The 53,141-nt window shown below is 70.6% G+C and carries 46 protein-coding genes (1 of these 46 only partly in view); 17 read left to right on the top strand and 29 right to left on the bottom strand.

What is annotated here, in order from left to right:
• The first annotated feature begins 177 nt into the window (after positions 1-177).
• Genes ACTOQ3_RS18655 through ACTOQ3_RS18640 form a run of 4 tightly spaced genes read left to right on the top strand, consistent with a single transcriptional unit; the run spans position 178 to position 7,875 of the window.
• Positions 178-1,665, top strand: coding sequence for a hypothetical protein (locus ACTOQ3_RS18655; protein ID WP_440084639.1), 1,488 nt, complete (start codon positions 178-180; stop codon positions 1,663-1,665).
• Positions 1,662-2,393, top strand: coding sequence for a hypothetical protein (locus ACTOQ3_RS18650; RefSeq protein ID WP_440084638.1), 732 nt, complete (start codon positions 1,662-1,664; stop codon positions 2,391-2,393). Before ACTOQ3_RS18655 ends, ACTOQ3_RS18650 begins: the two co-directional genes overlap by 4 nt.
• Positions 2,390-6,793 carry a hypothetical protein gene (locus ACTOQ3_RS18645; protein WP_440084637.1) on the top strand — a complete coding sequence of 1,468 codons (4,404 nt, stop codon included), beginning with the start codon at positions 2,390-2,392 and terminating at the stop codon, positions 6,791-6,793. Before ACTOQ3_RS18650 ends, ACTOQ3_RS18645 begins: the two co-directional genes overlap by 4 nt.
• Positions 6,790-7,875, top strand: coding sequence for a hypothetical protein (locus ACTOQ3_RS18640; RefSeq protein WP_440084636.1), 1,086 nt, complete (start codon positions 6,790-6,792; stop codon positions 7,873-7,875). The genes ACTOQ3_RS18645 and ACTOQ3_RS18640 overlap by 4 nt, the downstream gene beginning before the upstream one ends.
• 4 nt (positions 7,876-7,879) lie before the next feature.
• Here the strand turns inward: ACTOQ3_RS18640 and ACTOQ3_RS18635 are convergent, their stop codons facing one another.
• Complete coding sequence (locus tag ACTOQ3_RS18635; protein WP_440084635.1) at positions 7,880-8,749, bottom strand: coiled-coil domain-containing protein; 870 nt, start codon at positions 8,747-8,749, stop codon at positions 7,880-7,882.
• A gap of 523 nt (positions 8,750-9,272) precedes the next feature.
• On the opposite strand from ACTOQ3_RS18635, the gene ACTOQ3_RS18630 reads away from it, so the two are divergent.
• A complete protein-coding gene (locus ACTOQ3_RS18630) occupies positions 9,273-10,706 on the top strand; it encodes an aldehyde dehydrogenase (RefSeq protein ID WP_440084634.1) in 1,434 nt (477 codons plus the stop codon).
• 217 nt (positions 10,707-10,923) lie between these two features.
• Here ACTOQ3_RS18630 and ACTOQ3_RS18625 read toward each other — a convergent pair whose 3' ends face one another.
• The 3 genes from ACTOQ3_RS18625 to ACTOQ3_RS18615 all read right to left on the bottom strand — a co-directional run bounded on the left by ACTOQ3_RS18625 (position 10,924) and on the right by ACTOQ3_RS18615 (position 15,116).
• Complete coding sequence (locus tag ACTOQ3_RS18625; RefSeq protein ID WP_440084633.1) at positions 10,924-12,243, bottom strand: acetate/propionate family kinase; 1,320 nt, start codon at positions 12,241-12,243, stop codon at positions 10,924-10,926.
• A complete protein-coding gene (gene pta, locus ACTOQ3_RS18620) occupies positions 12,240-14,282 on the bottom strand; it encodes a phosphate acetyltransferase (RefSeq protein WP_440084632.1) in 2,043 nt (680 codons plus the stop codon). The genes ACTOQ3_RS18625 and pta overlap by 4 nt, the downstream gene beginning before the upstream one ends.
• Before the next feature lie 75 nt (positions 14,283-14,357).
• On the bottom strand, positions 14,358-15,116 hold the full coding sequence (locus ACTOQ3_RS18615; protein WP_440084631.1) for an alpha/beta hydrolase: 759 nt from the start codon (positions 15,114-15,116) through the stop codon (positions 14,358-14,360).
• Positions 15,117-15,376: 260 nt separating this feature from the next.
• On the opposite strand from ACTOQ3_RS18615, the gene typA reads away from it, so the two are divergent.
• Positions 15,377-17,230 (top strand): translational GTPase TypA, encoded by a 1,854-nt coding sequence (gene typA / locus ACTOQ3_RS18610; RefSeq protein WP_362693557.1) that lies wholly within the window; start codon positions 15,377-15,379, stop codon positions 17,228-17,230.
• Between the two features lie 387 nt (positions 17,231-17,617).
• Complete coding sequence (locus ACTOQ3_RS18605) at positions 17,618-18,247, top strand: superoxide dismutase family protein (RefSeq protein ID WP_440084630.1); 630 nt, start codon at positions 17,618-17,620, stop codon at positions 18,245-18,247.
• A 100-nt stretch (positions 18,248-18,347) separates the two neighbouring features.
• Here ACTOQ3_RS18605 and ACTOQ3_RS18600 read toward each other — a convergent pair whose 3' ends face one another.
• From ACTOQ3_RS18600 to ACTOQ3_RS18585, 4 genes are all read right to left on the bottom strand, one after another.
• A complete protein-coding gene (locus tag ACTOQ3_RS18600; RefSeq protein ID WP_440084629.1) occupies positions 18,348-18,800 on the bottom strand; it encodes a hypothetical protein in 453 nt (150 codons plus the stop codon).
• Complete coding sequence (locus ACTOQ3_RS18595; protein ID WP_440084628.1) at positions 18,797-19,318, bottom strand: RNA polymerase sigma factor; 522 nt, start codon at positions 19,316-19,318, stop codon at positions 18,797-18,799. The genes ACTOQ3_RS18600 and ACTOQ3_RS18595 overlap by 4 nt, the downstream gene beginning before the upstream one ends.
• 162 nt (positions 19,319-19,480) lie before the next feature.
• The gene (locus ACTOQ3_RS18590) at positions 19,481-20,380 is read right to left on the bottom strand and encodes a polysaccharide deacetylase family protein (RefSeq protein ID WP_440084627.1); all 900 of its coding nucleotides are present in this window, start codon (positions 20,378-20,380) and stop codon (positions 19,481-19,483) included.
• 238 nt (positions 20,381-20,618) lie between these two features.
• The gene (locus ACTOQ3_RS18585; RefSeq protein WP_440084626.1) at positions 20,619-21,197 is read right to left on the bottom strand and encodes a helix-turn-helix domain-containing protein; all 579 of its coding nucleotides are present in this window, start codon (positions 21,195-21,197) and stop codon (positions 20,619-20,621) included.
• Positions 21,198-21,282: 85 nt separating this feature from the next.
• On the opposite strand from ACTOQ3_RS18585, the gene ACTOQ3_RS18580 reads away from it, so the two are divergent.
• Complete coding sequence (locus ACTOQ3_RS18580; protein ID WP_440084625.1) at positions 21,283-22,119, top strand: EamA family transporter; 837 nt, start codon at positions 21,283-21,285, stop codon at positions 22,117-22,119.
• Between the two features lie 59 nt (positions 22,120-22,178).
• A complete protein-coding gene (locus ACTOQ3_RS18575) occupies positions 22,179-23,117 on the top strand; it encodes an anti-sigma factor RsbA family regulatory protein (RefSeq protein WP_440084624.1) in 939 nt (312 codons plus the stop codon).
• 173 nt (positions 23,118-23,290) lie between these two features.
• Here the strand turns inward: ACTOQ3_RS18575 and ACTOQ3_RS18570 are convergent, their stop codons facing one another.
• Together ACTOQ3_RS18570 and ACTOQ3_RS18565 are read right to left on the bottom strand one after the other, a co-directional pair.
• Positions 23,291-23,887, bottom strand: a complete 597-nt coding sequence (locus ACTOQ3_RS18570) for a sigma-70 family RNA polymerase sigma factor (protein WP_362693591.1) — start codon at positions 23,885-23,887, stop codon at positions 23,291-23,293.
• 684 nt (positions 23,888-24,571) lie between these two features.
• Complete coding sequence (locus ACTOQ3_RS18565) at positions 24,572-25,591, bottom strand: ABC transporter substrate-binding protein (RefSeq protein WP_440084623.1); 1,020 nt, start codon at positions 25,589-25,591, stop codon at positions 24,572-24,574.
• 101 nt (positions 25,592-25,692) lie between these two features.
• Between ACTOQ3_RS18565 and ACTOQ3_RS18560 the strand changes: the two genes are divergently transcribed.
• The 3 genes from ACTOQ3_RS18560 to ACTOQ3_RS18550 are packed head-to-tail and all read left to right on the top strand — an operon-like array spanning position 25,693 to position 28,624.
• The gene (locus tag ACTOQ3_RS18560; RefSeq protein WP_440084622.1) at positions 25,693-26,745 is read left to right on the top strand and encodes a FecCD family ABC transporter permease; all 1,053 of its coding nucleotides are present in this window, start codon (positions 25,693-25,695) and stop codon (positions 26,743-26,745) included.
• Entirely contained in the window at positions 26,742-27,830 is a 1,089-nt protein-coding gene (locus tag ACTOQ3_RS18555; RefSeq protein WP_440084621.1) for a FecCD family ABC transporter permease, read from the top strand. Before ACTOQ3_RS18560 ends, ACTOQ3_RS18555 begins: the two co-directional genes overlap by 4 nt.
• On the top strand, positions 27,827-28,624 hold the full coding sequence (locus ACTOQ3_RS18550) for an ABC transporter ATP-binding protein (protein ID WP_440084620.1): 798 nt from the start codon (positions 27,827-27,829) through the stop codon (positions 28,622-28,624). The genes ACTOQ3_RS18555 and ACTOQ3_RS18550 overlap by 4 nt, the downstream gene beginning before the upstream one ends.
• 129 nt (positions 28,625-28,753) lie before the next feature.
• Here the strand turns inward: ACTOQ3_RS18550 and ftsY are convergent, their stop codons facing one another.
• Both ftsY and smc read right to left on the bottom strand, forming a co-directional pair.
• Positions 28,754-29,941 (bottom strand): signal recognition particle-docking protein FtsY, encoded by a 1,188-nt coding sequence (gene ftsY / locus ACTOQ3_RS18545; RefSeq protein ID WP_440084619.1) that lies wholly within the window; start codon positions 29,939-29,941, stop codon positions 28,754-28,756.
• Between the two features lie 298 nt (positions 29,942-30,239).
• Positions 30,240-33,926: a chromosome segregation protein SMC gene (gene smc / locus ACTOQ3_RS18540; protein WP_440084618.1), complete on the bottom strand. Its 3,687-nt coding sequence runs from the start codon at positions 33,924-33,926 to the stop codon at positions 30,240-30,242.
• Positions 33,927-34,100: 174 nt separating this feature from the next.
• Here smc and ACTOQ3_RS18535 point away from each other — a divergent pair, with 174 nt between their 5' ends.
• Positions 34,101-34,904, top strand: coding sequence for an alpha/beta hydrolase-fold protein (locus tag ACTOQ3_RS18535; protein ID WP_440084617.1), 804 nt, complete (start codon positions 34,101-34,103; stop codon positions 34,902-34,904).
• Positions 34,905-34,983: 79 nt separating this feature from the next.
• Here the strand turns inward: ACTOQ3_RS18535 and ACTOQ3_RS18530 are convergent, their stop codons facing one another.
• The 10 genes from ACTOQ3_RS18530 to ACTOQ3_RS18485 all read right to left on the bottom strand — a co-directional run bounded on the left by ACTOQ3_RS18530 (position 34,984) and on the right by ACTOQ3_RS18485 (position 43,655).
• Entirely contained in the window at positions 34,984-35,178 is a 195-nt protein-coding gene (locus ACTOQ3_RS18530) for a hypothetical protein (protein ID WP_344748163.1), read from the bottom strand.
• A 191-nt stretch (positions 35,179-35,369) separates the two neighbouring features.
• Entirely contained in the window at positions 35,370-35,645 is a 276-nt protein-coding gene (locus ACTOQ3_RS18525; RefSeq protein ID WP_440084616.1) for an acylphosphatase, read from the bottom strand.
• Positions 35,642-36,508, bottom strand: coding sequence for a bifunctional DNA-formamidopyrimidine glycosylase/DNA-(apurinic or apyrimidinic site) lyase (gene mutM, locus ACTOQ3_RS18520; RefSeq protein ID WP_440084615.1), 867 nt, complete (start codon positions 36,506-36,508; stop codon positions 35,642-35,644). Before mutM ends, ACTOQ3_RS18525 begins: the two co-directional genes overlap by 4 nt.
• A 31-nt stretch (positions 36,509-36,539) precedes the next feature.
• Entirely contained in the window at positions 36,540-37,223 is a 684-nt protein-coding gene (gene rnc / locus ACTOQ3_RS18515) for a ribonuclease III (protein WP_329094214.1), read from the bottom strand.
• A gap of 264 nt (positions 37,224-37,487) precedes the next feature.
• Positions 37,488-37,667, bottom strand: coding sequence for a 50S ribosomal protein L32 (gene rpmF / locus ACTOQ3_RS18510; RefSeq protein ID WP_012894381.1), 180 nt, complete (start codon positions 37,665-37,667; stop codon positions 37,488-37,490).
• A gap of 1 nt (position 37,668) precedes the next feature.
• Positions 37,669-38,220 carry a YceD family protein gene (locus tag ACTOQ3_RS18505; RefSeq protein WP_440084614.1) on the bottom strand — a complete coding sequence of 184 codons (552 nt, stop codon included), beginning with the start codon at positions 38,218-38,220 and terminating at the stop codon, positions 37,669-37,671.
• A gap of 66 nt (positions 38,221-38,286) precedes the next feature.
• Positions 38,287-38,763, bottom strand: coding sequence for a pantetheine-phosphate adenylyltransferase (gene coaD / locus ACTOQ3_RS18500; RefSeq protein WP_329085210.1), 477 nt, complete (start codon positions 38,761-38,763; stop codon positions 38,287-38,289).
• 15 nt (positions 38,764-38,778) lie between these two features.
• Positions 38,779-39,402: a 16S rRNA (guanine(966)-N(2))-methyltransferase RsmD gene (gene rsmD, locus ACTOQ3_RS18495; protein WP_440084613.1), complete on the bottom strand. Its 624-nt coding sequence runs from the start codon at positions 39,400-39,402 to the stop codon at positions 38,779-38,781.
• Positions 39,403-39,827: 425 nt separating this feature from the next.
• Positions 39,828-41,999 carry an ATP-dependent DNA helicase RecG gene (gene recG, locus ACTOQ3_RS18490; RefSeq protein ID WP_440084612.1) on the bottom strand — a complete coding sequence of 724 codons (2,172 nt, stop codon included), beginning with the start codon at positions 41,997-41,999 and terminating at the stop codon, positions 39,828-39,830.
• Positions 42,000-42,068: 69 nt separating this feature from the next.
• Positions 42,069-43,655, bottom strand: a complete 1,587-nt coding sequence (locus ACTOQ3_RS18485) for a DAK2 domain-containing protein (protein ID WP_440084611.1) — start codon at positions 43,653-43,655, stop codon at positions 42,069-42,071.
• Positions 43,656-43,965: 310 nt separating this feature from the next.
• On the opposite strand from ACTOQ3_RS18485, the gene rpmB reads away from it, so the two are divergent.
• Positions 43,966-44,151: a 50S ribosomal protein L28 gene (rpmB, locus tag ACTOQ3_RS18480; protein WP_012894387.1), complete on the top strand. Its 186-nt coding sequence runs from the start codon at positions 43,966-43,968 to the stop codon at positions 44,149-44,151.
• 131 nt (positions 44,152-44,282) lie between these two features.
• On the opposite strand, the gene thiD is transcribed toward rpmB, so the two are convergent.
• The 3 genes from thiD to ACTOQ3_RS18465 all read right to left on the bottom strand — a co-directional run bounded on the left by thiD (position 44,283) and on the right by ACTOQ3_RS18465 (position 47,298).
• The gene (gene thiD, locus ACTOQ3_RS18475; protein ID WP_440084610.1) at positions 44,283-45,092 is read right to left on the bottom strand and encodes a bifunctional hydroxymethylpyrimidine kinase/phosphomethylpyrimidine kinase; all 810 of its coding nucleotides are present in this window, start codon (positions 45,090-45,092) and stop codon (positions 44,283-44,285) included.
• Between the two features lie 52 nt (positions 45,093-45,144).
• On the bottom strand, positions 45,145-46,116 hold the full coding sequence (locus tag ACTOQ3_RS18470) for a hypothetical protein (protein ID WP_440084609.1): 972 nt from the start codon (positions 46,114-46,116) through the stop codon (positions 45,145-45,147).
• A gap of 225 nt (positions 46,117-46,341) precedes the next feature.
• The gene (locus tag ACTOQ3_RS18465) at positions 46,342-47,298 is read right to left on the bottom strand and encodes a thiamine-phosphate kinase (RefSeq protein ID WP_440084608.1); all 957 of its coding nucleotides are present in this window, start codon (positions 47,296-47,298) and stop codon (positions 46,342-46,344) included.
• 51 nt (positions 47,299-47,349) lie between these two features.
• Between ACTOQ3_RS18465 and ACTOQ3_RS18460 the strand changes: the two genes are divergently transcribed.
• Positions 47,350-47,583, top strand: a complete 234-nt coding sequence (locus ACTOQ3_RS18460) for an Lrp/AsnC family transcriptional regulator (protein WP_344749082.1) — start codon at positions 47,350-47,352, stop codon at positions 47,581-47,583.
• Positions 47,584-47,679: 96 nt separating this feature from the next.
• Complete coding sequence (locus ACTOQ3_RS18455; protein WP_440084607.1) at positions 47,680-48,126, top strand: DUF3515 family protein; 447 nt, start codon at positions 47,680-47,682, stop codon at positions 48,124-48,126.
• On the opposite strand, the gene ACTOQ3_RS18450 is transcribed toward ACTOQ3_RS18455, so the two are convergent.
• The 4 genes from ACTOQ3_RS18450 to ACTOQ3_RS18435 all read right to left on the bottom strand — a co-directional run bounded on the left by ACTOQ3_RS18450 (position 48,109) and on the right by ACTOQ3_RS18435 (position 52,521).
• Entirely contained in the window at positions 48,109-49,218 is a 1,110-nt protein-coding gene (locus ACTOQ3_RS18450) for a D-alanine--D-alanine ligase family protein (protein WP_440084606.1), read from the bottom strand. The two genes, ACTOQ3_RS18455 and ACTOQ3_RS18450, sit on opposite strands and share 18 nt — an antisense overlap.
• A gap of 50 nt (positions 49,219-49,268) precedes the next feature.
• Positions 49,269-50,483 (bottom strand): trans-sulfuration enzyme family protein, encoded by a 1,215-nt coding sequence (locus tag ACTOQ3_RS18445; protein WP_440084605.1) that lies wholly within the window; start codon positions 50,481-50,483, stop codon positions 49,269-49,271.
• Between the two features lie 28 nt (positions 50,484-50,511).
• Positions 50,512-51,522 (bottom strand): NAD(P)H-dependent glycerol-3-phosphate dehydrogenase, encoded by a 1,011-nt coding sequence (locus tag ACTOQ3_RS18440; RefSeq protein ID WP_440084604.1) that lies wholly within the window; start codon positions 51,520-51,522, stop codon positions 50,512-50,514.
• Between the two features lie 276 nt (positions 51,523-51,798).
• Entirely contained in the window at positions 51,799-52,521 is a 723-nt protein-coding gene (locus ACTOQ3_RS18435) for a lysophospholipid acyltransferase family protein (RefSeq protein ID WP_440084603.1), read from the bottom strand.
• A 79-nt stretch (positions 52,522-52,600) separates the two neighbouring features.
• Here ACTOQ3_RS18435 and cofC point away from each other — a divergent pair, with 79 nt between their 5' ends.
• Positions 52,601-53,141, top strand: partial view of a 2-phospho-L-lactate guanylyltransferase gene (cofC, locus tag ACTOQ3_RS18430; RefSeq protein WP_440084602.1) — the 5' portion only. 164 nt of this gene lie beyond the right edge of the window; 541 of the gene's 705 nt are visible here — the first part of the coding sequence; it begins with the start codon at positions 52,601-52,603; its stop codon lies beyond the right edge, outside the window.

Genomic DNA, 53,141 nt, shown 5'->3' with positions numbered 1-53,141 from the left:
GAAGCGGCTCGATGAGCGCCCACTGGGCATCGGTCAGATCCGACGGGTAACCACGACGAGCAGACGACATCCAGCCCCTCTGCCCGCGCCAGTCATCGATGTCACACCTCTGCGACCCCTATCTCACACCCTCTCAAACACGCTCTCAGTGTGCACGAGTCCTCTTTTCCCGCACGCGTGGCGGCGTTCCTGAGGTTCAGCCCGGTGATCGAAGCCGTGCAAGCGGCTTACCGCCGGGACTGGCCGGAGGGAATCTACGACATCGTTACTCTGGCCTTGACCGCCATCGATCTGGTTGTTGCCCGACAAGGATTCGAGTTCGAAGCCACCCGGCAGGACGTAGTGGACGCACTATCGGTGCTGTCCGGGGTGGCTGCTCCGGAACGCCCGGTCGGCGAGCACACGGATGTCGCGATGTTCGTGGTGGACGCCTTGCTGAACCGGTCGAGCGGCCAGGCCCCTTTCCGATACATCACCAGCGATTACTCCGATCATGAAGCTGGTCACCGGCAGCGCGAGGTCCCCTTCTCCCTCCTAGTTGAGCACGATCATGCGTCGCGTGACGAGAATGTGCTCCGCGCCACGAAAGACGCCATCAACGCCTTGATCGGCGGCCTCGACTTCGATGTCGAAGACGAACAGGTCGCCACGGAGCTGGTGCTGGAACGGCAGCTGGCGCGCAACGCGTTCGACGCGGCGTTGAAGTCCGCAGAACGAGCCCGGCTGCTGTCGGTCAGCCTCGCGGAAGGGCTGGACCGGCTGCTGAAGCAAACGCGCCGTGATCTGCGGATCGTGGAGAAGGAATGGGCCGCGACAGTACCGGACAGCCTGGAGGCTGCTCGCAAGCACATCAGGGAGCGGCTGAATACCGAACGGCACTTGCTGGGGAAGGTCCGGGAGGCGTTGATGAACGGCGAGGCGAAGCTTCTTACGTCCGGGGTGCGGATCGCCCAGCTGCTGGAGGAATGCCAGCGCCGCCACGAGTCATTGCATCATCGAGTCATCGCGGCCCGAGGGATATTCTTGGAGGAGCAGGAACGCCAAGCCTTCCGTCCGCCCGCGTTGGTCAACTTGCCGGATCCGCAGCAGGAGATCCTTTTGCCGGTCCTGGAACTGGGCTGCGCCGAGGCCGGCACTCTGACCGAGCGGTTCCTAATCGACATGGCGGGCCCCCGTACCCCGCGACTGCCCCGCCTCTATCGGCTGATCAACGACCTGTGGACGCGCACCGGCAGCATCACCGCAGGCGAACGAGGTGATGATGAGACCGAACTCGCCGACCTGCCGAAACCACTCATCCGGACGGAGGTCGTCGATGTGGCGATCCGCGCCGTGCGGGGTGTCGGCCTGCCCGCCCGGCTATCCCGGCTGCTGCACGCCTGCCTGAACGATGCCCAAGCCCCATCCCCGCGTGTCCGCCAGCAGGGTGCCGAGGTCCTAAACCTGGCCGTGTTGTGGGCTTTCTCCCCCGAGGACGCCGACGATGAAGGCGGCCGGATGGCCGATGACCTGATGGCCCGCATCCTGGGAACGCGCACCGCCGTCGACACTGACGGCACACCGTTGCAACTGCCCGGGTGGGATGGCGACGACGTCATCGTCGCCCCCGACGCCGATGCCCTCGCCGATGCGAATCCGGTCCCGATCAGCAGGAAGTCAGCATGAGTCTCATCGCCACCGACCACACCGATATAGGCCTCCTGGTGTCGTTCGCAATCCGGCCGACTCAGCGGCCTGGTCGCAACCCCGATTACCAGCGGGTTCTCAGTCGCTACCGGACCGAGCTGGAGTTCAAGACCGCTGCGAACGCGATTTTGCACGGCTTAGGGGCGCGGGTTCTGTCTGAGGGCGACTTCGGGCTCATCCTGGGTATCGAGCCCGAGTCTCCGCTGGCCTTCCGCATCTCCGACCTGCCCTACACGGGAAAACCGGAGAACAAGTTGCTGGCTGGTCTGGTTCTTACTGGCCTGGTCGCGTTCGCCTACCCCAGTACGCAGGAGCTCGACGACGACCGCGTCCGGCGTATCTCAGCCAGGGACCTCGATGCATGGTTGCGGGAGCTGTGCGAGCGGTTGTGCTCTCACGACGCCGCCGGCGATGTTATTCCCAAGGAAGGTCTAGACGAGGCCTGGCGGACCTATCTGGCCTTGCCGTCGGTGCATTACGGGGAGGCTGGCCGCAGCTCCGGCAAGTTGACCAGCCGCTGCACCCGCTATTGGGTGCAGACGGTCCTGACCTGGCTGACAGGACAGGGTATGGCCCGCGTCGACAGTTCAGCCGAGGACACCTGGACACTGACCGAACGGTTTCGGGTGCACGCTAAGGAGGTCGCCCTCGAGCGTGCCTACGGTTTCATCGCCGAGCTACGCCGCAGAGAGGAATCCCGCGGATGACCCATCAGCTCGCCGCGTTGCGGTTTCGGACCGTGGGCGAACGTTCTGCCCGATTTACCGATCTTCCGCTTGATTTCACCGCGCCGGTCGACGGCGCCGCCGTACCTCAGGACTCGGTCGTCTGGCTGCGCAACGGCGGAGGCAAGTCGAGCATCCTGTCGCTGACGTACGCGCTCCTGTTGCCGCACGCTAACGACTTCATGGGCAGGACCGTGCAGCGCAGTCTTACCGACTACGTCGATACGGGCGACACCTCACACGTGATCGCGACATGGCAGCCTCATGACACCAGTCGGACCCTGCTGGGCGACCCGGAAGAGATCCTCGTCACCGGTGTGGTCCATGAATGGTCGGACTTGCGTAAACCTGTAAAGGCCGCCGACTCAAAGGACAAGCTGAGCAGTTACTTCTACGCTTTCCACGCCGTCTCCGGCGTTTTAGAGCCGGACACGTTGCCGTTCTGCGACGATTCCGGACGCCCCAGGCGGCTGACCGGCTTCCTGGAGGAGCTGCGCGAGCTGGCCAAACCACATGCCCGGCACGCGAACCTGGTGGTGACCGACAAGCAGCACGTCTGGACGAAAGCGCTTCTAGATCGGCACTTGGATCCGGAGATCTTCCGTACGCAGAAGCAGATGAACCACGTCGAGGGCGGCGTGGAAGACCTGTTCAAGTTCCCCTCTGCCAAGGACTTCATCAACTTCCTGCTGGATCTGGCCACCCAGCCGGCCGCCGCCATCAGCGTCGCGACCCGGCTCGCGAGCGTCACGGCCCTGCTGGCGGCCAAGCCACAGAAGATCGAAGAGCGCGACTTCTGCAGCGCCACTGCCGAAGATCTGAGCGACGTCGCCGCCAGCTATGAGCATGTGCAAGCCGCTGCCGGTGAATTGGCCGCTGTTACCACCGCCGCGGAGGTCCTGGCCGCCTCCTTCACCGCCGCAGTCACCGCCGCAGAGGAGCTCCAGGAGAGCCTGAAAACACGATTGACCGTGTTCGCAGAAGCCCGCACGGCGGCCAACAACGATCGGTCCACGGCCACTGACCTGGCCTACCTGTACCGGAAGGAAGGCGCCAGGCTGCGTCTGGCCGAGGCCGAAATCCAAGAGCAGGAAGCGGGCCAGAACGTCGACAAAGCGCGAGCTCTGGTGCAGGCCTGGGAGACCACCGTCCAACTTGCCGCGTTCGCCGAATTGGAGTCACGTCTGACCCAGGCCGAGCTGCTGGCCTCAGCCGAAGAAGCCGAGATCGCCCCACTCCGCGAAGAACACGCCCGACATGCAGCCCTGCTGCGACACCGTTTGAACGCGCTCGCCGAAGAAGCCGATTTCGCGGCCGACCTGGCTGACGAGCAGAAGGAGACCGCGGGGGAGGCCCTCACGAAACATGGAGAGCTGGAGGAGCGAGCGCGAACCGACAAGACACAGGCGACTACCGACGAATCCCAGGCCCAGACCCAGCTCGACATTCTTGATCAACGCCGCAGGGACGGCGTTGCCCGCGGTCACCTGCCCAGCCACACCATCCCACTCCAAAGCCACCTCGACATAGTGATCACCGATCGCGCCGAAGTCGATCGGCAGCTCAAGGAGCTGGCAGCACGGTGCGAGGGCCGCCGTGCCCGCCGTACCGAGATCACCAACCGGGACGCCGCCCTGGCGGGCGAGCACAGCACCGCCGACGCGACGCGCACCAAGACAGTCGAGCGGCACACCGATTTGGATGCCGAACGGGCCGAGCTGACTAGTTCTGAACGGCTGCGCGGGCTGGCTGAGACCGCCGGTGATGAGACCGTCGACCTGTGGGTCGAGGGTCCGATCTTGTTGCGCCGGTTGAGCGACGCGGTCATCGCGGCGGATGACGAGCGCATCCTGCGCAGAGCCGAACAACACGCCGACAGGAGGAGTATCGAGGCGCAGGAACGCAGCCAGGTCCTGCCGTCCAGCCTGGACGCCGAACGCATAGAACGCGAGCTCCTCGACGCCGGCGTACCCGCCCAGACCGGCTGGGCCCATCTGCGCTCGGTCATGCCCGCTTACCACCTGATGACTTCACTGAACCTGCCCGAGATCGCCCAGCTCGGTTGTGGAGTGGTGGTCCCGACCAGTCGGGTCGCCGATGCGACCCGGGTCTTGGACTCCCGTGCGGCTGTCACGACCTCGCTCATCGGGGTCTACTCCGCCGAAGCCGCGGACGTCCTGGTCCGAGGCGGGGTGGTGTCGGCGAACTCCCTAGTTGCCGCGGCTTGGACCCGGCTGCAACCGGGCTTGGTCGATCAGGCCGAGGCAGAGGCAGCGGTTCGGTTGCTCAAGGAACGCGCCCACGCCCACACTCTCAAAGATCAGGATCTGGCCCGGCAACGCGCGGCCGATGACGAACTACGCCGCCAGATCACCCAGTTCCTCGACGATTGTCCCGCCGGACACCTGGCCATCCTGAGCGACGAAATCGATCGGCTCGACCGCAAGCTGCAGGCCATCGACAACGAGCAGGAGGACAACAGAACAGAGCTTCAGGGCCTCGATGACGGCGACCGGCTGGACGATGCTCTTCGTGACATGCTCAACACTGATCTTCGCAAAGCCGATGCCACCATCAACTGGCTTGAGGAATTCGCCCTCCTCTTGGCCGATGCAGACGACTGGCGCGGGCAGCTGACAGCCGCGCAAGAGCGCGGCGCCGACGCGGACCGTCGCGCCCGCCAGCACAACACCGACGCCCAGCAAGCCCTCCTTGAGACCAAGCAGTGGGAGGTCACCGCTGAAACCGAGCGCCGCAGAGCGGCTGATTACCGGTCAGAATGCGATGGCCTCCCCGACACCGCGACCGATCCACTGGACGTGCATGGGGATCCGACCACACCTTTGGATGTTCTGCGCCGCTGTCAGCAAGACGCACTCAAGGCTTTGGAAATCCGTGCCGCCCAATCGGTGCTGGCCGACCGGGTGCAGGGCCTCGCCCGGCAAGTCGCCGACGCCAAGCGCGAAGTCATGCAACGGCCTGCCGCCGATCGCGCCACCGCCGGGCGATTGCTTGCCTCCCCCGAAGGCCAAGAGCCGCACCTTCGATCCGCCGCCCTCGCCCGCGCCCGGCAGGATTCGGAAGCGGCGACCGACGACCGCGGCGCGGCCAGGAATCAGGTGAAACAACGTGGTTCCGAATTGGAGGCGATCGAACGGGTCTATCGGCAGCCACCACGCCGCACCCTGCCCGTCGTCCCGACCAGTTCCCAGGAAGCCGATGGCCTCGCCTCCGAGCAGGAGCTCCGCAACCAGGGGGCTCAGGAACGGCTCACCCAGGCCGAAGGTCTCATCAATGACGTCGAGCAGCAGACTTCGCAAGCCGAGCACCGCAAGACGCTCCTCGGCACACTCTTGGAATCACTCCCGGATCCGGGCGAGCAGCTCGCGGAGCCGTTCACCGAAGACGAGGATACGGCGCGCACCCGATCCCGGCAGGCTAGGGATGCGGTGAGCGCCGCGGTCAAGACTTTCACTGGCACCGAGATCAGCCTCAACACGTCCGTGGACCGGCTCCGGCGCACGGCCGCTCGCTTCACGGGGATCTCCGGGCCGATGAAAGACCGGGTGGCGAACGATCCGCCCGCGATTCTCGGCCCGCACGCCGACGAGCTGAGCGGCAAACTGCGGCTGCGGGCGCAGACCCTGGTCGGCGAACTCAGTGCCATCGCCCAGGACCAGGCCATCCTCAGCGAGGCGCTCGCACACCTGGTGAAGGACAGCCTTGACATGCTTGGCAAAGCAGAACGCGCCTCCCATATGAAGACCGGCTCGGGGTCGTGGGCCGACAAGAAGGTCCTGCGGATCAGTTTTGACCGGCCCGGTGACGCCGACCTAGTCGTCTACGCCGAGAGAGTCATCGACAGGCTCGTGGAGAAGGGACTCAAGCCCGAAGGTATGCCGCTGCTGAAGGCCGCCGTTCACGAAGCCGCAGGACCTCGAGGTTTCACCGTCAAGGTCCTTAAACCCACCGACGACACCGCCGGGACCACCGAGGACATCAGCCGCCTCGCCAAGTGGAGCGGCGGCGAGAAGCTAACCGTATGCATCGCGCTTTATTGCACGCTCGCTGCGCTACGCGCCGCGCACACCGGCCGTAAGGGACGTTCCGGAGGGGTCTTGCTGCTCGACAATCCCATCGGCCGGGCTTCATCCGCCTCCTTGATACGGCTGCAGCGCAATGTCGCCGCTTCACACGGCGTCCAGCTCATCTACACCACCGGAGTGAAGGACCCGGCTGCCGTGATCCAGTTTCCCAACGTCATCCGGCTCGATAACCGGGAAGGACGCACCCACAACCGCCGCTACATCGTCCCCGAAGCCAGTTACGTCACCGGCATCCGCGTCGCGCACACCGACCACCCGTGGGACGGCGCCGAATGAACCAGCCGATGTCACCGCTCGCCACCGAGCTCGCCCGGCTTGTCATCCGGTTCCGCGGCAAACGGATCCCCGTGACCGATCTATTCGGTGAGGCCAGCAGGTTCGATCCTGGGTTGGTCGGCGATGCTGAAGGGCTGGCCAAATTCCGTAGCGCCCTCGGCGAACTCGAGAATGCTGAGAGGATCACGCTGCCGGCGCCGAGATCGGCTACCGGCTGGGATCGTCGAACTGTTCCCGCCATCCCGTTCTGGGTCATGCGCGTCGAACCGCTGACCGTCATGCGCCCGTCTCATTCTCCGCGTGTGTGGCCTCATCTGCTCGAAGCCGCCGGGGCCATCGCCACCAGAGCTGACGAACGGAAGATCCTCGATCGGGTCGCCACCTGGATCCGCGACGACCCATCCCCTGAGTTCGTCCCCGTCCAGGAACGCTCCCTGGAACTCTTCGACGACGAGAAGGCCATCGACGGCTACCTGAACAACCGACTCTTCACATCCGGCGCTCTCACCCTGGAGCTGCTGGCCTGCTTCCCGCCCGCCTTGCCGTTCGTATCCCAGCACGTACCGGGCGCCGGACCTACCGGACTGCTCGTCCTGGAGAACCGTGCTACCTACACGTCTTTTCTCACCGCCCTGCGCGACCTCGATCCAGCGGCGAGACCTGACCTGCACCTCGGCTGGGGTCATGGCAACGGCTTCGCACAAAGCGTCCTGAGCATCCCCTTGCTCGAACCGGCTCCCGACGTCGTGCATTACTTTGGAGATCTCGACCTCGCCGGGCTTCTCACCGCAGCCAACGCCGCCGCGCAAGCTGCCGCCGCAGGACTTCCGACGTTGCGTCCGGTTTCTTCCTGTTACCGGTTTCTCCTAGATGGGCCGTCACACTGGCGGAGCAACGATGCCAGCAACCAACGCACCAGCACTGACTACCGCGCGGTCTGCTCCTGGCTGCCTTCTGCGTTACGTCTGCGGGCGGTCGAGCTGCTCTCCACCCGCCTGCGTGTGCCGCAGGAACGGCTCGGCCTAAAAACGCTGCGTCGCCATCCACATTTCTGGAATGGCTTCGCTGTGGGCGAGCGGTGATAACTCAGAACATCGAGATGTGGACGTGGTCGATGTGGTTGGCGGTGTTGCCGCCTCGGTTGGACATCATCTTCCATCCGGCGCCGGTGCGGACGTCGTAGTACTTCTGCTGCCAGATGATGTACATGACCCCGAGGCGGTTGCCGTTGTCGATGGCCCACTGGGCGAGGCGGTTGCCGCGGTCCATGGCGTCCTCCGCGGGGACGCTGCCGCCGGAGCTCATCATGAAGTCGCAGGCCCGGCCGCTGCCGTGGTCGCCGGGGTCGCCGGGGCGCAGGCAGCCGTAGCCGTACGGCATGGGAAAGGTCTGCAGCACGAGGTTGCGCATGGTGATCGTGCGGGGGGTCAGGCCGCCGCTGCCCGAGGGGGTCTGGAAGCCGTACTTGGCCAGGAGCTTCTCGATCCTGACCCGCTGCCGCTTGAGGTCGGCGATGTCCTTCTTGAGTTTGACGATCTTCGTGTCGGCGGACTTCTCCGCGGCCTTGGCCCTCTTGATGAGGTCCTTGACCCGGTTGAGCTGGGTGGCGCGGCGGCTGGCCAGGTAGGACATGGTCGCGGCCTGGCCGAGGGCCAGGTTGGCGTCGCCCTGGAAGCTCAGCAGGTTGCCGTCGTCGAGGGCGCCGCCCATGTAGGCGGTCTGGGCGAAGCGCACGACGTCGGTCTCGGCGTTGGCCAGGGCGCGCCTGAGGCTCTTGGCGTTGGAGGTGGCCTTGCTGGCCTGGACCCGGGTCTCCTCCAGGCTCTGCACCTGGCCGCGGTAACTCTTGTTGATCGCGGCGGCCTCTTGGGTCAGCTTCTTGAGCTCGGCCTCGGGGCTGGGTTTGACGGCCCGCAGGGGAGCGGCTCCGGCGACGGCGGGCGACAGGAGTAGCACGGTGAGTACGGCAGCCAATGCGGCTGCGCGAGTCGGCCTCACGCTTCGCTCACCTCCGGAGCCCCCTCATGGACGGAGCGAAACTATAGAAGACGATCTTGAAGCTCGCCACCGGAACGAAGGAACTCGCGCACCATTGGTGAACTATCAACCTCTTTAGGGTGATTTAACCAACTACTGCGGAACATGTCACTCCTGTCACTCCGGAGAATCCTCGCACAGAACGCACCACTCCACTCGCGGGCCGAAGACGTCTCGGGCTCACGGCACGAGGGCGTCCCACCTCAACGCGTGAAGACATCTCAGCCCAAGGCGTGAAGACGTCTCAACCCGCGACACGGGGGTATCTCCGTCAAGGCGCGAAGACGTCTCGGATCGAGACACGAAGACGCCGGCCACCCTTGTCATCAGCGACAGAACATGATTCGGTCTCAAACAGCGGTGGGGCGCGTGGCGCCCTTCCCAGCGGATGAAACCGTCCGAGAATCGCGACTCTGGCCCGCCCACCAGGAGGCAACACATCATGCGCCAGCACGACACGCTCTTCATCGGAGGCGACTGGGTGGCCCCCGCCGGGACCGGCATCATCGACGTCGTCTCCCCCCATACCGAGGAGGTCGTCGGCCGGGTTCCCGACGGCACCCCCGCCGACATGGACCGGGCGGTGGCAGCCGCCCGCCAGGCGTTCGACCACGGCCCGTGGCCCCGGATGACGATGGCCGAGCGCGCGGCCGTCGTCGGCAGGCTCGCCGAGATCTACGCGGCCCGCCAGGGCGAGATGGCCGAGCTCATCACCCTGGAGATGGGCTCTCCGATCACCTTCTCCCAGCTGGCGCAGGCCCCGCAGCCGCTCGGCATGCTCCAGTACTACGCCGAGCTGGGCAAGACCTTCCCCGTCGAGGAGGAGCGCCCCGGCACCTTCGGCACCGTGACCGTCCGCCGCGAGCCGGTGGGCGTGGTCGCCGCCGTGGTCCCGTGGAACGTCCCGCAGTTCGTCATCATGATCAAGCTGGCCCCGGCCCTCGTCGCGGGGTGCACGATCGTGGTCAAGCCCGCGCCCGAGACCCCGCTCGACTCCTACCTGCTGGCCGAGATGGTCAAGGAGGCGGGCATCCCCGACGGCGTCGTCAACATCGTCGCCGCCGGGCGCGAGACGAGCGAGCACCTGATCTCCCACCCGGACGTGGACAAAGTCGCCTTCACCGGTTCCACCGCCGCCGGGCGGCGCATCGCGGCGATCTGCGGCGAGCAGCTCAAGCGGTGCACCCTGGAGCTGGGCGGCAAGTCCGCGGCGATCATCCTGGACGACTGCGACCTGCCCTCCGCGATGGGCTTCCTGTCGATCGCCTCGCTGATGAACAACGGCCAGGCCTGCGTCGCCCAGACCCGCATCCTGGCCTCGCGCAACCGCTACGACGAGGTCGTGGACGCGGTCTCGGCGATGGTGCGGAGCATGCAGGTCGGCGACCCGTCCGACCCGGCGACCGGCATCGGCCCGATGGTCGCCAAGCGGCAGCAGGAGCGGGTCGAGGGCTACATCAGGATCGGCATCGACGAGGGCGCCAAGCCGGTCGTCGGCGGCCTGGAGCGCCCCTACGACCGCGGCTGGTACGTGGCCCCGACCGTCTTCGCGGGAGCCACCAACGAGATGCGCATCGCCCGCGAGGAGATCTTCGGACCGGTCCTGGCGGTGATCCCGTACGAGGACGAGAAGGACGCGATCCGGATCGCCAACGACAGCGACTACGGCCTGGCCGGGACGGTGTGGACCGCCGACACCGAGCACGGCATGGACGTCGCCCGCCAGGTACGCGCCGGCACCTACGGCGTCAACCTCTTCATGATCGAGAACAGCTCGCCCTTCGGCGGTTTCAAGGGCAGCGGCCTCGGCCGCGAGCTGGGCCCGGAGGGACTGTCGTCCTACCTGGAGTACAAGTCGATCGCCCGCCTGGGCTGAGGCGCTCCGCGAGCGAGTCACGCTTCAGGTGTGCCCGTACGGCTCGTCACGAGCCGTACGGGCACATCGCCGGACGGACCGCCCAGCGCACCCCCGCGACGCTGGGCGACCATCCGACCACAAGAAGTATCTCCCACGACGGTCGCCGAGTGATGATTCGGGTCCGGTGGACTTCTCCCGGCGGATCTCATTCATCCGCTGTCGTGGTAGACGTCTTTTATCCGCGATTGGTTCGGGAAACGACGGAAAGAGTTTGCCGGGCGATCTCGAACTCCTCGTCCGTGGGGATCACCGCGACCCTCACGGCCCCGCCGTCGGCGGAGACGAGCGTGTCGCCCCGCGCGTTGCGTACCGGGTCCACGGCGATGCCGAGCGCCCCGAGACCGGCCAGCGTCCTCTCCCTGACCAGGGCGGAGTTCTCCCCGACGCCGCCGGTGAAGGCGATGACGTCGACCGTGCCGAGGACGGCGTAGTAGGCGCCGACGTACTTGCGGAGCCGGTGGCAGTAGACCGACATGGCCAGTTCGGCGTCCGGGTCGCCCTCGGCCAGCCGCCGCGTCACCGCGCGCATGTCGTTGTCGCCGCAGAGGCCGAGCATGCCGCTGCGGCGGTTGAGCAGCGCGTCGATCTCGTCGAGGGACATGCCTCCCGTACGCGCCAGGTAGAGGACCGCCGCCGGGTCCAGGTCGCCGCTGCGGGTCCCCATGACGAGGCCCTCCAGCGGGGTCATGCCCATGGACGTGTCCACGCACCGCCCGGCGGACACCGCCGAGGCGCTGGCCCCGTTGCCGAGGTGCAGGACGATCACGTTGGCCTCGGGCCCGCCCGCGAGGAGGGCGGCCTCGCGGGAGACGTACGCGTGTGAGGTGCCGTGGAAGCCGTAGCGCCGCACCCCCAGCCGCGCGGCCACCTCGCGGTCGATCGCGTACGTCGAGGCGGCCGGGGGGATCGTGGCGTGGAAGGCGGTGTCGAAGACGGCGACCTGCGGCAGGTCGGGGCGGAGCCTCCGGGCGACCTCGATGCCCGCCAGGTTGGCGGGGTTGTGCAGGGGCGCGAGCGGGACGAGCTCCTCGATCCCCCCGACCACCTCGTCGGTGATCAGCGTGGGCCGGGTGAAGGCCGTGCCCCCGTGCACCACCCGGTGCCCGATCGCGGTGAGCTCGGGAGAGTCGAGTCCCAGGCCGCCGGCGGCCAGCCGGGCCGCGACGGTCTCCAGTGCCGCCCGGTGGTCGGGTACCGGGGAGCCCGGCTCGCCGATGCGCTCCACCGTTCCCGAGGCCAGCCGCTCGGCGCCGGACAGGAGCCGGTACTTCAGCGAGGAGGACCCGGAGTTGAGGACCAGCACCCGTCCGGGAAGGCCCTCCCTGCCCGGCTCCCCGTCCCGGTTCGGGCCGCTCGAGCCGTTCGGATCGTCCGGGCCGTTCGAATCCTCCCGGCCCGAACCGGGACGGTGCCCCGGGGCGCCGCTCACGCTCTCGTCATCGCTCCGCCCGGAGGCCCCGGCCGTCCCGGCCGCCCGTGCGCCTCGCTCGCTCAAGGGGTGACCTCCTGCGCCTGTACGGCGGTGATGGCGACGGTGCTCACGATGTCGGTGACCAGGGCTCCGCGCGACAGGTCGTTGACCGGCCTGCGCAGCCCCTGCAGGACCGGCCCGACCGCGACGGCACCGGCCGAGCGCTGCACGGCCTTGTAGGTGTTGTTGCCGGTGTTCAGGTCGGGGAAGATCAGCACGGTCGCCCGGCCGGCGACCTGTGACCCGGGCAGCTTGGCGGCCGCGACCCTGGCGTCCACCGCCGCGTCGTACTGGATGGGTCCCTCGACCAGCAGGTCGGGCGCCCGCTCGGCGACCAGGGCGGTGGCGGCGCGGACCTTGTCGACGTCGGCGCCGGTGCCCGACTCGCCGGTGGAGTAGGACAGCATCGCGATCCTCGGTTCGACGCCGAACCGCTTCGCCGTGCGGGCCGAGGAGATCGCGATGTCGGCGAGCATCTCGGCGTCGGGGTCGGGGTTGATCGCGCAGTCGCCGTAGACGAGGACCCGGTCGGCCAGGCACATGAAGAACACCGAGGAGACGATCGAGGTGTCGGGAACCGTCTTGATGATCTGGAAGGCGGGCAGGATCGTGGCGGCCGTGGTGTGCGCGGCCCCGGAGACCATGCCGTGCACCAGACCCCGGTGCAGCATCATCGTGCCGAAGAAGTTGACGTCGGAGACCACGTCCAGGGCCGACTCGAAGGTCATGCCCTTGTGCGCCCTCAGCTTGGCGTACTCCTCGGCGAACGACTCCCGCAGCGGTGAGGTGAGCGGGTCGGCGACGGTCACGCCCGACAGGTCGAGGCCGAGGTCGCCGATCCGCCGCCGAACCACGTCCTCCCTGCCGAGGAGGGTGATGTCGACGATGCCGCGCCGCAGGAGGATGTCGGCCGCCCGCAGGATGCGGTCCTCCTCGCCCTCCGGCAGCACGATGTGCCGCCGGTCGGCCCGCGCCCGCTCCAGCAGGGTGTGCTCGAACATCATCGGTGTGACCCGCCCGGAGCGGGTCAGCTCGATCCTGTCGGCCAGACCGGCCGCGTCCACGTGCGCCTGGAAGTGGCCGAGAGCCGTCTCGATCTTGCGCGGGTTGTCGACGGTGAGCCTTCCCTCCAGCCCGGCCAGGGTGGTCGCCACGGTGAAGCTGTCCGCCTCGGCCGCGAGCACCGGCACGCCGGGCGCCAGACGGGCTGTGAGCTCCCGTACGGCCTCGCTGGGCCTCTCCCCCACCGTGAGGACGACCCCGGCCGGTCTCGCCGTACCGGCCGCCTCGACGGCCAGCGAGACCAGCAGCAGGTCCGCGCGGTCACCCGGTGTGATCACGAGCGCGCCGTCGACGAGGTGCTCCAGGAACACCGGGAGCGTGGCGCCGCCGAACACGAACCCGAGCACGTCGCGCAGCAGGCCGTCCTCGCCCTGGATCAGCTCGGCGTCCACCGCCCGCATGACCTGCCCGACGGTCGGCGCCGACAGCGACGGGTGCTCGGGCACGGCGTAACAGGGCACCGGCAGGTCGCACTCGATGACCGTGCCCTCGGGCACCCGGTTGGCGATCACCGCGAGCACCGTGCAGCCCAGGTCGGAGAAGACCTGGTGGCCGGTGCGCATCTCCGTCGCGATCTCCTCGGCGTCGTCGCCGTGCGCGCCCACCACCACGATCACCGGGGCGCCGAACTCGGCGGCCAGGCGGGCGTTGAAGGCCAGCTCGCGCGGCAGGTCGTCGGTGTCGAAGGAGCTGCCGAGCACCAGCAGGGCGTCGCACTCGCGCTCCAGCGTGTGGAAGCGGGCGACAAGGCGGCCGATGAGCTCCTCGGCGCCCCGCTCGGCGTAGATCTCCGCGGCGTCCTCGGCGGTCACCCCGGTCGCCGCGGCCGCGGGGCGGTATCTGGCCTTGATCAGCTCCAGGACCCGGTCCTCGCCGCCGCCGGTGATCGGCCGGAAGACCCCCGTACGATCGGCCCGCCCGGTCAGCAGCTCCATCAGGCCGAGTTCGACGATCTGCCTGCCGTCTCCCCGGCCAAGACCCGCAACGTAGATGCTCCGCATGTGTCCCTTTCCTCGCCGCTGCCCGTCGCCGTCACATCGGCATCGCCATCAGGTCAATCTTCACGAGGCATACGGTCAATCTTCCCGAGGATAGACACCCTCCGGGGGACCGGAACGGGCCGCGGCCCATCTCCCGATGCGACGGACCAGATCCGGGGTGGCCGCCGACTCCGCGTGGCCGAAGCCGGACTCGATCCACAGCTCCTTCGGCTCGTTCGCGGCCTCGTAGATCTGGTACGCGTGCTCGAGGGGGAAGAACCGGTCGGCGTCGCCGTGCACGACCAGGAGCGGCACCGGCGAGATCTTCGCGGCCGCCTCGTACGGCGCCAGCGGCAGCGGGTCCCACACGCCCTTCATGATCCGGGTGCGCTTGCCCAGCCGCGCGGCCAGCCGCCCCATCGGCCTCTCGATCGCCCAGTGCACCTGACGCATCGGCCTGGTCCCCCGGTAGTACCAGCGCGCGGGGGCGCTCACCGACACCACCGCGTCCGGGCCGCCCAGCACCCCCGCGTGCCGCACGGCCACCGCCCCGCCCATGGAGAACCCGACGGTCACGACCCTCCGGTAGCCGATGGTCCGCGCGTGCCGTACCGCCGCGTCCACGTCGAGGATCTCCAGGTCTCCCACGGTCGACCGGCCTCCCGAGCGGCCGTGTCCCCTGAAGTCGAACGCCACCACCCCGCCGAACCCGCTGAGCGCGTGGGCGATGCGGCGCGTGGCGCGTTCCCTGAGCGATCCGGTGAAACCGTGGGCCAGGACGATCCCGAGGTCGTCCGCGCCGCGCGAGGGGGTGTGGGCGGCGTCTATCCGCAGGTTGTCCCGAGTTTTCAGCATTACGGGAAACGACGGTGCGAGAGGCATGGATCCGAGCTTAGGGAGTGCCGGGGACCCGGCCGCACCCCGCCCGCCGCCCCTGCGCGGCCCGGTCCGCCGTACACGCCACGGGCCCCCGCAGGGGGGTCGCGAAGGTGTCCGGAGGGTGAATTGGCGCACTTCATCTGCCGGAGGCGTGAGAGCGATTGTCCGGATCAACTAAAATGGGAAGGCCGCACAGTCCGCGGCCAGCCTCCACGATCACAGAGTGAGACTCCATCATGCCTTTGAACAGCCGCGACGACCTGCGGAACATCGCGATCATCGCGCACGTCGACCACGGCAAGACCACTCTCGTGGATGCCATGCTCTGGCAGTCGGGCGCCTTCCGCGTCAACCAGGACGTGGACGACCGTGTCATGGACTCCAACGACCTCGAACGCGAGAAGGGGATCACCATTCTCGCGAAGAACACCGCCGTCAAGCACGGCGGCATGACGCTCAACATCATCGACACCCCCGGCCACGCCGACTTCGGCGGTGAGGTCGAGCGGGGCCTGTCCATGGTCGACGGTGTCGTGCTGCTGGTCGACGCCTCCGAGGGGCCGCTGCCGCAGACCCGGTTCGTGCTGCGCAAGGCGTTCGCCGCGAAGATGCCGGTCATCCTGTGCATCAACAAGGTCGACCGCCCCGACGCCCGGATCAAGGAGGTCGTGGACGAGGTCTACGAGCTCTTCATCGACCTGGACGCCACCGAGGAGCAGATCGACTTCCCGATCGTCTACGCCTCGGCCAAGGCCGGACGCGCCTCGCTCAACCGTCCCGAGGACGCCGGGATGCCGGACTCCGAGGACCTGGAGCCGCTGTTCGAGGTCATCAAGAACACGATCCCGGCCCCGGTGTACGACCCGACAGCCCCGCTGCAGGCGCACGTCACCAACCTGGACGCCTCGTCCTACCTGGGCCGGATCGCGCTCTGCCGCGTCCACCAGGGCACCATCAAGAAGGGCCAGCAGGTCGCCTGGTGCCGCACCGACGGCAGCATCCAGCGGGTGAAGATCACCGAGCTGCTGATGACCGACGCGCTGGAGCGCAAGCCCGCCGAGGAGGCGGGGCCCGGTGACATCATCGCGATCGCCGGCATCCCGGACATCATGATCGGTGAGACCCTCGCCGACCCCGAGGACCCGCGCCCGCTGCCCCTCATCACGGTCGACGAGCCCGCGATCTCCATGACCGTCGGCACCAACACCTCGCCGCTGGTCGGCAGGGTCAAGGGCTCCAAGGTCACCGCCCGCATGGTCAAGGACCGGCTCGACAAGGAGCTCGTCGGCAACGTGTCGCTGCGCGTCCTGCCGACCGACCGTCCCGACGCGTGGGAGGTGCAGGGCCGTGGCGAGCTGGCGCTGGCCATCCTGGTCGAGCAGATGCGCCGCGAGGGCTACGAGCTGACCGTCGGCAAGCCGCAGGTCGTCACCAAGGTCATCGACGGCAAGGTCCACGAGCCGGTCGAGCGGGTGACCATCGACTGCCCCGAGGAATACCTGGGGGCGATCACCCAGCTGCTCGCCGTCCGCAAGGGCCGCATGGAGCACATGACCAACCACGGCACCGGCTGGATCCGCATGGAGTTCGTGGTCCCGGCCCGCGGCCTGATCGGCTTCCGGACCGAGTTCCTGACCGAGACCCGCGGCACCGGCATCGTGAACCACGTGTTCGAGGACTACGAGCCGTGGTTCGGCGAGCTGCGCACCCGCAACAACGGCTCGCTGGTCGCCGACCGGCCGGGCCCGGTGACCCCGTTCGCCATGCTGAACCTGCAGGAGCGCGGCGTCCTGTTCGTCCAGCCGACCACCGAGGTCTACGAGGGCATGATCGTTGGTGAGAACTCGCGTTCCGACGACATGGACGTGAACATCACCAAGGAGAAGAAGCTCACCAACATGCGCTCCTCGACGAGCGACACGACGGAGACGCTGATCCCGCCGCGCCAGCTCTCGCTGGAGCAGGCGCTGGAGTTCATCCGCGAGGACGAGTGCGTGGAGATCACGCCGGAGAACGTGCGCATCCGCAAGGTCGTCCTCGACGCCTCGACCCGCGCCCGGACCACCGCCCGCGCCAAGCGGACCAACTGACACCCGCGGCACCGCTCCACCCCGTCCCGCCGGGCACACCCGACGGGACGGTCTCGTTCCGTACGCCTTTTCGTCTGTCTCGTTCCGTACGACCTCCGCATCCGTCTGGTTCCGTACGGCCTCCGCGTCCGGCTCGTCCGGTCCGGCCTCGCGCGAGACGGCTTCTTCCGGCACGCCTTCGTACGGCGCGGTTTCGTCCGGTCCGGTTTCGTCCGGCCCGGTCTCTTCGCCCGGTCCGGCCTCGCGCCGGGCGGCCCCGCACGGCACGGTTTTGCCCGGTGAGGCGGCGTGGTGCCCCCGGTACCCGCCCCCACCTGGGGTAGGAACCCTGTACTGGCCGCTTCCCGTCACCGCGGGGAGCCCAGGACTCGTACGGGGGGATCTCTCATGCTTCACAGAACCTGCCTCGCCCTGGCCGTCTCGCTCGGGACGGTGACGGCCGGAGCCGGCACCGTCCCGGCCGCCCAGGCGATATCGCAGATGTCGCATATCTCGGGGATGTCGTCGCCGGCGCCCCAGGCGTCGGCCGAGGCCGTCATCAAGGACACGGCCGGAAGGAACATCGGCTCCCTGCGCATCGACCGGCAGCCGGACGACAAGTCCAGGCTCGCGGTCGCCGTCCGCGGCCTGCGCCCCGGCTACCACGGCTTCCACGTCCACATGAAGGGCGTCTGCGACCCCAGGGCGATCGACCCGGTCACCCGCAGCCCCTTCGCCAGCGCGGGCGCGCACTTCACCATCCCGCCGGTCAAGCACAGCGGGCACTCCGGCGACCTGCCCAACCTCCTCGTCGCCGCCGACGGCACCGGCGAGACGACCGTCGTGACCGATCGCTTCCAGGTGGGGCAGCTCTTCGACGCCGACGGCAGTTCCATCGTCGTCCACGCCCTGCCGGACAACCACTCCAACATCCCCGACCGCTACCGCCACCCCGGCGGCACCGGCCCGGACGCGGAGACCCTCAAGGCCGGAGACTCCGGCGGGCGCGTCGCCTGTGGTGTGATCACCAGGAAGTAGGGGCTTCGACCCCTCGGGGAGCGGCAGGGAGGCGGGACCCCCTCGTCCCGCCTCCGCCGCCCTCAGCCGCCTTGGCCCCCTCAGCCCCCCTCAACCTCCCTCAGCCGCCGAGTTCGCGCTTGCGCCGCAGCAGGGCGGCGCGGTCGGCACGTGCCCTGAGCAGGACGGCCACCGCGAGCACGGCCAGCGTCACGGCGACGACCACCCCCGCCGCACCCGCCCAGGTGCCCCTCGCGGCCGCGACCACGGCCGTCCCCGCCGTCAGCAGGCCCGTCGCCGCCACCGCCAGCCAGGCGGCGATCACCCGGTCCAGGGCGAACAGCGGCGTCCTTCGGGTCAGCGCCCAGACCCCGTAACCGGCCCAGGTCAGGCCGAGCGCGACCAGCGCGCCGAAGGCCAGGTGCGTACGGCCCGGCAGTACGGGCTCGGTGGCCCACAGCAGGCCGATGAACAGCGCCCCGCCCAGGCCGCCGAGCAGTGCCACGACGTTGCCGATCCGGCGGCGCAGCGACAGCGGGCCCGACAGCCTGTCGATCATGTCATCGGGGTTCATGCCTGGTATCCCCTCTCCGTGAGCTGGTCGCGCAGCATGCGCCGCGCGCGGGACAGGCGCGACTTGACCGTGCCGGCGGGGACGGCGCAGATCTGCGCGCAGTCCTCCAGGGAGAGGTCCTGCAGGTAGAACAGCACGAGGACCTCCCGCTCCCTGACCGGTAGCGCCGACAGGCCCGCGAGCAGGCCGGCGCGGTCCACGAGGGTGTCGGCGGGATCGGCGGACACCCGCTCCTCCTCGGCCGGGACCTCGGGCCTGGCGTACTCCTCGCGGAGCCGGTCGGCCACCGCGCGCCTGGCGATCGTGAACAGCCAGGGCGCGAACCTGCCCGGCTCCTTCAGGCGCGGCAGCCCGCGCACCACGGCCACCCAGACCTCCTGGGCCACGTCGTCGGCCCGTGAGGGCCCCAGCATGCGCCGTACGTAGTTCCACACCGGATCGTGCCAGGTCCTCACCAGTTCGGCGAACGCCTCGCGCTCACCGAGCCGGCACCGGACCACCAGCAGTTCGTCAGTCACCCTGACCTCCTCGCCCAGGACAGTCGGGAAACCGGCACGGCAGGTTCACGCCTCTTCCGCCGTTCCTCCCGCCCGTCCTCCGAGCGGGCCCTTCACCGGTCCTCCGGCCGGGCTTTCCGCCAGGTTCTCCGGCCAGGCGCGGGAGCGGGCCCGGCGCGTCCGTCAAGGGCTGCCGTAGTACTTCCTCCCCGGCGCGGGACGCCCACCGTACAGCTCGGAAAGCGTCACGAACCGGTAGCCCCTGGCGGCGAACTCGTCCAGCAGCAGGGGAACGGCCTGGACCGTGGAACGGTGAGTGTCGTGCATCAGCACGATGGAACCCGGCCCGGCCTCGGTCGCGCGCCGGGCGACGACCGAGGGGTCCTGGTCACGCCAGTCGAGCGTGTCGACGTCCCACAGGATCTGGGCGAGCCCCAGCTGGCGGCTCTCGGCGGCGACCCTGGAGTCGGTCAGCCCGTACGGCGGGCGCATGAGGATCATCGTGACCCCGGTCGCCCGCTTGACGAGCCACTGGGTACGGCCCAGTTCCTCCCTGATCGCGGCCTGTGACAGCAGGGGCAGCTGCGGGTGGTCCCAGGTGTGGTTGCCCAGCTCGTGCCCCTCGGCCACCATCCTGCGGAGGGTGCTCTCGCCGTCCCCGAACGCCATGCGCCCGACGACGAAGAAGGTCGCCCTGGCCCGGTACCCGGCGAGGATGTCGAGCAACGGCTCGGTGTAGGCCCCCGGCCCGTCGTCGAAGGTCAGCGCCACGCACCTGATCCGCTCGCAGTCGATCCGGCGCGCCCGGGGGGAGACGGGAAGGTCGTCCCGCGCCCAGTGCGACCGTATCGCGCCGGGTCCGAGCCCGGGGGCGGCGGCAGGGGCGGGGGCGGGCCCCGCGAGGACGGCGGGCGTCACGGTCGCCGGTTCCACCGATCCCACCAGGGCGATCGGGGAGGTGCAGCCCCAGATCGCGAACAGCGACGCCACCGGCACGGCCCACACCCGCCACACCCGCATGCTTCCCCCCGAAAGCGCCGCGGGGACGGCGAGCGGCCCGGCCGGGTCCCCCCGCAAGATCATGACCAGGTATTCCACCAGGATGGGACATCACCGGCCGATTGCCCGTACCGACGCGCCACTTCACGCCACATCCGGCGAGATGCGCGCCCTGGTGGCCATGTCTCATCCGATGCGGCCAGTTAAAGCCTTAAAGCTCCCAAGTCAGGCGGGCGATCAGTGGCGTCTCTCGGGAGCAGGGGGCCGGTGACGTCTCTCGAAGACAGGGGGACGGTCGCGGGTCACACGCCCACCCGGAGCGTCAGGAGCGGTCGGGCGTCTCCCGGGGTTCGGTCACGACCATCATGAACCGCAGCGGCGTGTCCCCCTCGTTGGCGTACCTGTGCGGCCGGTCGGCGCTGAACACGACCGCGTCGCCCGCCTCCGCGATGTGGCTCTTGCCGTACACCGAGAGGGTGAGACACCCCTCGAGGACGGTCAGCATCTCGCGCGTGCCCGGGGGGTGGGCGTCGCCGTCGTGGTGGTCGCCGGGGGCCAGCCGCCAGTCCCACAGCTCCAGGATGGCGGGCGCGTCGGTGCCGACCAGCAGCCGCGCGGTGCTGGACTTCCCGTGCGGGAAGGTGACGACGTCGGCACCGCTGACCACCCGCACCACGGGCGTGTCGGAGACCTCCACCATCCGCGCGACGGTCACCCCGAGCGCGTCGGCGATGCGGGTGAGCGTGCTGATGCTCGGGTTCGTCCTGCCCTGCTCGACCTGGACGAGCATGCCCCGGCTCACTCCCGAGCGCGCGGCGAGCTCGTCGAGGGTCATCTGCCGGTGCGCCCGCTGCGCCCGCACGTTGTTGGCGACCGCGGCGGTGATCGTCTCTGGATCCATGAGTTCAGTCTAGTGAACTTGTTTTGCACTCCATTGCACTTCATATATTGTCCTACCAGTGCAGTCTATTGAACCGAGGTGGAACGTGACGGCTGTGGTGCTGGCGACCGCCTGCGCGCTGGTGTACGGCACCGCGGACTTCCTCGGCGGTCTGGCCACCCGCCGGTCGCGGGTGCTCGCGGTGGTGGTCCTCTCCCAGGGCGCCGGGCTGGCCGTGATCGTCGCGCTGCTGCCGTTCCTGCCGGAGAGACCCACGCCCGCGGCCCTCGCCTGGGGCGCGGTCTCCGGGCTCTGCGGCACGGCGGGGATCGTGCTGTTCTACCGGGCGCTGGCCACCGGCGTGATGTCGGTGGTCGCGCCGATCACCGCGACCGTCTCGGCGGCACTGCCCGTGCTGTTCGGGCTGGCCGTCGGGGAGCGCCCCGAGCCGGTCGCGCTGGGCGGGGTCGTCCTCGCACTGCTGGCGGTCCTGCTGGTGAGCCGCGGTTCCTCGGACAGGAAGGCCAGCCGGGGGTACGGCCCGATCCTGACCTCGCTCGCCGCCGGCGCGGGTTTCGGCGGCTTCTTCGTCATCATCGCCCAGGCTCCGGTGGACGGCGGCATGTGGCCGCTGCTCGGAGCGCGCCTGACCTCGGTCGCCCTCATCGCCCTGCTGGCCCTGGCCACCGGCCGGGCCCTGCGCCCCGGGCCCGGCACGCTGCGCGTCATCTTCGCGGCCGGGGCGCTCGACATGGCCGCCAACGTGCTCTTCGTGCTCGCCCAGCAGCGCGGCATGCTCAGCCTCGTCGCCGTCCTGGTCTCGCTCTATCCGGCGAGCACCCTGCTGCTCGCCCGTCACTTCCTGGGAGAACGGCTCAACACGGTGCAGGTGGTGGGAATCGGCTTCACTCTCGCCGCGGTCGCGCTGATCGCGTCCGGTTGACACGATGTCGCGAACTGACTCTGTTGTGTTGGGGGCGGACGCTTGTTACGGTCATCCCCGTGCAGCCCGATCGGGCGTTCCTCGACTCCGGCGGGCCGTTCGCGCACACGGCTGTCGCGTACGGTTCCGATTCCGGCTTCCTGCGACTCGTCCAGCCCCTGATCGCCGGTGCCCTCCGCGAGGGCCGGCGGATCCTGGTCGTCGCGGGCGAGCGCGGGCTCGACCTGATCGGTGACGCCTTCGGCGCGGACGCCCGCCTCATCGACCGCCGCCTCGCCGGGACGTGGTACGCCCACCCGACGCGGACCCTCGCCGCCTTCCACGACTACATCCGGCAGCGGGAACGGCCGCTGGTCCTCGGGGAGCCGGTGTGGTCGGGCTGGACCGAGCGGCAGGCCCGCGAGTGGATCCGCTACGAGTCGGTGCTCAACGCCGCCTTCGCCGGGATCCCGGTCAGCCTGTGGTGCCTGTACGACGAGGCGCTGGCGCTCGACCACGTCCTGCACACCCACCCCACGGAGCTGAGCGGCGCCGGCCTGCGGCGGAGCGACCGCTACGTCTCCCCGGAGCGGTTCGCGCTGCCGGGAGACGACCTCCCCCTCCCCGACCCGCCCCCGTCCGCGGTGGTCACCGACTTCACCCTGGAGGAGCTGGGACGGCTGCGCGCGCTCGTCACCGACCACGCACACCGGGTGGGCATGAGGCGCGACCTGGTCGCCTCGCTCGTGCTGAGCGTCTCGGAGATGGCGGCCAACAGCGTGGAGCACGGGGCGGGACACGGCCGGGCGGCCATCTGGGCGGCCGGCGGCGAGATCGTGTGCGAGATCGCCGACTCCGGCGGTGGCGACCTGGACGTCCCGCTGCCCGGCTACCTCCCGCCCGAGCCCGGGTCGCCGCGCGGGTACGGGCTCTGGATCAGCCGCCAGCTCTGCGACCTGGTGCAGGTGCGCGGCGTGGACGGCGAGCTGAGGGTCAGGCTCCACATGACGCTGGAGTGACCGTCCCCCGCCGGACGGGAAGGCCGCCGCTCGCGCGTACGGCCGCGTGAAGCCGTCCCCGCCGGCGGGCGGACCCCGGGTGCGCGTACGGCCCGTACCCGAAGCGGGCACGGGCCGTACGCGAAGCCGGAAAGACGGGGGAAGGAGACGGAAGGCGGGAGAGGGAGAGGGGGTCAGGCGGCCTGGACCTCCTCGGACACACGGAGGCCGCCCTCCTCGCGGGCGTAGTCCTCGAGCATGGTGCGGAGCTGGCGCCGGCCCCGGTGGAGGCGGGACATGACCGTGCCGATGGGGGTGCCCATCCGCTCGGCGATCTCCTTGTAGGCGAAGCCCTCGACGTCCGCCAGGTAGACGGCGACCCGGAAGTCCTCGGGCAGGGCACGCAGGGCGTTCATGACCGCACTGTCGGGCAGCTGCTCCAGCGCCTCGGTCTCGGCGGACTTGAGACCGCTGGACATGTGGGACTCGGCGGCGGCGAGCTGCCAGTCCTCGATCTCCTCGGTGGCCGAGAGCTTGGGCGAGCGCTGCTTCTTGCGGTAGTCGTTGATGAAGTTGTTGGTCAGGATGCGGTGCAGCCACGCCTTGAGGTTGGTGCCCTCACGGAACTGGTGATACGAGGTGAAGGCCTTGGTGACGGTCTCCTGGACCAGGTCCTCGGCGTCGGCGGTGTTGCGGGTCAGACGCATCGCGGACGCGTAAAGCTGGCTGGTGACCGGCACGACGTCACGCTCGAACCAGTCCTGGCGCTGCTCTTCCGTCATCGTGATCATTGGACCCCCCTCGTGCTCTTCCCCCCACTACCGCCCGGCAAAGGTACGACGCACCCTTTCTGACGGCGTACTTGATGCTCGCAGGCACCTTGTAAGGGGGCCGTTAAAAGCTCTATGTGGTCAGGGGACTGATCTGTGGCTGTGCCAACGGCGGGTGCGACACGCTCTACAGCCGGACAAGTCTCAGTATCGTAACATCGTTCCCCGGATTCGGTAGAAGGTGTGTCCATCATCACATATGCCCAGGTAGGGGCACCTTTGGGGTTGGGAAAAACGTCGATCACCACCCCACCGAAACCCGCCGCCGAATGGCCGAAGCCAGCCGCCAGGTCGGGGCCCGCGCCCTGAGAAACTCCGACACCCATCTCCACGTCTCCCCGCTTCCCACATGTTGGGGACTTAATCTCCTTCCCAAGAGACGGGCCGGCACCCCCCTGTGGTTCACCCGGACGCCATCGCCCGGTCTCCTTCCCCCCACCGCCCGGTAGACGGCTCTCCACACCTTCTCCACGGCTTCTCCACGGCTTCCCCATGTCCGGCCGGACGGCTGGAGCGGCTCGCGATCGTCCGGCCTCTCGACGGCGCGGCCGCGACAAGCGACGCTTGCCGCGGCTCGCGGACCCACCGGCGATCACGCGCCGGGCAGAGGTACGGGCAGAGGGTGCCGGGCGGATCGGGCGGAGGTCAGGCGGCCTTCGCCGGGTCGACCTCGAAGAACTTCGCCAGGTCGTCGAGAATGGCGTGCGCTCCCTGGATGCCGACGGCGGTCATCCAGGTGGTGTCGTTGACGTCGTGCTTGACGCCCTTGAGCCTGCCCCACAGCGGGTTGGCCTCGAACTTCTCCTTGCCCGAGTCGACCGCCGGGTCCTCGTAGGCCGAGACGAAGATGTGCTCGGCGTCCAGCTGGGAGATGTTCTCCTGGCTGATCGGGACCATGACGGTGTCGGTCACGGTCGGCTGGTCCTCGGGGCGCGGGAAACCGACGTCCTTCAGCACCAGGCCCGAGTAGGAGTTCTCCACGTACAGGCGGACGGTCGGCTCGCCCGCGAAACGGGCGACGGAGACGGTGGGCAGCTCGCCGTCCTTGGCCTTGATGGACTCGCCGATCTTGGCGGCGCGGTCCTGGTACTCCTTGAGCTTCCGCTCGGCGAGGTCCTCCTTGCCCAGGGCCTCGCCCACGAGCTTGAGGTTGTCCTTCCAGATGGCCCCGGTGGTCTCGCTGAAGACCGTCGGCGCGATCTGCGACAGCTTGTCGTACAGCGCCTCGTGGCGGATCTTGGCGGAGACGATCAGGTCGGGCTTGAGCGCGACGATCCGCTCCAGGCTCGGCTGCTCCAGGGTCCCGACCGACGTGGCCTCCTTGGCGTGGCCGAGGACCGGGGTCAGATACTCGGGAAGCTCGTCCTTCAGCGTCCGGTAACTGGTGAAGCCCACGACGTCGGTCTCCAGGGTCAGCACCGCGTCGACGAAGCTCTGGTCGAGGGCCACGACCCGCTTGGGCTGGGCCGGGATCTCGGTCTCTCCCATGACGTGCTTCACCGTCCGGGGGAACGCCGCAGCGTCGCTCACCGCGGGAGCCGCGGACGCGCCCGCGGTGCCGGAGGTCTCCCCGGCGGTGCCGGAGGTGCTCGAACCGCAGGCGGCGAGGCCGCCGGACAGCACCACTCCCGCCACCCCGAGGGCCAGGGCGCGCAACGCTCTCATCTTCATGAATCCTTCCATCAAATTAAGGACAACCTTATTTAGCTTAGCTATACCTAAGCTGACATACTTACCCCGGGTCCGGCGAGAAAAGAGGAGGTCAGGTGATCAACGCGGTGGTCGTCTCGCGGCCCGCCCCCGGCGCGGGTCTCAGAAAGACCCACCGGCGCCGCCTTTTCGTCCTGGCCGGATTGCTCGCCGTCCTCGTGGCGGCGGTCGCGCTGAGCCTCGCGTTCGGCGCCAAACCGGTCCCTCCCGGCGACGTCTGGCACGCGCTCACCGGCCCCACCGGCACCGAGAACGACGTCGTCGTCCGATCGCTGCGGATCCCCAGGACCGCCATCGGCGTCATGGCCGGGATCGCCCTCGGCGTCGCGGGCGCCCTCATGCAGGGCCACACCCGCAACCCGCTGGCCGACCCGGGCCTGCTCGGCGTCACCCAGGGGGCGGCGTTCGCGATGGTCCTCAGCATCATCGTCCTGGGCGTCACCACCCCGTACGGCTACATCTGGTTCGGTCTCACCGGGGCCCTCCTCGCCAGCGCGGGGGTGTTCGCCCTCGGCATGGCCGGCGGCAGGGGCGGCCCCACCCCGGTGACCCTGGCCCTCGCGGGCACCGCGGTCAGCGCGTTCCTGTACGGGCTCACCTCGGCTCTGGTCCTCCTGGACGAGCAGGCCATGGACGTCTTCCGCTTCTGGCAGTCGGGCTCCATCGCGGCCAGGGGCGCGGACGTGGCCTGGCAGGTGCTCCCCTTCATCGCCGCCGGCCTGGTCCTGGCCCTGGTCAACGCGCCCGGCCTGAACGCGCTGTCCCTCGGCGAGGACGTCGCCCGCGCGCTCGGCCAGAACATCACCCTGACCCGCACCGTCGGCATCGCCGCCATCACCCTGCTCAGCGGCGCCTCCGTGGCGGCCTGCGGCGCGCTGGCCTTCATCGGCCTGGTCGTGCCGCACCTGACCCGGCCGCTCTCGGGCCCCGACCACCGCTGGCTGCTGCCGTACTCGGGCCTGGCGGGCGCCGCCGCCCTGCTCCTCGCCGACGTCATCGGCCGCGTGGTGGCCTTCCCGGGTGAGCTGGAGGTGGGCGTGGTCCTCGCCCTCGTCGGAGCGCCGTTCTTCATCATTCTGGTACGACGCAGGAAGCCGGTGCGGCTGTGACCATCTCCACCGCTCCCTCGTCAAGACCGTCCGCCGAAAGGCGGGCGCTGCGTGTCGGCCCCGCCTCCTGGCCGCTCCGGCCTCGCTCCACCGTCGCGGCGCTGGTCCTGCTGGCCACCACGGCGCTGTTCATGGCGCTCAACATGCGGCTCGGCGACATCCCGATGAGTGTCCTCGACGTCCTGCGCGCGGTCACCGGCGACGGGCCCGACCATTTCGTGATCATGGAGCTCCGGCTCCCCCGCGCGCTGACCGGCGCCCTCGTCGGCGCGGCGCTCGCCCTGGCCGGGGCGATCACCCAGGCCATCGCCCGCAACCCGCTGGCCAGCCCCGACATCCTGGGCGTCACCACCGGCGCCAGCGTGACCGTGGTCGCGGTCATCGTGGCGGCGGGAAACACCTGGGGCGGCACCAGCGGCGCCCTCGCCGAGGTGGGCGTCCCCCTGGTGGCCCTGCTGGGCGGCCTGGCCGGCGCGCTCGCCGTCTACCTGCTGGCCTGGCGCAACGGCCTGGACGGCTACCGGCTGGTCCTGGTCGGCATCGGCGTCTCGGCCGTCTGCACCAACCTCAAGTACTGGCTGCTGACCGTCGGCGACGTCAACGACAGCAGCCGGGCCCTGGTCTGGATCAGCGGCTCGCTGCACGGCCGGGGCTGGGAGCACGTGGTTCCGGTCGCGGTCGCGCTCGCCGTCCTCGTCCCGGCGACACTGCTCGGCACCCGCTCGCTGGGCGTGCTGCGCTTCGGCGACGACACCGTGACCGGCCTGGGCGTACGGATGAACCTCGCCAGGGGTGTGCTCATCCTCGCGGCCGTGCTGCTCGCGGCGACGGCGACCGCCTCGGCCGGGCCGATCACGTTCGTCGCCCTGGCCGCCCCGCAGATCGCGCTGCGCCTGGCGGGAGTGGCACAGCCGCCGCTGGTCGTCTCGGCCCTCGCGGGCGCGGCCCTCACCACCGGCGCCGACCTGGTCTCCCGGACCGCGTTCACCCCGATCGAGCTGCCGGTGGGCGTGGTCACCGCGGTCCTCGGCGCCCCGTACCTGATCTATCTCCTCATCCGCGTACGCAGAGAGGCCCGCCAGTGAGACTGCAAGCCGTCGACGTCAGCCTGGGGTACGGGGACCGCGTGGTCGTCGACGGTCTCGACCTCGGGATCGAGGCCGGGACGGTGACCACGATCATCGGGCCGAACGGGTGCGGCAAGTCCACTCTGCTGCGCGCCCTGGGACGGCTGCTCAAGCCGTCGGGCGGCGAGGTGCTGCTCGACGGCAAGCGCATCGACAGGATGCCCTCCAAGGAGGTCGCCAAGGTCCTGGGCGTGCTGCCGCAGGCGCCGTCGGCGCCCGAGGGCCTGACCGTCGCCGACCTGGTCGCCAGGGGACGGCACCCGCACCAGACCTGGTACCGCCAGTGGTCCTCCGACGACGAGTCCGCGGTCGGCGAGGCCCTGGCCATGACCGGCCTGCTCGACCTGGGCGACCGCCCGCTGGACGAGCTGTCCGGCGGGCAACGGCAGCGGGCGTGGATCTCCATGGCCCTCGCCCAGGGCACCGACCTGCTGCTCCTCGACGAGCCGACGACCTTCCTCGACCTGGCCCACCAGATCGAGGTGCTGGAGCTGGTGCGCAGGCTCCACGGGGAGCTGGACCGCACCGTGGTGATGGTCCTGCACGACCTCAACCTCGCCGCCCGCTACGCCGACCGTCTGGTGGCCATGCGGGACGGCAAGGTCGTCGCCGCGGGTCCTCCGGCCGAGGTGCTCACCGAGGCCCTGCTGGCGGAGGTCTTCGAACTGGACGCGAAGGTCATCGAGGATCCGGTGGCCGGTACCCCGCTGGTCATCCCCATCGGCACCCTGTCCCAGCAGCCCTCGCGCTGACCCGTCGCGCATCCGTCCGGGCGGCACCCGTCCGAGGGCGCCCGCCGGGGCGGGACCCACCCGTACCGCCCGCGCGTCCGCCCGCGACGCCCCGAGCCGATGGCGGGACGGGGCGGGCGACGCGGGGACTCAGTCTCCGAGGAGCGCGTCCACGAAGACCTCGGGGTCGAACGGCGCCAGGTCGTCGGGTCCCTCACCGAGACCCACCAGCTTGACCGGGACGCCCAGCTCGCGCTGGACGGAGATGATGATGCCGCCCTTGGCGGTGCCGTCGAGCTTGGTCAGGGCGATACCGGTGATGTTGACGACCTCGGCGAACACCTGGGCCTGGCGCATCCCGTTCTGGCCCGTGGTGGCGTCGAGGACGAGCAGGACCTCGTCGACCGTGGCCTTCTTCTCGATGACACGCTTGACCTTGCCGAGCTCGTCCATCAGACCGGTCTTGGTGTGCAGCCGCCCCGCGGTGTCGACGATCACCACGTCGGCCTTCTCCCTGATGCCCTCGGCCACGGCGTCGAAGGCCACCGAGGCGGGGTCGCCGCCCTCGGGGCCGCGTACGACCGCGGCCCCGACACGGTCTCCCCAGGTCTGCAGCTGGTCGGCGGCGGCGGCGCGGAAGGTGTCGGCGGCGCCCAGCACGACCTTGCCGCCGTCACCGATGAGGACACGTGCCAGCTTGCCGGTGGTGGTGGTCTTGCCGGTGCCGTTGACGCCGACCACGAGGACCACCGCGGGACGCTCGCCGTGCGGCGTGACGTGCAGCGTACGGTCCATGTCGGCGCCGATCTGGACGAGCAGCTGCTCCCTGAGCAGGGCGCGCGCCTCCTCGGGCGTCCGGCTGCCCAGCACCTTCACCCGGGTGCGCAGCTCCTCGACCATCGCCCTGGTCGGCGTCACGCCGACGTCGGCGGTGATCAGGGTCTCCTCGATCTCGTCCCAGGCGTCGTCGTCCAGACGGTCGCGGGAGAGCAGCTCCAGGAGCCCCTTGCCCAGCGTGCTCTGTGACCGGGCCAGGCGGGCGCGGAGCCGCACCATCCGTCCGGCGGACGGCGGCGGAACCTCGATCACCGGAGCGACGACGGTGACCTCCGGCTCCACCGGCTTGGCCGGCGGCGGCACGGTGGTCGTCGACGCGTCGTCGTCCACGACCGTGCCCCGGCCCGGGGCCTGCGCCTCCTTCGGGATCGACGGCGCCTGTGGCGGTTCGACCCGCGGCGGCGCGGTCTTGCCCCCCGACCTGAACAGCAGGAGCATGCCGCCCGCCGCCAACAGGGCGATGACAACGATGATCGCGATTATGCCGAGATAGGCTTCCACAAGAGCACAGTTTTCCAGACGCCCCGGGATGCTCCGACACCCCGGTGCTCCGGACCGGCTCGCGGTCTTTCACCAGCGGTCACCGTTCGGCCTCGCGAACCCGCGCTCCCCTTCGACCTCGCGACCTCACGAACCCGCGCTCCGCCGAAGAGCCCCTTTCCCTTTCGACCTCGCGAACCCGCGCTCCCCGGAGAACCGCTCCCCTCCGATCCCGCGAACTCCCGCTCCCCGACGATCCGCCTCCCCCCGAAAGCGGCGCGGATCCCGAACCCCCGGGGTCCCCGGCCCCCTCGACGGCTCAGACGGACTCGTGTTCCCTCAGGCGCTGGCTGATGACCTGGGTGACGCCGTCCCCGCGCATCGACACGCCGTACAGGGCGTCGGCGATCTCCATGGTGCGCTTCTGGTGGGTGATGATGATGATCTGCGAGGTCTGCCGGAGCTCCTCGAAGAGCGTGAGCAGGCGCTGGGTGTTGGTGTCGTCCAGCGCGGCCTCGACCTCGTCCATCACGTAGAACGGCGAGGGGCGCGCCTTGAAGATGGACACGAGGAACGCCACCGCGGTCAGCGACCGCTCGCCGCCCGACAGCAGCGACAGGCGCTTGACCTTCTTGCCCGGCGGCCGGGCCTCGACCTCGACGCCGGTGGTCAGCATGTTCTCCGGGTCGGTGAGCAGCAGCCTGCCCTCGCCGCCGGGGAACACCCGGGTGAAGATCGTCTCGAACTCGCGGGCCACGTCCGCGAAGGCGGCGCCGAAGACCTGCTCGACCCGGTCGTCGACCTCCTTGACCACCAGCAGCAGGTCACGGCGGGTCTTCTTGAGGTCCTCCAGCTGCGAGGTGAGGAACGAGTGCCGCTCCTCGAGCGCCGCGAACTCCTCGAGCGCGAGCGGGTTGACCTTGCCGAGCTGGGCCATCTGGCGGTCGGCCGCCCTGGCCCGCTTGAGCTGCTCGTCACGGTCGTAGGGGACGGGGTCTCCGTCGGCCGTCGGGATCGGCTCGCCGGGGCCGTACTCGGCGATGAGGGTGTCGGCCTCGACGCCGTACTCCTCCACCGCCCGGCCCTCCAGCTGCTCCAACCGGAGCCGCTGCTCGGTACGGGCCACCTCGCTGCCGTGCGCCCGGTTGACCAGCTTGTCCAGCTCGCCGGAGAGTTCCCGGACACGGATCCTGACGGCCTTGAGAGAGGCGTCGATCTGCCCGCGCGCCCGGTCGGCCTCGTCGCGCTCGCCGGCGGCGGCCCCCAGGGAGGTCTCCAGCGCGCGCAGCGCCAGCTCGGCGCCCTGGACGACCGCCTGGGCCGTCCGGGCCTGCCTGCGCCGCCACTCGCGGCGCTCGGCCGCCCTGGAACGCTCCTCGCGCTCGCGCTCGGCGGCGCGCGTCAACTCGTCGGCCCGGCCCTCGATGCCCCTGACCCGCTCCTCCGCCGTCCGCACGGCGAGGCGGACCTCCATCTCGTCCTGTCTGGCCGCCGCGCAGATCTCGGCGAGCTCGTCGCGAAGATCGGTGGTGGGCTCGGTCTCCAGCTCCTCGGAGCCGACGGCCGCGGCGAGCCGCTCCTCCAGCTCGGCGAGACCGGCCGCGTCGCGGTCGCGCGCCTCCTCGGCGGCCCGTACGCCCCTGGCCAGGCGCTCACACTCGTCGCGGGCCGCCTTGGCGGCGGCGCCCAGCCGGGCGAGCCGCTTGGCCACCGCGGCGACCTGCTGGTCGGCGTCACGCTGCCTCGCCCTGACCCGGTCCAGGGCGGCCTGTGCCGCGTTGACCCCGGCCTGCGCGTTCTGCACGCCCGTCTGGGCCTCGGCGACCCGCGCCTGGGCGGACTCGACCGCGAGCTGCGCCTCCGCCTCGGCCTCGGCGGTCTCCTCCAGCTCCGTTCCCGCCAGCTCGGCGGCGATCCTGGCCTCGGCCAGATCCGCGGCGGCCTCGTCGAGGGCGGCCCGCATCTGGAGCGCGGAGGTGCCGCCCGCCGAACCTCCCCCGGCGGTGTGGGTGCCCAGAAGGTCGCCGGACCGGGTGACGGCCCGCAGCGCGGGGCGCTGCTCGACCGCCTTCCTCGCGGTCGCGAGATCGTCCACGACCAGCACGTTCGCGAGCAGATGGGTGGCGGCGGCCCGCAGCTCGGCGGAGACCGTGACCAGGTCGATCGCCCACTCGGCTCCGGCCAGCGGCACCGGGCCCGGAGAGCCCGCCCCCGCCTCGGCCGAGGCGATGACGAGGGTGGCGTGGCCGCCGTCGTGGCCCCTGAGGAACTCGATCGCGTCGGCGGCGCTCTGCAGCGACTCCACGGCGACGGCCTCCGCGGCGGCCCCGAGCACGGCCGCGACGGCCACCTCGGCACCGGGCCGCACGGACAGCATGGTCGCCACCGGGCCGAGCACCCCGGCCAGGTCGGCGGCGAGCAGCGCGGCGGCGCCGGCGGCACCACCGGCCAGGCCCATCTCCAGCGCCTCGAACCTGGCCTCGAGGGCGGCCACCTGACGCTGCGCCTGCTGGTCGGTCTTGCGGGCGGCGGCGAGGGCGGCCCTGGCGGAGCCGAGCGCGGAGTTCGGGCCCGCGACGGCCGCCTTGGCCTCCTCGACCCCGGCCCTGGCCAGCTCGACGGACTCCCGGGCCTGCTCGACCGTCTCCAGGGCGATCTCCAGCTCCTCGGCGAGGGCGGGGTCGGCGGACGGCTCGGCACGCTCCTGGCCGTCGTGTTCGGCCTGGGCCTCCTCGGCGCGCTGCTCGGCCTCCTCCAGCGAACGCCGCAGCCTGCCGATCTCCTCCTCGGCGGCCCCCGCCCGGCTGCGCGCGGCGCCGACCTGGCCCCTCAGCCTGGCCAGGCCCTCGCGCCGGTCCGCGGCGGCCCTCGCCTCCGCGGCCAGCCTCCGCTCCTCGGCGGCGAGCGCGGCCTCGGTCTCGGCGCGCCGGGCCACCGCTCCGGCGAGCGACTCCCGCTCCCCCTCGAGCAGCTCGGCCAGGACCCGCTCCTGCTCTCGGACCTCCTCGGCCTCGCGCTCGAAGTCCTCGGGGTCGCGCCCGCGCCGCTCCACGGCGGTGTCGGTGGCGTTCCGGTGCCGCTCGGCGGCGAGCCCGGCCAGACCCCTGAGGCGCTCGCGGAGGGAGGAGAGGCGGAAGAACGCCTCCTGGGCGGCGGCCAGGCGCGGCTGGGCCTCGGCCTCGGCGGCCTCCAACTCGGACTCGGCGACCTGGCCCTGCTCCAGCTCGACCTCCACCGCGGCGCGGCGGGTGAGGACGGCGGCCTCGTCGGCCATCTCCCGTTCCAGGGTGGTCCGCAGGGTGAGCACGTCGTCGGCGAGCAGCCGGAGCCTGGCGTCGCGCAGGTCGGCCTGGATGACGGCGGCCTTGCGGGCGATCTCGGCCTGGCGGCCCAACGGCTTGAGCTGGCGGCGCAGCTCGGTGGTGAGGTCCTGGACCCGGGTCATGTTGGCCTGCATGGCGTCGAGCTTCCGCAGCGCCTTCTCCTTGCGCTTGCGGTGCTTCAGGACGCCCGCGGCCTCCTCGATGAACGCCCTGCGCTCCTCGGGCCCCGCGTGCAGCACCTGGTCGAGCTGGCCCTGCCCGACGATGACGTGCATCTCGCGGCCGATGCCGGAGTCGGACAGCAGCTCCTGGATGTCGAGCAGGCGGCAGATGTCACCGTTGATGGCGTACTCGCTCTGGCCCGCCCGGAACATCAGGCGGCTGATCGTCACCTCGGTGTAGTCGATCGGGAGCATGCCGTCGGTGTTGTCGATGGTCAGCGTGACCTCGGCGCGTCCCAGCGGGGCCCGCGAGGAGGTGCCGGCGAAGATGACGTCCTCCATCTTGCCGCCGCGCAGCGACTTGGCGCTGTGCTCGCCCATCACCCAGGCCAGGGCGTCGACCACGTTGGACTTGCCGGATCCGTTGGGGCCGACGACGGCGGTGATGCCCGGTTCGAACCGGAGCGTGGTGGCGGAGGCGAAGGATTTGAACCCGCGCAGGGTAAGGGTCTTGAGATACAACGAAACCCCCCATTCGCGGCGCGGCCGCGCCGGCCGGCGTGTCGCACGCCGTGTCCCGGGCGCCGGTGAACGCGTCTTGCCTTGTCAGCCCACGGTCAGCCCACGGCTTCGGTCACGCGGGAAGACTACCGTTCTTCACCCGCGCCCGCCCGCGCACCGCCTATGGTGCCCTGCATGGACGCGGAACGCGGTGGGGGCGAGGCTCCATCACACCCATCGGGCGGCAGGGGTCACCTCAGGCGGCGCGCCTTCCTCGTGGGCGGCGGGCTCGCCGCGCTCGGCCTCGGTGGCGCCGCCCTGGCGGCCGGGCCGGAGGGCTTCCGGGACGCGTACGCCCAGATCGTCTGCGGCGCGGTCCCCGAGCCTCCGGTGACCTCGCCTGGAACGCTCCAGCGGAGCCGGGTCGACCGGCGGCGCGTGATCGTCGGGCTGCCGCCGGGGGCGGGGGACGGGCTCCCCGTGGTGATCATGCTTCACGGCGCCGCCGGTGACGCGCGCACGCCGTTCGACGTCTACGCGATCGACCGCTATCTGGCCGCGGGAGGCGGGCGCTTCGCCCTGGCCTCCATCGACGACTGGCCCTCCGCCGACATCCCGGGCACGCTGCTGCCGTACCTGAACACGAACGGGATGGACACCGCGAAGATCGGGCTGATGGGCTGGTCCGCCGGGGGCGCCGGGGCACTGAGGCTCGCCGCGGAGCTGGGCCCCGAGCAGGTGGGGGCGGTCGTCGCGGCGTCGCCCACGGTGAGCGCGGCCCAGGCGCCGCTGCGCGAGCTCGTGGACATCCCGGTCTGGCTGGGGTGCGGCGAGCGGGACGCGTGGGCCAGGCAGACCCAGACCATGCTGAAGGGGCTGAAGGCCCTGGGCGCCACGGCCGAAGGAGGGATTACCGAAGGGTGCCAGGACACGGCCTACCGCCGCAGGGTGTTACCCGAGCAGCTGGCCTTCCTGGCACGGCATATAGGACGCACGTGACGGTTGTGACGTGCGTAGCGATATGACAAGGGACGCCCCTACGAGGCGTCCCTGGACAGTGTGTTCCGCCCCGGCCCCGTTAGGTGAGGGCCGGCTCACGATCCTGCAGACGGTTGAACTCCTCGTCGCGGGTGCCGGCCGCGAGTTCGTCGTTCTGGGCCTGGAGCCGGGTGAGCTCTCCCTCGAGATCACGGATGCGCTGCTGGAGGCGACGCATTTCCGAGACCATACGAGGGTCGGGACCGCCGACGTGGCCGAGTAGAGCCTTCGCCATAGTAAAGGGTCCTCCACGCTGAGTGACCAGACTGGTTCGCGCACTTCTTTACCGCGGGAGGGGTGCGCGTGGTTCTTTATCAAGAGTCGCACCGGTGAGGGAGACGGTCAAGTTGAACGCTCCGGGTGGATGCACCAGCAGGCACTCTCGACGGTCAACTATACCTTATTTTGGGCGGTTTAGGGAAGCGGTCAGCGCTCGACAAAACCCTGGAGGCCGTCTTTGGTCTCGCTCCAGCGTTCGACGACCCCGTCGACCCGTCCGGGCGTGCTCCCGCCCCTGAGCAGGTCGAGCAGCATCGCGCACGACTTCTCGGGGCCCTGCGCGACCACCTCCACCCGGCCGTCGCCGGTGTTGCGCGCCCAGCCGGTCAGGCCGAGTTCGAGCGCCCTGGCCCGCGTCCACCAGCGGAAACCCACGCCCTGCACGTGTCCCCTGACCCAGGCCGTCAGCCGTACGTCCGTCATGCCACGTCCCTTCTCGGCCTGGGCTGGCAGCGGGGGCAGCTGTAGGAGGAACGGTTCATGAACGACTCGCGGACGATCGGGGTGCCGCACCGGGGGCAGGGCTCGTCGCGCCGGCCGTAAACCGCGAGGGAACGGTCGAAGTAACCGCTCTCGCCATTGACATTCACGTAAAGACTGTCGAAGGATGTGCCGCCCTCGGACAGGGCGGCGGACATCACCTCCCGGGCCGCGGCCAGCAGCTCGACCACCTTCGGCCGGGTCAGCGTCGCGGTGGGGCGGGCGCCGTGCAGCCCGGCCCGCCAGAGGGCCTCGTCGGCGTAGATGTTGCCGACACCGCTGATCAGCGACTGGTCCAGGAGCGCCCGCTTGACCTCGGTCTGGCGGGCGCGCAGCCGGTGGGCGAAGCCGTCGTCGTCGAAGTTCTTCTCGAACGGGTCGGCGGCGATGTGCGCGATCGGCTCGGGCACCGCGCGGCCACCGGCCTGTGTCATGCCGGTCACCAGCACGTGGCCGAAGGTCCGCTGGTCGACGAAGCGCAGCTCGGGACCGCCGTCGGTGAAGCCGATCCGGACCCGCAGGTGCCTCTCCGGCGCCGAGTCCGGCTCCACGACCAGCAGCTGGCCGCTCATCCCGAGGTGCGCCAGGATCGCGTCGGAGCCGCCCAGGGGCAGCCAGAGGTATTTGCCCCTGCGCTCGGCGGGACCGACCGTGCGGCCCTCCATGCGGGCGGAGAACTCCACGGCGCCGGGGACGTGCCGCCTGATCGCCCTCGGGTGGAGCACCTCGGCGCGGGCGACGACCCGGCCGGAGACCCACCGCTCCAGGCCGCGGCGTACCACCTCGACCTCCGGCAACTCGGGCATGCGTCCCTCCTCGGGCGACTCGGCCGGCCGGTCAGCTGGCCTCGCGCCTCTCGCGGTCCTCGCGGATGCGGTTCCAGGCGGCCTCGGCGGCCTGCTGCTCGGCCTCCTTCTTCGAGCGTCCGGACCCCGAGCCGTACGCCTCGCCGCCGACGCGGACGACCGCGGTGAAGGACTTGGCGTGGTCGGGGCCGCTCTCCTCGACATGGTATTCGGGCACGCCGAGCGACTCGGACGCGGTGAGCTCCTGCAGGGAGGTCTTCCAGTCGAGTCCGGCGCCGAGCGAGGCGGACCGGGTGATGAGCGGGTCGAAGAGCAGGTGGACGACGCGGAACGCCTCGTCCAGGCCCCTGTTGACGTAGACCGCGCCGATGAGCGCCTCGAGGGTGTCGGCGAGGATCGAGGACTTGTCGCGACCCCCCGTACCCTCCTCGCCCCGGCCGAGCCGCAGGAAGCGGCCCAGGCCCAGCGAGCGGGCCACGTCGGCGAGGGCGCGCATGTTAACCACCGCGGCCCTGAGCTTGGCCAGCTGCCCCTCGGGCAGGTCCGGGTGGTTGCGGTAGAGGGTGTCGGTGACGACCAGGCCGAGCACCGAGTCGCCGAGGAACTCCAGGCGCTCGTTGGTCGGCAGGCCGCCGTTCTCGTACGCGTAGGAGCGGTGCGTCAGCGCCCGCTCCAGGATGGCGACGTCAAGGCGCACCAGAAGGAGGCGCTCCAGCTCTTCCTTGACGAACTCGACGGCGACAGGCTTGACGCTCGTACCCACGGCTTCTCCTCGCACGTTCTCTCAGCGAATGCGCGATGGCGAAGGAAGGAACGAGAGATGCCCGAAGATGTGGTGGGCGCCGGGAGGGCACGCGTTCTACCGCGAACCCCGGCGTCCACCACAGCCGCGGGCGGACCGCCATCGCAGGGGGTGCAGACGGTGACGCCGACCGGGGCCCGTGGAGGACCCGGCCGGCATCCGTCGGTCAGAATGCGATCAGGCGGAGGGCTCGATCACCTGACGGCGGTTGTAAGTGCCGCAGGTCGGACACGCCACGTGCGGACGCTTCGGCGAGCGGCACTGGGGGCAGCTCACGAGCGAAACCGCGGCGGCCTTCCACTGCGACCTGCGGGAGCGAGTATTGCTCCGCGACATCTTGCGCTTGGGGACAGCCACGTCAGCTCTCCTGATCGTTGTTATGTTCCGGAATCAGACCTTGCAGCTTCGCCCAGCGGGCGTCGACAACCTCGTGGCCGTGGTCAGGCTCGGCATCGGCCAGCCTGACCCCGCACTCCACGCAGAGCCCGGTGCAGTCTTCGCTGCAAACCGGGCTCAACGGCAGTGTGAGCACCACCGCGTCGCGAAACACGGGTTCGAGGTCGAGAAGCTCACCGTCGAGAAGCGAGTCACTCTCGGCAGCATCCTCTGCCGAGTAGAAGAACAGCTCCTGGAAGTCCACCTCGGTTCGTGAGATGACCGGTTCCAGGCAGCGTGCGCACTCCCCCCGCAGCGGGGCTTGCGCAGTGCCCGTGACGAGCACACCCTCCATGACCGCCTCAAGCCGGATGTCCAGCTCGACGTCGGCGTCCTTGGGGACGCCGATCATGTCGACGCCGATGTCCGCCGGTGCCGGGAGAACGAGATTCATCCTGCGCATCGACCCTGGTCGCCGCCCCAGGTCATGGGTCGAGATCACCCATGGGGCTCGGGGGTCAAGGTGCTGAGTCATTCCGCTCTCATTAGGCATGGCGCATCATCGCCGTCGTGCAAGGCCGAAATAAGAGAATAGCAGGGCCTAGCCCCTGAGCCGTTCGACCAGGAGTTCCTGCACAAGATCAGGTACCAGCCCGGCCACGTTCCCGCCGTACTTGACGATCTCCTTGATCCGGCTGGACGACAGGAAGGAGACCTCGGGGCCGGTGGCCATGAACAGGGTCTCCACCCCGGACATCCGGTAGTTGAGCTGCGCCATCTGGAGCTCGTAGTCGAAGTCGCTGACCGCGCGCAGGCCCTTCACGATGGCGGGGATCTCCTGCTGCCTGCAGTAGTCGACCAGGAGGCCGTGGAACTTGTCCACGCGGACGTTCCCGTACTCCTTGGTGACCGTCTGGAGCGTCTGGATGCGCTCCTCCACCGTGAACAGGCTCTTCTTCTCGATATTGATCAGTACGGCCACGACGACCTCGTCGTACTGCCGGGAAGCCCGGCCGATGATGTCCAGATGACCGTTCGTGACGGGATCGAACGATCCCGGACAGACAACGCGACGCAAGGTGGACCCCCTGCTCTAAGGATTCCCGGAGGCGCGACCGTACCAAACGGACGCTTCGCCGTAACGACGGACCCTCTCCTCTTCGTACCCAGAGGGCCAGACCAGATCCTTCCCCCTGCTCTCCCGCTCCACGGCGACCAGCGCGTCCTCGGCCAGCCAGCCCCGGTCGCGCAGCAGCCCGAGCACCGTCTCCACCTCCTCGGCGCCCAGCGCGTACGGCGGGTCGGCGAGGACGAGGTCGTACGGCCTCCCCGCGCTCCCTGCGCTCTCGACGCTCTCGGTGCCCTGGGCGTTTCCGGCGCCCCCGGGACCTCTGGCCAGCAGCCGCTCCACCCTGTCGGCGGCGACCTCCGCCCCCGGAAGGCCCAGCGAGGCGACGTTCTGCCTGATCGTCCGGATCGCCCTGGCGTCCGACTCCACGAGAAGCGCGTGGCCGGCACCCCGGGAGAGCGCCTCGAGCCCGAGCGCCCCGGAACCCGCGTAGAGGTCGAGCACCCGGCACCCTTCCAGCGGGCCGATCAGCGACCCCACGGTGGAGAAGATCCCCTCCCTGGCCCGGTCGCTGGTGGGGCGTGTCCCCCGTCCCGGCGGCACGGCCAGCCGCCGCCCTCCTGCGCTTCCCGCGATGACTCGGCTCACCCGGCCATCCTCTCAGTGCCGTTTCGGTGCCGGTCCCGCCGCCGTCCACGCTCCCGTCCCGAGGGCGCCGTGCGCAGCACCGGCGTGTCGCGACGCATCACATAACCGCAGGTCAAAAGGGTCCTGGTAGGTGATCTAGGTCAAGAGTGGGCAAGGAGTGGCGACGAAAGCGTAAGGGTCGTTCCGTCCGGTGCCGGTCCCTTGCATGATGATTCCTGCGGCCTCCAAGTGACCCAGGGGGAGGCCGACCGGCGTGATCGTGAGCCCTTCCGCACGCCGGTGCTCTCGGCACCTGACCCGGGAGTGGGCCCAAGCGGGGACGGCATTCGGGGGGAGGCCGTCCCCGCAGTTGGGCACCGGGATCGAGATCCCCGCCGAGCACCGCGGACAGGCGGTCCGGCCGGGCACTCCACGGCCTCGTTCCCTCAGGTCTTCTCCAGGTACTCGGCGCGCTCGTCCGCGAGAAGCCTGTCGATCTCCGCACGGAGCACGGGATGCCCCGCCAGCTCGGGGTCGGCCTCCAGCATGGCCTCGGCGTCCAGGCGCGCGGCGTGGATGACGTCCTCGTCGCGAAGGAGCCTGAGCATCTTCAGTGACGATCTGCGCCCCGACTGGGCCACACCGAGCACATCACCCTCCCTGCGCTGCTCCAGGTCGACACGGGACAGCTCGAAGCCGTCCAGGGTGGCCGCCACGGCGTCGAGCCGCGCCCTCGCCGGCGTGCCCCCCGGGGAGTCGGTCACCAGCAGGCACAGTCCGGGCAGCCCGCCGCGCCCGACCCGGCCACGGAGCTGGTGGAGCTGGGAGACGCCGAACCGGTCGGCGTCCATGATGACCATGACCGAGGAGTTGGGGACGTCGACGCCGACCTCGATGACCGTGGTCGCCACCAGCACGTCGATCTCTCCCCGGGTGAAGGCCTTCATCACCGCCTCCTTCTCCTCCGGCGGGAGCTTGCCGTGGAGCACCTCCGTACGGAGCCCGTGCAGCGGCCCCTTCGCGAGCGTCTCGGCCACGTCGAGCACCGCCAGCGGCGGCCTGCGCTCGTCGTCGGCCTTCGACATGTCGCCCTCGTCGCCCTCCAGGTCACCGATGCGCGGGCACACCACGTAGGCCTGGCGGCCCAGCTCGATCTCCTCGCGCAGCCGCGTCCAGGCCCGGTCGAGGAAGTGCGGCTTCTCCGCGGCGGGGACCACGTGCGTGGTGATCGGGGCACGGCCCGAGGGCAGCTGGGAGAGCGTGGAGACCGTGAGGTCGCCGAAGACCGTCATGGCGACGGTGCGGGGGATGGGCGTGGCGGTCATGACGAGCACGTGCGGACGACCGCCCCCGGCCTTCTCGCGGAGCGCGTCGCGCTGCTCGACGCCGAACCGGTGCTGCTCGTCGACCACGACCAGGCCGAGGTCGGCGAACTGGACGCGTTCCTGCAGGACAGCGTGGGTGCCGACGACGATGCCCGCCGCGCCCGAGGCCGCGTCGAGCATGGCCGAGCGGCGGGCCGCGGCGCCCAGCGAGCCGGTCAGCAGGGCGACCGCGGTGCCGCCGAACATGCCGCCGGCGGCCAGGTCCCCGAGCATGGCCGAGATCGACCGGTGGTGCTGCTGGGCGAGCACCTCGGTGGGTGCCAGCAGCACGGCCTGCCCCCCGGCGTCGACCACCTGGAGCATCGCCCGCAGCGCGACGACGGTCTTGCCCGCGCCGACCTCGCCTTGGAGCAGCCGGTGCATGGGGTGGGGCAGCGCCAGGTCCGCCGCGATCTCCTCGCCCACGTCGCGCTGGCCCTCGGTGAGCTCGAACGGCAGCCGCCCGTCGAAGTCGGCGAGCAGCCCGCCGGAGATCGCGGGCCGGGGCGTGGCGGGCCAGGAGGCCGCGGCCATCCGGCGCTGCAGCAGCACCGCCTGGAGCAGGAACGCCTCATCGAACCTGAGCCGCTTGCGCGCCCTGGCCACGTCGGCGTGGTCGCGCGGGCGGTGGATCGCCAGCAGCGCCTCCGACAGGCCGGGAAGCCGGTGGCGGGCGCGCAGCTCCGCGGGGAGGGAGTCGTCGAGCTCGCCCATCGTGTCGAGGACGACGCCCAGCGCCCTGCGGATCGCCCAGGGCGTCACGTCCTTGCCCGCCGGGTAGATCGGCACGAGCGCGGCGGCGAACTCCTCGGCGCCCGTCTCGCTCTCCTCGATCATCTCGAACTCGGGGTGGGAGAGCTGCCACTTGCGTTTCTCGCCCTGGCCGAAGGCGCCGACCTTCCCGGCGAACATGCCGCGCCTGCCCGGCTTCAGCCGCGTCTCCGCGATGTGGGACGTCTTCCCGAAGAACGACAGGTAGATCTTGCTGCCCCGGGCGTCGACGACCTCGACCTCCAGCCAGGTGCCGCCCTTGTTGCGCATCGGCCTGCGCATCGCCCTGGTGACCTCGCCCACCACGGTGACGTGGTCGTCGACCCGCAGGTCGTCGAGATCGGTCAGCTCGCCCCGCTCGGCGTAGCGCCGCGGGTAGTGCCGCAGCAGGTCGCCGACGGTGCGCAGGTCGAGAACGCTCTCCAGCAGCTTGGCCGTCTTGGGGTCAAGCGCCTTCGCCAGCGGCTCGTCGAAGCTCGTCACCCCCGTTTTCTACCGTGCCCAGGCGACAGAATTCACCCACCGCGGCTCACCCGGCCGTCCGGCACCGGCTCATTCCACCCCGATCAGCAGCGGATAGCCGCCCTGCCCGCCCTCGTACCGGACCACCTCGACGTCCGGCCTGGTCCCGGCCAGATGGTCCTGTACGGCGCGTGCGAGCCCCTCGGGGGCGTCGGCGCCCTCCAGGAGGGTCACCAGCTCGCTGCTGGAGGAGACCATGCGGCGTACGACCTCCAGCGCGGTCGCCTCCAGATCCGTGCCGATCAGCGCGGCGTCACCGTCGACCACCCCCAGGACGTCGCCGGGGGCGGTCAGGCCCGCGCTCGTCATGACCTCGCGGTCGGCCACCCACACGTGCCCGTGGCGGGTGTGCGCGGCGGCCTCGGTCATGGCGACCACGTCGTCGTCGAAGCGGCGCAGCGGGTCGTGGACGGCCAGCGCCGACAGGCCCTGCACCGAGGCCCTGGTCGGGAGGACGCCGACCACCAGGCCCTCCTCCCTCGCGATCTCCGCGGCGGCGGCCGCGACCTCGCGCGTGTCGCTGTCGTTGGGCAGGACCACGACCTCGGACCCGGCCTCGCGGACGGCGGCGAGCACCGCCGCCAGCGGAGGGCTGGAGCCGGGCTCGCGCCGGACGACCACGGCTCCCGCCTCCTCGAACACCGCCGCCAGCGCGGGCCCCGCGGCCACGGCCACCACGCCCCTCCCCCGCGCGACCGGATGGGTCCTGCCCGAGGCGACCAGATACGTCACCTTGATCCGGTGAGGGCGGCCCCGCCTCATCGCCGCCTCGATCGCCGCGCCCGCGTCGTCCACATGGACGTGGACGTTCCATAGGCCGTCCCCGCCCACGACCACCAGCGAGTCGCCGAGCGCGTCGAGCTCCTCCCGCAGTGCGGCGACCTCTTCCTCTCCGGCGTCCAGCAGGTACATGACCTCGTAGCCGGGCCCCTCTCCGCCCTCCCGGGCTTCCCGGGGGGTCTCCGGGACGATCCGGTGCGCCGGGGCGGGGATGTCCACCCTGCCGGTGTAGGAATCGGTGACGACGGCGGCGAGGCTCTCCAGGATGATCGTCAGGCCCGCCCCGCCCGCGTCGACCACCCCGCCGCGGGCCAGCACGTCGAGCTGCCCCGTGGTGCGGCGGAGCGCGGAGCGCGCCTCCCCCGCCGCCCTCCTCGCGACCGAGGCGAGATCCTCCCGCCCGTCGCGGACCGCCGCGGCCACGGCCGCCAGGACGCTCAGGATCGTGCCCTCGACCGGTCTGGACACCGCGGCGCGGGCCAGCTCGGCGGCTCTGACCAGGCCTCGTCCGAGGTCGGCGCCGTGCCCCTCGGCCTCCCTGAGCACCTCGGCGAGGCCGCGCAGCGCCTGGCTGACGATCACCCCCGAGTTGCCGCGGGCGCCGAGCAGCGCCCCCTGCGCGAACGCCCGCCAGGTGGCCTCGGCCCCGGCGTCGTCGGGCAGCCCGTCGAGCGCCTCGGCGGCGGAGAGCATGGTCAGGTGCAGGTTGGTGCCGGTGTCGCCGTCGGGCACGGGAAAGACGTTGAGCGCGTCGATCTCCTCGCGCGCCCTTCCGAGCGTCTCGGCGGCCAGCCGCGACCATCTGCGCACCGCGAGCGGGTCGAGAACCTGCAGCATTCCTGCCCTCCTGCTCCCCGGCTCCTGCTCGCGCCCGCCGGACGCCCTCACCGGGCTCCGGGCGTCTCCCGATCCGCTCTCGGCTCCACTGCCCCGCCCGGCTCTCCGGCGAGACCCGCCGTGGCGTGTCCCGGAATGCGCTACGGTTGCCTCCGGAGATTATCCCCGTTCGACCGTTCACGGCGGCTCGCGTTCGCGTGCAGGGCCGGACATCGGATATCCTCGTGTGGCCAGCCGGTCGTCCCGGCGTGCCCGATGACCGCCGCCAGTGCGGCGGATCGAGCCTCTCGACTGATATAAGGAGCGAACCGTGGCTTCCGTCTGCGACGTTTGCGCTAAGAAGCCGACCTTCGGCAACAACGTCTCCCACTCGCACCGCCGCACCCGCCGCCGCTGGAACCCGAACATCCAGCCCGTGCGCGCAGTGGTGAACGGCACGCCGAAGCGGCTGAACGTGTGCACCTCCTGCATCAAGGCCGGCAAGGTCACCCGCTAGCCAGACCTCCGCGAAGCCCGCCGTCCCACGCGATGGGGCGGCGGGCTTCGCCGTTTCCCGGCGGGTCTCCGTCCCGGTCCCGTTCAAGAAACCGTCCCGCTCAGGAGACGCGGCTCAGGAGAACGTCCCGCTCAGGAGACGCGCAGGCGCCAGGCGTGGTCGACGGGGCCGATGCCCGCCCCCAGGGGGAAGCCGTGTGCGATCGCGCCGGTGACGTACGCCTTCGCCTTCTCCACGGCGGGCGGGACGTCCTCGCCGAGGGCGAGGTGGGAGGCGATCGCGGAGGCCAGGGTGCAGCCCGTGCCGTGGGTGTGCCGGTTGTCGTGGCGCTCCGCGGTGAAACGGAACTCGCGCGTGCCGTCGGTCAGCAGGTCGACCGGCGCACCCGGCAGGTGACCCCCCTTGACGAGCGCCCACGCGGGCCCGAGCTCCAGGATCGCGTCGGCGGCCCGGCGCAGGTCGGGCTCGTCCTCGACCTTCACCCCGGTGAGCTGCAGGACCTCCCACAGATTGGGGGTGACCACCGTGGCGGTGGGCAGCAGGCGCGTCTTCACCGTCTCCACCGCCTCGGGCGCGAGGAGCGCGTCGCCGTGCTTGGAGACCCCGACGGGATCGACCACGACGGGCACGTCCAGCCCCGCCAGGACCTCGGCCACCGTCTCCACCAGTACCGGTGAGGCGAGCATGCCGGTCTTGACCGCCTGGGCCCCGATGTCACCGAGCACCGAGTCGAGCTGGGCCCGTACCGCCTCCGGGGGAAGCTCCCAGTAGCCCTGCACGCCGACCGAGTTCTGGGCGGTCACCGCGGCGATCACACTCATGCCGTGCACGCCGAGGGCGAGCATGGTCTTCAGGTCGGCCTGGATTCCCGCACCGCCTCCGGAGTCGGAGCCGGCGACGGTCAGCACGCGAGGGGGGGTCGAAACGGTCATGTTCCCCATCCAACCAGCCCCGCTCCGGCCCGCGAAGCGCCGGGGCGGGCGGCGCACCGGGTCAGGCGACGGCGCACTCTCCCTGGTCGCTCTGGCAGCTCTGCGGGATCTCCGCGTCACCGCTCGCGGTGAAGGTGACGACGAGCTCCTCGTCGGCCCCCAGACCCTCCGGTGACTCGATCAGCAGGCTGTCGCCGACCTGCTCCCAGTCGGCTCCGCTCACCGAGGTGACCTCCCCGCTGACCGGCACGCTCACCTTGAGCCGCTCGACGCTCTCGTTCGCGGCGACCACGAGCTCGACGGTGTAGGTGCGCGATCTCTCCCTCACGATGTCCGCGCCGACCGTGATCGCGGCACCCCCGGCGAGCGGGGCCGCACTGGAGGCCGTCTCGCTGGGCACGGGGTCGGGCCCGGCGCTGCTCGGGGACTGCTCGGGAGCCGGCGTACGGTCACCGGCGACGAGGGGCTGGGGGGCATCGGGGGTGGAACCGGGCTCGGGCTCGTCGGCGGACTCCTCGGAAGACGACGAGTCGTCGGTGTCCGCCGGCGCGCGGGTGGCCTTCCGCGTCGGTGTGGGCCGGGGGGTGGAGGTGCCCTCGCCTCCGCCACGGGTGGAGGTGCGGTCGGGGGCCGGGGTGGACCTCGTCCTCTCGTCACCCGGCCGCGGCGTCTCGTCGCCCGTCTCCGAGGGCTCGTCGTCCGGCGCCGGCTCCTCCAAGGGCTCCTCCACCGCGGGCTCGTCGGCGGTGTCGGTCTCCGGCACCGGCTGGTTCGACGCCGCCGCGACGCAACCGGCGGGCGGGCAGTCGGCGGGGCTCCCGGAGCCGGCCAGGGCCCGGACGCCGACCACGGTCCCGCCGAGCACCACGGCCACCGCGGCGACGATCAGCACCGTCTTCCTGATCCGCCCGCCGGGCCGCTCCTCGTCCTCGGGCCACGGGTCGAACGGGGTGGACTCCTTGGACGAGCCGGACGGCTCGGACTCCGAGCTCCATCCCGACCCCAGGAAACCCGTCCGGGTCTCGGTGGTCACCGACTCCTCGGGACGGAGTCGGCGCCCGATCGGCTCGTCCCCCCGACCTGGTTCCGGAGCGAACTCCGGCTCGCGTTTACCCCGGTCCGGGGAAGCCTCTTCCCCGGTTCCACCGTGGCGGCCCATATGGCCCCTTTCTCGAAGGGAATCTCGACCGCCCATCTTCATACCAGTTAGGTAAACGTTTGTCGCAATTTTCACAGATGTCGCAGGAAGTGGTAAGGATCACACCCGGAAGTGGTCCCAGCCTCCCCGGTCGAGCGAAAGGCCCTTGACCTGCACGCCTTCCCCCTCAATGACGTGACCCGCCACGTTCCAGCCCTCCGGGAGCCGTACGTGGGCCGGGAAGGTCGCGGCGAGCGCGTGGTCGTCGCCGCCGGAGAACACCCACTCCAGCGGATCGACGCCGAGCAGCCGGGCGGCCTCTCGCATCGCCGGCGGGAGGGTGAACGCCTCCGGGTCGAGGACGAGCGCGACTCCGGCCGCCGCGGCCACATGACCGAGGTCCTGCAGCAGGCCGTCGCTCACGTCGAGCATGGCCGTCGCGCCGAGCCCGGCGGCCTCCGGGCCGCGCGCGTAGGGCGGGCACGGGCGGCGGTGGGCGTCGATCAGCTCCACCGGCCCGGACAGGCCCGCGCGGAGCAGCGCGAGCCCGGCGGCGGCGTGCCCGAGGCGACCCGCGACGGCGACCACGTCGCCCGGGCGGGCCCCCGACCGCGTGACGGGTGCCCGGCCACCCAGGTCGCCCAGGGCGGTGACGGCGATCACGACGAGGTCGCTGCGGGTGATGTCACCGCCCGCCACGCTGGCTCCGACGAGGTCGCACTCGTCGCGGAAGCCGTCGGTGAGATCGTCCAGCCAGCCGGTGGTGGTGTCGGCGGGTATCCCGAGGCCGACCACGAGGCCGGTGGGGTCGGCCCCCATCGCCACGACGTCGGAGAGGTTCTGCGCCGCGGCCTTGCGGCCGATGTCGTAGCCACTGGACCAATCGCGCCGGAAGTGCCTACCCTCAATCAACAGGTCAGTCGTCACGACGACCCGCCCGTCGGGAGCGCTCACCACCGCGGCGTCGTCCCCGGGGCCGAGCAATACGGTCCTACCTTGTGGCAAACGTCCGGCAATACGTGCAACAACCCCGAATTCGCCGAGATCTCCGACTGTGATGACACACCTCCTGTTCATCACAGGGTACGGTGGCCCTTCGGCACTGATCCAATCGCCCGGGAGGTCGTTATGGTGCAGGCCTATATCCTCATCCAGACCGAGGTCGGCAAGGCCGCGAACGTGGCTTCGGCGATCTCCGGCATCTCAGGTGTCACGCAGGCCGAGGACGTCACGGGACCCTACGACGTGATCGTGCGCGCCGAGGCCCGCAACGTCGACGAGCTGGGGAAGCTCGTGGTGGCGCAGATCCAGGGTGTGGAGGGGATCACGCGTACGCTGACGTGCCCCATCGTCCATATCTGAGCCCACATCTGAGTCCGCGTCCGAGCCCGCGCGTGAATTCGTGCCCGGACTCACACGCGGGTCCTCGAATCCGTATCCGATCGTCTGGAACGTGACATGTCACTGCGGTTCGCCCGCCGGGCGGGGTGCGCCTGTGCCCTGCTGATCCTGGTGGGATGCGGCGGCGCCGTCCGGGTCGAGCCGCCGGTCCCCGATGCGCCCGCCGCCGCCGCGTGCCGGGCGCTCGCCGAGAGGCTTCCGGGGAAACTCGACGGCGCGGACCGGACGGAGTCCACTCCCGCCTCCCCCTACGTCGCCGTGTGGGGGGAGGCTCGCATCGCCCTGCGCTGCGGGGTGCCGCGACCGGTGACGATGTCGCCGACCGACCAGGTGCCCGAGATCGACGGGGTGGCGTGGTACGCCGACCCGGCCAGGCCGACGCTGTTCACCGCGATCGGCAGGGAGGCCTACGTCGAGGTGACGATCGCGCGGGAGCACATCCCGCAGAACGTGCTGGTCGCTCTCGCGGCCCCCATCAAGAGCGCCCTACCGCAGACCGGGTGAGCGTCCGAGCGCGAGCTGGATCAGCCGGTCGACCAGCTCGGCGTAGGGCACCCCGGTGGCGGCCCACAGCTGCGGCGCCACCGACATCGCGGTGAAGCCCGGCATGGTGTTGATCTCGTTGACGATCAGCCGTCCGTCGGGGGTGTAGAAGAAGTCGACCCGTGACAGGCCCTCGCAGCCCAGTGCCTCGAAGGCGCGGACGGCCATCGCCCGCAGCTCCTCGGCCGTCTCCTGGGGGATGGCGGCGGGCACGGACAGGGACATGTCGCTTCCGATGTACTTGGCCTCGAAGTCGAAGAACTCGTGGTCGCCGTGGACCAGCACCTCGCCGGGCAGGCTGGCCCTGGGCGCCTCGTCGCCCGGCGACTCCAGCACCGCGCACTCGATCTCGCGGCCCGTGACGGCGGCCTCGACCAGCACCTTGGGGTCGTGCTCGCGGGCGAACTCGATGGCCCGCTCCAGCTCCTCCAGGGTGGCGGCCTTGGAGATGCCCTGGCTGGACCCGGCGCGCGCGGGCTTGACGAAGACCGGCCAGCCGAGCTCCTGGACCTCCTTGAGCACCCGGCCGCGGTCGGTCCGCCAGTCGCGGTCGCGGATCACGACGTACGGGCCGACGGGCAGGCCGGCGGCGGCGAGGACCAGCTTCATGTACGCCTTGTCCATGCCGACCGAGCTGGCCAGCACCCCGGAGCCGACGTAACGGACCCCGGCCATCTCCAGCAGTCCCTGGATCGTGCCGTCCTCGGCGAAGGGGCCGTGCATCACGGGGAAGACGACGTCGACCTGGCCGAGCTCGACGGGGATGCTGCCGGGGTCGTACGCCACCAGCGAGCCGTCACCGGAGGCCAGCGCCAGCGACGCGCCCGCCGCGTCGACGGCGGGCAGCTCACCGCTCTCGATCTCGTAGCGCTGCTCCCCGGAGGCGAGCACCCACCGGCCGTCCGTGGCGATCCCGATGGGGACCACCTCGTACTTGGATCTGTCGATGGCCCCCAGCACGCTTCCCGCCCCGAGAATGGAGACGGCGTGCTCGGAATTGCGACCGCCGAAGACGACGGCGACCCTCGGTAGGGGTTCGTGCTGCTCACTCATGATGACCGAATGTACCCCCTGTTAGAGGGCAATCCGGCTGTTAGACGCGCCTACCTACCCGATGCGGGTAGTGAGTCGAGGGCCTGGGTGACGTCCATGATGAGATCCTCGGCGTCCTCCAGCCCGATGGAGAACCTGACCGCCGCCGCGTCGGTCCCCGATTCGTCACCGGGCCGCCGGTGGGTGGCCGAGGCCACGTGCGCGGCCTTGGTACGGGTTCCTCCGGCGGAGGTGGCGATCGAGACGAGCTTGAGCGCGTCGGCCAGGGCCACTCCCGCGTCGTAGCCGCCGCGCGGGGTGATCGTCACGCAGGCGCCGTATCTCGTGCCCTCGGGACCGGAGTCGAACAGGTGCCTGGCGAGCTGGTGACCGGGATGTCCCGGCAGCCCCGGGTAGTCGACCCGGCGTACGGCGGGGTGCTTGGCCACGGCGGCGGCGAAGACCATCGCGGTGGAGCACATCCGGCGGACCCGCAGCGGCAGGGTCTCCAGCCCACGGCGGAGCAGGAACGCGTCGTCGGGGGAGAGGGTGCCCCCGGTGTCGATCCGGACCTCGCGCAGCTGGGCGATCAGGTCGGGGCGGCCGACCGCCACGCCCCCGGCGCAGTCGTCGTGACCGCCGAGATACTTGGTCGCGGAGTGGATCACCAGGTCGGCGCCGTGTTCGAGGGGGCGGCACACGATCGGGGTGGCGAAGGTCGAGTCGACCACCAGCAGCGCCCCCGCGGCGCGGGCGATCCGGTAGAGGCCCCGGATGTCGGAGACGGCCATGGTGGGGTTGGACAGCGTCTCCGCGTAGATGATCTTCGTGTTGGGTTTGATCGCCGCCTGCACCCTGGCCAGCTCGCCGTAGCCGACGAAGTCGGCGCCGACCCCGAACCTGGCCAGCACGTTCGTGATCAGCGAGTGGGTCCCGCCGTACAGCGGGGTGGGGGCCACGATGTGCGCGCCCGCGCGCAGGAACGTCATCAGGACGGCGTTGACGGCGGCCATCCCCGAGGCGAACGCCTGCCCCGCCACGTCCTCGGGCGCCGCGGCGCCCTCCAGGGAGGCCACCGCCGCGGCGAAGGCGGCGGTGGTGGGGTTGTCGATCCGGCCGTAGGCGTAGCCGGAGCTCTTCTCGTCGAACACCTCGGCGTACTCGGCGGAGTCGCCGAAGCCCCACGCGGAACTGCGCCACACGGGAAGGCCGAGAGGGGGCTGCCGGGGCGTCTCGGGAGCGGGCAGGTGCACCGACCGGGTGTTCTCGCCCTTGCGCCTACGCATCCGTCTGTTCATCGACCACGCTGTCCGTTCACAGGCCGTACCGTTCCGGCTTGGGAGTCCGCGACATCAGGAGCACCCCGGCCTCGCTGGGGGGCATCGCGTCGTGGACGACGGCCACCACCACCTCGGTGATCGGCATCTCCACGTCGTGCTTTCTGGCCAGTTCGAGCACCGACTCGCAGGATTTGACCCCCTCGGCGGTCTGTTTCGTCGCGGCGATGACCTCGTCCAGCGTCATACCTCGCCCGAGATTCTCCCCGAAAGTACGGTTCCGCGACAATGGGGACACGCAGGTCGCCACGAGATCGCCCATGCCCGCGAGGCCCGCGAAGGTGTGCGGGTCGGCGCCGAGCACCGTACCCAGCCGGGAGATCTCCGCCAGCCCGCGCGTCATCAGCATCGCCCCGACGTTGTCGCCGAGCCCCATCCCCGCCGAGATGCCGACCGCCAGGGCGATCACGTTCTTGACGGCCCCGCCGAGCTCGACCCCGATGACGTCGGGGTTGGTGTACGGGCGGAACCAGGGCGGCAGGTAGCAGGCCGCCTGGAGGCGCTCCATCGCCCGCTCGTCCGTGCAGGCGACCACGGTGGCGGCCGGCTGGCCCCTGACGATCTCGCCGGCCAGGTTGGGGCCGGACACCACCGCGACCCGTTCCTGGGGCACCTCGGCGACCTCGCAGATCACCTCGCTCATCCGCTTGGTGGTGCCCAGCTCGATGCCCTTCATCAGGCTGACCAGCACCGCGTCGGGCGGCAGGTGCGGCTTCCAGCGGGTCAGGTTCTCCCTCAGGGTCTGGGAGGGCACCGCGAGCACCACGAAGTCGGCGCCTTCGAGGGCCTCGGCGGGGTCGGTGGTGGCGCGCAGCGTCTCGGGCAGCACCGCGCCCGGCAGGTAGTCGGGGTTCTCGTGCCGCCGGTCGATCGCCTCGACGATCTCCGGCTTGCGCCCCCACAGCGTCGTCCGGGTGCCCGCCCCGGCGAGGATCATGCCGAAGGTCGTCCCCCACGAGCCCGTGCCGAACACGGCCGCCTTGGTCATCGGTTCTCCTCGGGCGTGGGGACCCCCGCCTTCGAGCGGGGAAGGGGACGCGGCGCGGTGCCGCGTCCGGCTGCGGCGACGGCCGGGCCACCGCGGGTGTGGTCGGCGCCGTCCTCGCCGCCTGGCCGGCGGAGAGGCGAGACGCCTGTGGAGCTGGTGTGGAACCTCAAGGGATTTCTCCTGGCGGGCGACCGGCGGTGAATCGGGAACTCTCACGGGCGACCGTGGGAAGCCCCTCCTTCGGGGAGGGGAGGATGTCAACACCGTACGCCGAAGTCAGTTGTCGGACGGTCGCTTGAACGGCGTCTCGGGTGCCTTCTCCCCGCGGATCTCGGCCAGCTGGGCCGTGATGGCCGCCATGATGTCGGCGGTCGCCTCGCGCAGGACCTCGGCGGAGACCGGCTGTCCCTCGTGGCCCGCGTACTTCGACAGGTCGACCGGCGGTCCCGTCTGCACGCGGAAGGTCTTGCGCGGCAGCAGGCGGGGCCTCCTGGCGCCGTACGGCAGGATCTCCTGGGCTCCCCAGTGGGCGACGGGGATCACCGTCGCGCCGGTGGCCAGCGCGAGCCTGGCCGCGCCGGTCTTGCCCTCCATCGGCCAGAAGCCCGGGTCGCGGGTGCAGGTGCCCTCCGGGTAGAACATCACGCACGCCCCGGCGGCGAGCCGCCGCCGGGACTCCTCCAGCGAGCGCGCCGCGTCGGCGCTTCCCCGGTGGACCGGGATGGCCTGCAGCGCCCTCACCAGGGAACCGACCAGCGGTACCGAGAAGAGACCCGACTTGGCGAGGATCACCGGCCAGCGGCCGTGGTTGTAGAGGAAGTGCGCGACGAGGATGGGGTCCAGCCACGACAGGTGGTTGGTCACCATGATGATCCCGCCCGTCCTGGGCAGGCGGTCGCTGCGACGCCAGTCCTTCTTGACCAGGAGCCACGAGATCGGCTTGACGATCGTGACGGCGAAGGCCACCCAGAATCGCGAAGGCCATCCGGGGCGTCTCATGGGCTCCTCCATATGAGCGGGATGCGCCCCAAGTCTCCCGGTTGGCTCCGGGGGATGTCGAGGCGGGATGCTTAAGGCTATGTCTGCTTCGGAGAGCTCCGGCTGGACCCTCGTCGTCCCGGTCAAGACGCTGGTCGCCGCCAAGACCCGTCTGTCGGCCGCGGCGGGCCCGCACCGGGCCGCGCTGGCCGTGGCGATCGCCTGCGACACCGTCGAGGCGGCGCTGAGCTGCGCGCTCGTCGCACGGGTGATCGTGGTGACGGGCGACCCCGTGGCCGCGAAGGCGCTCGGCGAGGTCGGCGCGCACGTGGTCGGCGACCCGGAGGAGGGGCTGAACGCCGCCCTGCGGCACGGCGCTCTCGAGGCGGTGCGGCTGGCGCCCGGCGACCCCGTCGGCGCCCTCCAGGCCGACCTTCCCGCCCTTCGCCCCGCGGAGCTGGCCCGCGTGCTGACCGCCGCCGCGGAGTTCGGCCAGATGTTCCTGCCCGACGCCGCCGAGATCGGCACGACCTTCTACGGCGTACGGCCGGGGGTGCCGTTCACGCCGGGATTCGGCGGCGAGTCGCGGGACCGGCACCTGCGGCGTGGCGCCAAGGAGCTCTGCGTGGACGGAGTGGAGT

The organism is Streptosporangium sp. LJ11 (genome assembly GCF_051918945.1).
Lineage (GTDB): Bacteria > Actinomycetota > Actinomycetes > Streptosporangiales > Streptosporangiaceae > Streptosporangium.
Note: the sequence above shows the minus strand (reverse complement) of the source record. Positions and strands in the feature narration are given on the sequence as shown.

Bases quoted from the DNA above. Each gene is read 5' to 3' on its own strand.
- ACTOQ3_RS18650 (WP_440084638.1), top strand. From the start codon at position 1,662: ATGAGTCTCATCGCCACCGACCACACCGATATAGGCCTCCTGGTGTCG.
- ACTOQ3_RS18645 (WP_440084637.1), top strand. From the start codon at position 2,390: ATGACCCATCAGCTCGCCGCGTTGCGGTTTCGGACCGTGGGCGAACGT.
- ACTOQ3_RS18640 (WP_440084636.1), top strand. From the start codon at position 6,790: ATGAACCAGCCGATGTCACCGCTCGCCACCGAGCTCGCCCGGCTTGTC.
- ACTOQ3_RS18630 (WP_440084634.1), top strand. From the start codon at position 9,273: ATGCGCCAGCACGACACGCTCTTCATCGGAGGCGACTGGGTGGCCCCC.
- pta (WP_440084632.1), bottom strand. From the start codon at position 14,282: ATGCGGAGCATCTACGTTGCGGGTCTTGGCCGGGGAGACGGCAGGCAG.
- ACTOQ3_RS18615 (WP_440084631.1), bottom strand. From the start codon at position 15,116: ATGCTGAAAACTCGGGACAACCTGCGGATAGACGCCGCCCACACCCCC.
- typA (WP_362693557.1), top strand. From the start codon at position 15,377: ATGCCTTTGAACAGCCGCGACGACCTGCGGAACATCGCGATCATCGCG.
- ACTOQ3_RS18605 (WP_440084630.1), top strand. From the start codon at position 17,618: ATGCTTCACAGAACCTGCCTCGCCCTGGCCGTCTCGCTCGGGACGGTG.
- ACTOQ3_RS18600 (WP_440084629.1), bottom strand. From the start codon at position 18,800: ATGAACCCCGATGACATGATCGACAGGCTGTCGGGCCCGCTGTCGCTG.
- ACTOQ3_RS18590 (WP_440084627.1), bottom strand. From the start codon at position 20,380: ATGATCTTGCGGGGGGACCCGGCCGGGCCGCTCGCCGTCCCCGCGGCG.
- ACTOQ3_RS18585 (WP_440084626.1), bottom strand. From the start codon at position 21,197: ATGGATCCAGAGACGATCACCGCCGCGGTCGCCAACAACGTGCGGGCG.
- ACTOQ3_RS18570 (WP_362693591.1), bottom strand. From the start codon at position 23,887: ATGATCACGATGACGGAAGAGCAGCGCCAGGACTGGTTCGAGCGTGAC.
- ACTOQ3_RS18565 (WP_440084623.1), bottom strand. From the start codon at position 25,591: ATGAGAGCGTTGCGCGCCCTGGCCCTCGGGGTGGCGGGAGTGGTGCTG.
- ACTOQ3_RS18535 (WP_440084617.1), top strand. From the start codon at position 34,101: ATGGACGCGGAACGCGGTGGGGGCGAGGCTCCATCACACCCATCGGGC.
- ACTOQ3_RS18530 (WP_344748163.1), bottom strand. From the start codon at position 35,178: ATGGCGAAGGCTCTACTCGGCCACGTCGGCGGTCCCGACCCTCGTATG.
- ACTOQ3_RS18525 (WP_440084616.1), bottom strand. From the start codon at position 35,645: ATGACGGACGTACGGCTGACGGCCTGGGTCAGGGGACACGTGCAGGGC.
- mutM (WP_440084615.1), bottom strand. From the start codon at position 36,508: ATGCCCGAGTTGCCGGAGGTCGAGGTGGTACGCCGCGGCCTGGAGCGG.
- ACTOQ3_RS18505 (WP_440084614.1), bottom strand. From the start codon at position 38,220: ATGACTCAGCACCTTGACCCCCGAGCCCCATGGGTGATCTCGACCCAT.
- ACTOQ3_RS18485 (WP_440084611.1), bottom strand. From the start codon at position 43,655: ATGCTGCAGGTTCTCGACCCGCTCGCGGTGCGCAGATGGTCGCGGCTG.
- thiD (WP_440084610.1), bottom strand. From the start codon at position 45,092: ATGGGGAACATGACCGTTTCGACCCCCCCTCGCGTGCTGACCGTCGCC.
- ACTOQ3_RS18465 (WP_440084608.1), bottom strand. From the start codon at position 47,298: ATGAACAGGAGGTGTGTCATCACAGTCGGAGATCTCGGCGAATTCGGG.
- ACTOQ3_RS18460 (WP_344749082.1), top strand. From the start codon at position 47,350: ATGGTGCAGGCCTATATCCTCATCCAGACCGAGGTCGGCAAGGCCGCG.
- ACTOQ3_RS18455 (WP_440084607.1), top strand. From the start codon at position 47,680: ATGTCACTGCGGTTCGCCCGCCGGGCGGGGTGCGCCTGTGCCCTGCTG.
- ACTOQ3_RS18450 (WP_440084606.1), bottom strand. From the start codon at position 49,218: ATGAGTGAGCAGCACGAACCCCTACCGAGGGTCGCCGTCGTCTTCGGC.
- ACTOQ3_RS18445 (WP_440084605.1), bottom strand. From the start codon at position 50,483: ATGCGTAGGCGCAAGGGCGAGAACACCCGGTCGGTGCACCTGCCCGCT.
- ACTOQ3_RS18440 (WP_440084604.1), bottom strand. From the start codon at position 51,522: ATGACCAAGGCGGCCGTGTTCGGCACGGGCTCGTGGGGGACGACCTTC.
- ACTOQ3_RS18435 (WP_440084603.1), bottom strand. From the start codon at position 52,521: ATGAGACGCCCCGGATGGCCTTCGCGATTCTGGGTGGCCTTCGCCGTC.